This is a genomic window from Vibrio sp. 970 (assembly GCF_033339075.1).
The window spans coordinates 1-54,131 of sequence record NZ_JAWOTW010000023.1 but is presented as its reverse complement, the minus strand read 5'-3'; the positions used below and the strand labels follow the sequence as shown (position 1 = coordinate 54,131).

General features: G+C 45.3%; 53 protein-coding genes and 1 riboswitch. Of the genes, 36 read left to right on the top strand and 17 right to left on the bottom strand.

The genetic code is table 11. The features are described from left to right. Window positions 1–751: 751 nt before the first annotated feature. Genes R7Q11_RS22720 through hemC form a run of 4 tightly spaced genes read right to left on the bottom strand, consistent with a single transcriptional unit; the run spans window position 752 to window position 4,831 of the window. Window positions 752–1,933: a heme biosynthesis protein HemY gene (locus R7Q11_RS22720; protein ID WP_205461609.1), complete on the bottom strand. Its 1,182-nt coding sequence runs from the start codon at window positions 1,931–1,933 to the stop codon at window positions 752–754. Beyond that, entirely contained in the window at window positions 1,933–3,144 is a 1,212-nt protein-coding gene (locus tag R7Q11_RS22715) for a uroporphyrinogen-III C-methyltransferase (protein ID WP_005378751.1), read from the bottom strand. Before R7Q11_RS22715 ends, R7Q11_RS22720 begins: the two co-directional genes overlap by 1 nt. Window positions 3,145–3,161: 17 nt before the next feature. Then, complete coding sequence (locus tag R7Q11_RS22710; RefSeq protein ID WP_005383386.1) at window positions 3,162–3,890, bottom strand: uroporphyrinogen-III synthase; 729 nt, start codon at window positions 3,888–3,890, stop codon at window positions 3,162–3,164. A 2-nt stretch (window positions 3,891–3,892) separates the two neighbouring features. Next, window positions 3,893–4,831: a hydroxymethylbilane synthase gene (hemC, locus tag R7Q11_RS22705; RefSeq protein WP_213917318.1), complete on the bottom strand. Its 939-nt coding sequence runs from the start codon at window positions 4,829–4,831 to the stop codon at window positions 3,893–3,895. Window positions 4,832–5,177: 346 nt separating this feature from the next. On the opposite strand from hemC, the gene R7Q11_RS22700 reads away from it, so the two are divergent. Continuing rightward, window positions 5,178–7,706 carry a class I adenylate cyclase gene (locus tag R7Q11_RS22700; protein ID WP_005378748.1) on the top strand — a complete coding sequence of 843 codons (2,529 nt, stop codon included), beginning with the start codon at window positions 5,178–5,180 and terminating at the stop codon, window positions 7,704–7,706. A 69-nt stretch (window positions 7,707–7,775) separates the two neighbouring features. On the opposite strand, the gene cyaY is transcribed toward R7Q11_RS22700, so the two are convergent. Further along, window positions 7,776–8,090 carry an iron donor protein CyaY gene (cyaY, locus tag R7Q11_RS22695; RefSeq protein WP_047104004.1) on the bottom strand — a complete coding sequence of 105 codons (315 nt, stop codon included), beginning with the start codon at window positions 8,088–8,090 and terminating at the stop codon, window positions 7,776–7,778. A 74-nt stretch (window positions 8,091–8,164) separates the two neighbouring features. Between cyaY and lptM the strand changes: the two genes are divergently transcribed. The 7 genes from lptM (at window position 8,165) to R7Q11_RS22660 (ending at window position 15,410) form a co-directional block, all read left to right on the top strand. Next, entirely contained in the window at window positions 8,165–8,281 is a 117-nt protein-coding gene (gene lptM / locus R7Q11_RS29860) for an LPS translocon maturation chaperone LptM (protein ID WP_005378746.1), read from the top strand. Window positions 8,282–8,342: 61 nt separating this feature from the next. Beyond that, on the top strand, window positions 8,343–9,596 hold the full coding sequence (gene lysA, locus R7Q11_RS22685) for a diaminopimelate decarboxylase (protein ID WP_005378745.1): 1,254 nt from the start codon (window positions 8,343–8,345) through the stop codon (window positions 9,594–9,596). 10 nt (window positions 9,597–9,606) lie between these two features. Next, entirely contained in the window at window positions 9,607–10,437 is an 831-nt protein-coding gene (gene dapF / locus R7Q11_RS22680) for a diaminopimelate epimerase (RefSeq protein ID WP_005378744.1), read from the top strand. After that, a complete protein-coding gene (locus R7Q11_RS22675) occupies window positions 10,431–11,162 on the top strand; it encodes a DUF484 family protein (protein WP_182016945.1) in 732 nt (243 codons plus the stop codon). The genes dapF and R7Q11_RS22675 overlap by 7 nt, the downstream gene beginning before the upstream one ends. Then, window positions 11,128–12,060, top strand: a complete 933-nt coding sequence (gene xerC / locus R7Q11_RS22670) for a tyrosine recombinase XerC (RefSeq protein WP_005378742.1) — start codon at window positions 11,128–11,130, stop codon at window positions 12,058–12,060. The genes R7Q11_RS22675 and xerC overlap by 35 nt, the downstream gene beginning before the upstream one ends. An 8-nt stretch (window positions 12,061–12,068) precedes the next feature. After that, window positions 12,069–12,785 (top strand): 5-amino-6-(5-phospho-D-ribitylamino)uracil phosphatase YigB, encoded by a 717-nt coding sequence (gene yigB / locus R7Q11_RS22665; RefSeq protein WP_170890930.1) that lies wholly within the window; start codon window positions 12,069–12,071, stop codon window positions 12,783–12,785. A 138-nt stretch (window positions 12,786–12,923) separates the two neighbouring features. Then, complete coding sequence (locus tag R7Q11_RS22660; RefSeq protein ID WP_053307415.1) at window positions 12,924–15,410, top strand: EAL domain-containing protein; 2,487 nt, start codon at window positions 12,924–12,926, stop codon at window positions 15,408–15,410. 83 nt (window positions 15,411–15,493) lie between these two features. Here the strand turns inward: R7Q11_RS22660 and R7Q11_RS22655 are convergent, their stop codons facing one another. Both R7Q11_RS22655 and R7Q11_RS22650 read right to left on the bottom strand, forming a co-directional pair. Beyond that, window positions 15,494–16,090 (bottom strand): tRNA-uridine aminocarboxypropyltransferase, encoded by a 597-nt coding sequence (locus R7Q11_RS22655; protein WP_025768162.1) that lies wholly within the window; start codon window positions 16,088–16,090, stop codon window positions 15,494–15,496. Next, entirely contained in the window at window positions 16,090–17,640 is a 1,551-nt protein-coding gene (locus R7Q11_RS22650; RefSeq protein WP_025768163.1) for a COG3650 family protein, read from the bottom strand. Before R7Q11_RS22650 ends, R7Q11_RS22655 begins: the two co-directional genes overlap by 1 nt. A gap of 47 nt (window positions 17,641–17,687) precedes the next feature. Between R7Q11_RS22650 and R7Q11_RS22645 the strand changes: the two genes are divergently transcribed. Further along, a complete protein-coding gene (locus tag R7Q11_RS22645; RefSeq protein WP_005378735.1) occupies window positions 17,688–18,158 on the top strand; it encodes an EVE domain-containing protein in 471 nt (156 codons plus the stop codon). A gap of 50 nt (window positions 18,159–18,208) precedes the next feature. Here R7Q11_RS22645 and R7Q11_RS22640 read toward each other — a convergent pair whose 3' ends face one another. Both R7Q11_RS22640 and R7Q11_RS22635 read right to left on the bottom strand, forming a co-directional pair. Next, complete coding sequence (locus R7Q11_RS22640; protein WP_053307416.1) at window positions 18,209–19,033, bottom strand: Cof-type HAD-IIB family hydrolase; 825 nt, start codon at window positions 19,031–19,033, stop codon at window positions 18,209–18,211. A 244-nt stretch (window positions 19,034–19,277) separates the two neighbouring features. Further along, a complete protein-coding gene (locus R7Q11_RS22635) occupies window positions 19,278–20,288 on the bottom strand; it encodes an alpha/beta fold hydrolase (protein ID WP_005378733.1) in 1,011 nt (336 codons plus the stop codon). 65 nt (window positions 20,289–20,353) lie between these two features. Between R7Q11_RS22635 and rhtB the strand changes: the two genes are divergently transcribed. The 7 genes from rhtB to R7Q11_RS22600 all read left to right on the top strand — a co-directional run bounded on the left by rhtB (window position 20,354) and on the right by R7Q11_RS22600 (window position 27,028). Next, window positions 20,354–20,971, top strand: a complete 618-nt coding sequence (gene rhtB, locus R7Q11_RS22630) for a homoserine/homoserine lactone efflux protein (RefSeq protein ID WP_005378732.1) — start codon at window positions 20,354–20,356, stop codon at window positions 20,969–20,971. Window positions 20,972–20,995: 24 nt separating this feature from the next. Further along, entirely contained in the window at window positions 20,996–22,219 is a 1,224-nt protein-coding gene (locus R7Q11_RS22625; protein ID WP_017636082.1) for an EAL and HDOD domain-containing protein, read from the top strand. A 154-nt stretch (window positions 22,220–22,373) separates the two neighbouring features. Continuing rightward, on the top strand, window positions 22,374–22,709 hold the full coding sequence (locus R7Q11_RS22620) for a metalloregulator ArsR/SmtB family transcription factor (RefSeq protein ID WP_005378730.1): 336 nt from the start codon (window positions 22,374–22,376) through the stop codon (window positions 22,707–22,709). A 42-nt stretch (window positions 22,710–22,751) separates the two neighbouring features. Then, window positions 22,752–23,753 carry an ArsJ-associated glyceraldehyde-3-phosphate dehydrogenase gene (locus tag R7Q11_RS22615; RefSeq protein WP_005383630.1) on the top strand — a complete coding sequence of 334 codons (1,002 nt, stop codon included), beginning with the start codon at window positions 22,752–22,754 and terminating at the stop codon, window positions 23,751–23,753. Window positions 23,754–23,764: 11 nt separating this feature from the next. Then, window positions 23,765–24,259 carry a cyclin-dependent kinase inhibitor 3 family protein gene (locus R7Q11_RS22610; protein ID WP_005383629.1) on the top strand — a complete coding sequence of 165 codons (495 nt, stop codon included), beginning with the start codon at window positions 23,765–23,767 and terminating at the stop codon, window positions 24,257–24,259. A 254-nt stretch (window positions 24,260–24,513) separates the two neighbouring features. Then, window positions 24,514–25,731, top strand: coding sequence for an organoarsenical effux MFS transporter ArsJ (gene arsJ, locus R7Q11_RS22605; protein ID WP_005378722.1), 1,218 nt, complete (start codon window positions 24,514–24,516; stop codon window positions 25,729–25,731). A 283-nt stretch (window positions 25,732–26,014) separates the two neighbouring features. Beyond that, the gene (locus tag R7Q11_RS22600; RefSeq protein ID WP_158173519.1) at window positions 26,015–27,028 is read left to right on the top strand and encodes an acyltransferase; all 1,014 of its coding nucleotides are present in this window, start codon (window positions 26,015–26,017) and stop codon (window positions 27,026–27,028) included. Here R7Q11_RS22600 and R7Q11_RS22595 read toward each other — a convergent pair. After that, entirely contained in the window at window positions 27,025–27,354 is a 330-nt protein-coding gene (locus tag R7Q11_RS22595; RefSeq protein WP_005378719.1) for a DUF2500 domain-containing protein, read from the bottom strand. The genes R7Q11_RS22600 and R7Q11_RS22595 overlap by 4 nt on opposite strands. Before the next feature lie 328 nt (window positions 27,355–27,682). Between R7Q11_RS22595 and R7Q11_RS22590 the strand changes: the two genes are divergently transcribed. The 4 genes from R7Q11_RS22590 to R7Q11_RS22575 all read left to right on the top strand — a co-directional run bounded on the left by R7Q11_RS22590 (window position 27,683) and on the right by R7Q11_RS22575 (window position 30,735). Beyond that, the gene (locus R7Q11_RS22590) at window positions 27,683–28,051 is read left to right on the top strand and encodes a hypothetical protein (RefSeq protein WP_005378717.1); all 369 of its coding nucleotides are present in this window, start codon (window positions 27,683–27,685) and stop codon (window positions 28,049–28,051) included. Between the two features lie 1,081 nt (window positions 28,052–29,132). After that, the gene (locus R7Q11_RS22585) at window positions 29,133–29,753 is read left to right on the top strand and encodes a lysoplasmalogenase (protein WP_005389670.1); all 621 of its coding nucleotides are present in this window, start codon (window positions 29,133–29,135) and stop codon (window positions 29,751–29,753) included. Between the two features lie 69 nt (window positions 29,754–29,822). Further along, the gene (locus tag R7Q11_RS22580) at window positions 29,823–30,044 is read left to right on the top strand and encodes a YecH family metal-binding protein (protein WP_005378711.1); all 222 of its coding nucleotides are present in this window, start codon (window positions 29,823–29,825) and stop codon (window positions 30,042–30,044) included. 106 nt (window positions 30,045–30,150) lie between these two features. Next, window positions 30,151–30,735: a YhgN family NAAT transporter gene (locus R7Q11_RS22575; protein ID WP_005389671.1), complete on the top strand. Its 585-nt coding sequence runs from the start codon at window positions 30,151–30,153 to the stop codon at window positions 30,733–30,735. A 57-nt stretch (window positions 30,736–30,792) separates the two neighbouring features. Here the strand turns inward: R7Q11_RS22575 and R7Q11_RS22570 are convergent, their stop codons facing one another. Both R7Q11_RS22570 and rsmD read right to left on the bottom strand, forming a co-directional pair. Continuing rightward, the gene (locus R7Q11_RS22570; RefSeq protein ID WP_005378704.1) at window positions 30,793–31,059 is read right to left on the bottom strand and encodes a DUF1145 domain-containing protein; all 267 of its coding nucleotides are present in this window, start codon (window positions 31,057–31,059) and stop codon (window positions 30,793–30,795) included. 25 nt (window positions 31,060–31,084) lie between these two features. Continuing rightward, complete coding sequence (gene rsmD / locus R7Q11_RS22565; protein ID WP_005378702.1) at window positions 31,085–31,684, bottom strand: 16S rRNA (guanine(966)-N(2))-methyltransferase RsmD; 600 nt, start codon at window positions 31,682–31,684, stop codon at window positions 31,085–31,087. Window positions 31,685–31,914: 230 nt separating this feature from the next. On the opposite strand from rsmD, the gene ftsY reads away from it, so the two are divergent. The 6 genes from ftsY (at window position 31,915) to glpG (ending at window position 37,510) form a co-directional block, all read left to right on the top strand. Continuing rightward, window positions 31,915–33,165: a signal recognition particle-docking protein FtsY gene (gene ftsY, locus R7Q11_RS22560; RefSeq protein WP_225466741.1), complete on the top strand. Its 1,251-nt coding sequence runs from the start codon at window positions 31,915–31,917 to the stop codon at window positions 33,163–33,165. Between the two features lie 22 nt (window positions 33,166–33,187). Further along, complete coding sequence (gene ftsE / locus R7Q11_RS22555; RefSeq protein ID WP_005393800.1) at window positions 33,188–33,862, top strand: cell division ATP-binding protein FtsE; 675 nt, start codon at window positions 33,188–33,190, stop codon at window positions 33,860–33,862. Beyond that, window positions 33,852–34,820, top strand: coding sequence for a permease-like cell division protein FtsX (gene ftsX / locus R7Q11_RS22550; protein ID WP_005378695.1), 969 nt, complete (start codon window positions 33,852–33,854; stop codon window positions 34,818–34,820). The genes ftsE and ftsX overlap by 11 nt, the downstream gene beginning before the upstream one ends. A gap of 176 nt (window positions 34,821–34,996) precedes the next feature. Further along, window positions 34,997–35,854, top strand: a complete 858-nt coding sequence (gene rpoH, locus R7Q11_RS22545) for an RNA polymerase sigma factor RpoH (protein WP_005378693.1) — start codon at window positions 34,997–34,999, stop codon at window positions 35,852–35,854. Between the two features lie 493 nt (window positions 35,855–36,347). Continuing rightward, window positions 36,348–36,668, top strand: coding sequence for a thiosulfate sulfurtransferase GlpE (glpE, locus tag R7Q11_RS22540; RefSeq protein ID WP_213907451.1), 321 nt, complete (start codon window positions 36,348–36,350; stop codon window positions 36,666–36,668). After that, window positions 36,668–37,510, top strand: coding sequence for a rhomboid family intramembrane serine protease GlpG (gene glpG / locus R7Q11_RS22535; RefSeq protein WP_225466740.1), 843 nt, complete (start codon window positions 36,668–36,670; stop codon window positions 37,508–37,510). Before glpE ends, glpG begins: the two co-directional genes overlap by 1 nt. A gap of 63 nt (window positions 37,511–37,573) precedes the next feature. Here the strand turns inward: glpG and R7Q11_RS22530 are convergent, their stop codons facing one another. After that, window positions 37,574–37,984 (bottom strand): flagellar basal body-associated protein FliL, encoded by a 411-nt coding sequence (locus tag R7Q11_RS22530; protein WP_005378687.1) that lies wholly within the window; start codon window positions 37,982–37,984, stop codon window positions 37,574–37,576. Between the two features lie 161 nt (window positions 37,985–38,145). Between R7Q11_RS22530 and R7Q11_RS22525 the strand changes: the two genes are divergently transcribed. Both R7Q11_RS22525 and ubiA read left to right on the top strand, forming a co-directional pair. After that, the gene (locus R7Q11_RS22525) at window positions 38,146–38,685 is read left to right on the top strand and encodes a chorismate lyase (RefSeq protein WP_005378686.1); all 540 of its coding nucleotides are present in this window, start codon (window positions 38,146–38,148) and stop codon (window positions 38,683–38,685) included. Next, window positions 38,686–39,540, top strand: coding sequence for a 4-hydroxybenzoate octaprenyltransferase (gene ubiA, locus R7Q11_RS22520; RefSeq protein WP_005378684.1), 855 nt, complete (start codon window positions 38,686–38,688; stop codon window positions 39,538–39,540). 64 nt (window positions 39,541–39,604) lie between these two features. Here the strand turns inward: ubiA and plsB are convergent, their stop codons facing one another. Next, window positions 39,605–42,031: a glycerol-3-phosphate 1-O-acyltransferase PlsB gene (gene plsB, locus R7Q11_RS22515; RefSeq protein WP_225466739.1), complete on the bottom strand. Its 2,427-nt coding sequence runs from the start codon at window positions 42,029–42,031 to the stop codon at window positions 39,605–39,607. A gap of 368 nt (window positions 42,032–42,399) precedes the next feature. On the opposite strand from plsB, the gene lexA reads away from it, so the two are divergent. From lexA to dinF, 3 genes are all read left to right on the top strand, one after another. Then, the gene (gene lexA, locus R7Q11_RS22510; protein WP_005378682.1) at window positions 42,400–43,020 is read left to right on the top strand and encodes a transcriptional repressor LexA; all 621 of its coding nucleotides are present in this window, start codon (window positions 42,400–42,402) and stop codon (window positions 43,018–43,020) included. Window positions 43,021–43,204: 184 nt separating this feature from the next. Beyond that, window positions 43,205–43,999: a class I SAM-dependent methyltransferase gene (locus R7Q11_RS22505; protein WP_005378679.1), complete on the top strand. Its 795-nt coding sequence runs from the start codon at window positions 43,205–43,207 to the stop codon at window positions 43,997–43,999. A 55-nt stretch (window positions 44,000–44,054) separates the two neighbouring features. Next, window positions 44,055–45,404: an MATE family efflux transporter DinF gene (gene dinF / locus R7Q11_RS22500; RefSeq protein ID WP_054579651.1), complete on the top strand. Its 1,350-nt coding sequence runs from the start codon at window positions 44,055–44,057 to the stop codon at window positions 45,402–45,404. Window positions 45,405–45,461: 57 nt separating this feature from the next. Here dinF and sthA read toward each other — a convergent pair whose 3' ends face one another. Continuing rightward, window positions 45,462–46,892 (bottom strand): Si-specific NAD(P)(+) transhydrogenase, encoded by a 1,431-nt coding sequence (sthA, locus tag R7Q11_RS22495; RefSeq protein WP_005389689.1) that lies wholly within the window; start codon window positions 46,890–46,892, stop codon window positions 45,462–45,464. A 263-nt stretch (window positions 46,893–47,155) separates the two neighbouring features. Between sthA and fabR the strand changes: the two genes are divergently transcribed. Continuing rightward, the gene (fabR, locus tag R7Q11_RS22490) at window positions 47,156–47,797 is read left to right on the top strand and encodes an HTH-type transcriptional repressor FabR (RefSeq protein WP_005378632.1); all 642 of its coding nucleotides are present in this window, start codon (window positions 47,156–47,158) and stop codon (window positions 47,795–47,797) included. After that, entirely contained in the window at window positions 47,797–48,162 is a 366-nt protein-coding gene (locus tag R7Q11_RS22485) for a YijD family membrane protein (RefSeq protein WP_005378634.1), read from the top strand. The genes fabR and R7Q11_RS22485 overlap by 1 nt, the downstream gene beginning before the upstream one ends. A gap of 65 nt (window positions 48,163–48,227) precedes the next feature. Here R7Q11_RS22485 and trmA read toward each other — a convergent pair whose 3' ends face one another. After that, window positions 48,228–49,337, bottom strand: a complete 1,110-nt coding sequence (gene trmA / locus R7Q11_RS22480; protein WP_033907263.1) for a tRNA (uridine(54)-C5)-methyltransferase TrmA — start codon at window positions 49,335–49,337, stop codon at window positions 48,228–48,230. A gap of 184 nt (window positions 49,338–49,521) precedes the next feature. Further along, window positions 49,522–49,722: riboswitch (cobalamin riboswitch) on the top strand. Window positions 49,723–49,777: 55 nt separating this feature from the next. Here trmA and btuB point away from each other — a divergent pair. The 3 genes from btuB to murI are packed head-to-tail and all read left to right on the top strand — an operon-like array spanning window position 49,778 to window position 53,200. Beyond that, entirely contained in the window at window positions 49,778–51,613 is a 1,836-nt protein-coding gene (btuB, locus tag R7Q11_RS22475) for a TonB-dependent vitamin B12 receptor (protein WP_225466738.1), read from the top strand. 59 nt (window positions 51,614–51,672) lie between these two features. Then, on the top strand, window positions 51,673–52,365 hold the full coding sequence (locus tag R7Q11_RS22470) for an ATPase (protein ID WP_005378675.1): 693 nt from the start codon (window positions 51,673–51,675) through the stop codon (window positions 52,363–52,365). 31 nt (window positions 52,366–52,396) lie between these two features. Further along, the gene (gene murI, locus R7Q11_RS22465; protein ID WP_225466737.1) at window positions 52,397–53,200 is read left to right on the top strand and encodes a glutamate racemase; all 804 of its coding nucleotides are present in this window, start codon (window positions 52,397–52,399) and stop codon (window positions 53,198–53,200) included. Here the strand turns inward: murI and R7Q11_RS22460 are convergent. After that, on the bottom strand, window positions 53,163–53,618 hold the full coding sequence (locus tag R7Q11_RS22460; RefSeq protein WP_017636066.1) for an RNA-binding protein: 456 nt from the start codon (window positions 53,616–53,618) through the stop codon (window positions 53,163–53,165). The two genes, murI and R7Q11_RS22460, sit on opposite strands and share 38 nt — an antisense overlap. Window positions 53,619–54,131: the final 513 nt, after the last annotated feature.

Here is a 54,131-nt window from a genome sequence, read left to right as displayed (position 1 = left end):
GGTTGAAAGCACCGGTCTTGAAAACCGGCATACGTTAATAGCGTATCTAGGGTTCAAATCCCTATCTCTCCGCCACTATTAAGAAGCCTCGCTAGAAATAGCGAGGCTTTTTTCATTTCCGCACATCTTTATTACTCTATCTGTGCTTGTCAAAAATCAATTCCATATGCGATCTACTTTTCGACAAAGTAATATTGGTATCGGTATTGGTTGTGATGTTTTGATTTTTGCTAAGAAGTGCAGTTGCCTCTAAAGCTGTTCATCCTCATCACTGCATGCTGTCCAGATAAGGTTGTTGGAGATGCTTTGTTAAGTTGTTGAACCATCTATTGCCTTATCGTTCTCTTAAAGCACTACCATTGCTTCTCTAGCCCCTTTTACCGGATAGACCGAACAAATAAGCATACTAAAATAGCCACTGTTTCACTGATGTATCTTTTTGTTTTGCTCAGTCTAGCGACGCGTGTGCTCTATTGCCTAAATCTAGCTACGTCTTAAAACCATACATCAACAGGCTAAAGTTACGTATTCCTGCATCTTTTAAAATTGTTTTGGATTCTGCTGGAATGACAGGATCAGAGTAGTCAAAAAAAGAAGAGGAAAGTGAAACGATAGTGAGTTGCTAGGAAGTTGAGAACTACTTGGGAGCCAATGAATTGGATAAACATATTGATGACTAAGGACTAAAGGGTTAGTAGCAGGCAATAAAAAAGCCGACAGTAAGCTGCCGGCTTGGTTAGGTCACCTTTAGTTAGTCATTCTGTACGAGCGTGAGAGCTTTACGAGAGACTTCGTGAGCAGCTTTGGTTAGATTTTGCTTCTCTAGTGTGTCTGCTAGGAATGCATAGTCAGAGACGTCAGAGCGAAGCTTTAAGGCGATCTCAAAGTGGTCTTGGGCTTCTGGCCACTTCTCTTGACGGAAATAGAAGTGCGCTAATGCGCTATGGGCAGCGGCGTTATCCGGTTCTTTCTTCACTACTCCCTCTAAGAAGACCACGACAGGGTGGGTATCTGGCAGGTTTAGATCTGGCAGAAGTTGATAAAGCTCTGGGGCAGGTTGTTTTTTTAATGCTTCTTTTAGCACGGTAAAGGCTTCTGCATCAGCTTTTCGTGTGATGAGTTCTCGAGCAAAACAGGCAACGAGGTGTGTGTCTTGTTTCACTTTACGTGAGAGACTATTCCAATGGGAGATTAGCCCTTCGCTACCTTGTTGTTGCGCTACTTCATGGAGTAAGCCGCACTGCGCCTTTTGAATCAGCTCTGCATGTTCTTCTTCCGTGATGAGTTTTGCTTTGGTTAGTTGTGGCAAGAGGTCAATAAGAGGTTGCCACAACTTTAGCTGCATGTACGTTGTTTTCAGCAAGTTCAATACAATAGAGTTACTCGCATACTGACTTTTTAACGATTGCAAGGTATCGAAAGCGGACTCGAACTCGTTGTCGCGGATAAATTGTTTCGCTCGAGTCAGTTCTACTGCGAGATGGGCGTTCTCTTGTTGGCTCGCTAGCTCTAGATAGTGATCTCGTTTTGCTTTATCACCTTGGCCTTGTGCTGCTTCAGACGCAACCAAGTAGCAGAGCAGCGGCATATCGTGATGATTTGCCCAGCGAGTTACTTTCTTCTCAGCACCTTTCCAGTCACCTTCTAGAAGTTTAATAATGCCTTCATTGGTGTATCGGCGGGAATGGCGCATTTTGCGAACACTGAAGTAGTTCCATGTTGTAGAACTAGCATAAACTAACTTCTTAATCAGGTACTCAAGCAGAAAAAGACCTGCGAGTGCTGCGATAACGAAAACCACTAATGTCGTTACGCTCATCTCGATCGTTTTCTCGGCAATGGAGATGAGTACATAGCCTTGCTGACCAGAAAACTGGGTGCCAACAAATAGTCCTGCGCCTAGTACAACAAATAGGAAAATAAGACGAAACATTACTTATCCTCCATGCCTGTCATCGTTGTGACTTCACGACGTAGGCGTTCACGAATGACATCTGATAGTTGAGACTGACTTTGCAGTTTCGTTGGGTATTCCACTTGAATATTTTGCTGACTTAGTAGGTTAACCGTTTTGTTGAACTCTTTAACGGAATTATCGTCTTGGTTGAAGAAAGCTAATGCCCATTTGTCTGCTGTTTTTAGAGACGTGGTGTAAATTTCACCTTGCTCTTGGTACACCGCTTTTATTGCCGTTTCCAATTTGGCTTTGATGTTTTCTTTCAGGTAAAAGTGTTGCTCAGGAGAAAGCAGTGGAATGACGTTACCATCGCGCGTGCGGAAGGTAATGAAGTTTTCTGAAAAGTCCTTCAAAGAGGTCATTAAGTTATCTTGCCAGTTTGCGATATCTTCAGACACTTCAGTGTTTTCTACGGCTTCAGCTTCAGGTAGCAGTGCATTGGCGAGAGGGAGCTTGTCTACTTGCTGTTGTAGGGCAGTTAAGCGTAGTACCAATCCATCACGGTCAATTAGCGGGATAGTGCGAAGTTTGGTGATATCGTTCGCCATTGCTTTACGTAGTTTGACGAGGCTAGGGTCATTCAGTGCTGCAATGCGTTGGTCTGCACTTTCCATCAGTTGAGTCGCGCTTTCTACATCGTGCTCTAAGAACAATTTACGACCAGCTAATTTGACAAGGTAATCGGCTTCCGCTAATAGCCAGTCGTTTGGTCGACGACCTTTCACATCGGCAACGGCGAGCTGTAAGCTTTCAATGCTCTTCTGTTGCTGTCCAAGTACCACTTCCGCTTTGTGTGTCACGGTTGTTGCTTTCTCGATGGTTTCTTCTTGTACCCGGCTGAGTTCTTGCTTCATGGAAGCTTGAGTGCTTTCTAGCTGACTTTTTAGTTGGGCGATCTGCGCTTGGTAATCGGCTTGCTGTTGATGCAGCTTGTACGCGAGGCCACCGCCAAAAATAATCGATAAGATGATAGCGACCGTGCCTAGTTTGACACCGCGTTTACCTTGTTTTTCTTCAAACTCGACTTTGGTTGGCTCTGCTGTTTTTGGGGGCTCGGCCGCTTGTGGTTGCTCTTTTTTAAGGTCCGCATCCTGCTGCGATGTGGTTTTTTCGACTAGCGGTGCCGATGAGGTTTCTTCGGAAAGGTTTTTATCGTTATTTTTTTGGTCGTTATTTTTACTTGTCATGCCTATATCCTGTGTAGCTAGGGCTGGAGAGCCGCCAGTAATTCTTGGTTGGATGCGCTTCCCGTGCATCTCACGCGAGTGAACCCCCTTTGAATTGCGATGTCAGCGATACGCTGACTGGGGATATACAACTCTTGTTGATTAAGCCAAGTCAATTGCTCCGACGTCAATTGGCTGCACAAATAATCCAGTTGTTCACCACTGGTGACAATAATCTGGTTAATTTGTAGGTTTTTCCATAGTGAGATACAGCTTACTGGATCGAATGGGATGAATTCTCTCTTGTAAGTCTCACTATAGTGAACTTTTGCGCCACGCCTCACCAATGCATCTTTGATCAGCTCTCTTCCGCCGTTACCACGAAGGATAAGAACTTGTTGTTGTGCCACATTGTTGAGCTCTGGCAGTCGCAATAAGTGTTCACTATCACTGACTTGGGGATAGTGTACTTTCTGTTGGGTACATTTGCTTAAATAGTGTGCTGTTTTTTGACCAACGGCAAGGTAAATAGCTTGTTTCGGCCATGACATCCCGTTGCTGGCTAAGATTTGCTGTGCGCATTGCACTGCATGTCGACTAACAGCGATAACAATTTGAGCTTGATGTAGATGTTTAGAGAGGTGCGTGTCCGTGAGATCGGCGACAATGTCGATCAGGGGATGGTGATATGCGGAAATGCCGTGCCTTTCGAGCAGAGAGCAAAGCGCGTTGCCTTGCTCTCCCGGCCGAGTGACCAACACTGCCATGGTTATTCGTGATCTGCGTACAGCTTAGTTAGGATTTCACGAGCGCCGTTATCTAGCAGCTCATTGGCTAGCTGTACTCCTAATGCTTCGCCATCTTTACGATGGCCACGAATTTCACCACGAACAATTTTGCTGCCATCTGGTTCGCCAACTAATGCGCGTAGCCAAATGTTGTCGCCGTCTAGCAGGGCATAGCTGCCGATAGGTACCTGACAGCCGCCTTCTAGCGTAAGGTTCATTGCGCGCTCACACAAAACGCGGTCTACGGTGTCTTGGTGGTTAAGTGGCTCAAGCAGCTTAAGCAGTCTTTCATCGTCAAGGCGGCACTCAATACCGACAGCACCTTGGCCTACCGCTGGTAGTGATTGCTCTGGTTCGATAAAGCTACGAATGCGCTCTTCAAGCTTCAATCGTTTAAGGCCAGCCGCAGCAAGAATGATTGCATCATACTCACCCGCATCTAACTTACCAAGGCGAGTGCCCACATTACCGCGAAGCTCTTTGATGATGATGTCCGGACGATATTCTTTCAGTTGGCATTGACGACGCAAACTGCAAGTACCAACCACGGCACCTTGAGGGAGCTCATCAATGTGGCTATAGGTATTAGAGACGAAGGCATCACGAGGATCTTCACGCTCACAAATGGTCACGAGGCCAAGGCCTTCTGGGAAATCGACGGGCACGTCTTTCATTGAGTGAACGGCGAGGTCTGCACGTCCTTCTAGCATCGCGACTTCAAGCTCTTTTACGAACAAGCCTTTGCCGCCAACTTTTGCTAGTGGTGTATCTAAAATCACGTCACCTTTGGTCACCATGGTTACTAACTCGACTTCCAAGCCTGGGTGAGCGGCTTGAAGGGCGTCTTTAACAAAGTAAGCTTGCCATAAAGCAAGAGGGCTTTTTCGAGTTGCAATGCGAATCGGTGTGGATTGTGTCATGATCTTCTCAATGCTGTTTGGATTTGGGTTTATCCTACCATTCTCATCAAGAAATGCTTACTGTTAGTTCGTTATCTCTGAAGGCTATGAATGGAATTACATGACGTTATGAAAATAGTGTGACTGGATTCTCAATTAGACTAAGGACTATTATTAGTAATAGGTAATAAGAGCGACACTACCGCGCGATTAATTTTGTGACTAAAGTATGGTTTTGTATCCAGAGTGATACGCGGGCGTGAAGCTTTACCCGCACCAATAAAAGTGTTAAATTGATCACGTTTTTAAGCCATTTTGGTTTAAAACGTCAGCAGATTTTCGTGATTGTTCAACCAAGGAATTCCCCTTGCAGGCTTACACCCAAAAAATCATCCAGCGACTAGATAATTTGAATCAGCAGCGAGTTGATCGCGCGCTGGCGCTTATGGATTCTCAAAGCCAGCAAGTCTTCCATTTGATTCCTGCCTTGTTGAACTACAACCATCCTGTAATTCCTGGCTATTATGATGCCGATGTCCCGTTTGGTGTACATGGGCTTGAACTAAATAGCATTCAGCAACAATTCATAGATGATATTCAACTTGCCATTGGTCAGCCGCTCAAGACGGTAGAAAAGCCCGCTATATTGGGTTTGTACACCATGGGCAGTACCTCCTCGATTGGTCAAAGTACTTCCAGTGATTTGGATATTTGGGTGTGTATCTCACCAGAGATGGATTGTGACGAACGCGAGTTATTGACCAATAAATGCTTACTCATCACGGATTGGGCACAAAGCAAAGGCGTGGAAGCGAACTTTTTCTTAATGGATAAAGAGCGCTTTAGAAGCAATCATTCTGAGGAGATGACAGGTGATAACTGTGGTTCATCTCAGCACTTACTTTTGCTAGATGAATTCTATCGTAGTGCGGTGCGTATTGCCGGACAGCGTTTGTTATGGCAAATCGTGCCGCCAGAAATGGAAGAGTGTTACGACGAGTACGTTTCTCAACTGTGCAGTGATGGTTACATCGACTGTAGTGAATGGATCGACTTTGGTAAATTGAACTGCATTCCTGCTGAAGAATACTTCGGCTCGAACTTGTGGCAGTTATACAAAAGCATCGACTCTCCCTACAAATCGGTATTAAAAGCCATCTTGCTAGAAGCTTACTCGTGGGAATACCCGCATACTCAATTGTTAAGTATCGACACTAAGCGTCGTTTCTTTGCCCATGAGCCTGACCTCTATGGCATGGATGCGTACTACTTAATGTTGGAAAAAGTAACCCGTTACTTAGAGCGAATTCAAGACGATACACGTTTGGATTTGGTGCGTCGCTGTTTCTATCTCAAAACCCATGAAAAACTATCTCGTGAGCCGAATATTGGCTCAGTAGCTTGGCGTCGTGAAGCACTGAGCGATATGATTGCAAAATGGAATTGGGATGCCAGTGTCGTTGCAGAGCTCGATGACCGCCGTAATTGGAAGGTTGAACAAGTAAAGGTGGTACATCATGCATTGCTGGATGCGTTGATGCAAAGCTACCGTAACTTGATTCAATTTGCGCGTCGTAACGACATCACTTCTGCTATCAGTCCGCAAGACATCAGTATTTTGGCCCGTAAACTCTACGCTGCTTTTGAAGTATTGCCGGGCAAAGTAACGTTACTAAACCCACAGATTTCACCTGATCTGCACGAGCCTGACTTGAGCTTTATCGAAGTGAAAAAAGGGGGGGTAAACAAGTCTGGTTGGTACCTCTATAAACAACCGCTTATTGCGCACCGCATTTTGGGGCAACCATATCTAGAGCATCATGAATACTTGAGTAAGTTGGTTGCTTGGGCATTCTTCAATGGCTTGATCACTGAATCGACTCGTTTACATGCCGTGGTACGTGAAGCGCAGCTAGATATTGATAAGTTTTACCAAATGGTGAGTGACTTACGAAATACTTTTGCGTTGCGTAAGCGTCGTCCATCTATGCAGGCGCTAGCGAGTCCTTGTGAAATAAGCCAGCTTGCGATGTTCATCAACTTCGAAAATGATCCGACGTCTGAACTTTCTGGTCGTTCGTTGAAAGTGGATGTTAAGAACACCGATATTTTTAGCTTTGGTCCAGAACATAAAAATTTAGTCGGCAGTGTTGACCTTGTTTACCGTAACTCTTGGCATGAAGTGCGTACGCTGCATTTCAAAGGGGAAACGGCGATGCTGGATGCACTGAAAACCATTTTGGGCAAAATGCACCAAGATGCGTTGCCACCAGAATCAGTGGATGTGTTCTGCTATGCGAAGAACATGCGTGGTGTGATGCGTAATATGGTTTACCAGCTTTTAGCTGAATGTATCGACTTACGCTTGAAACCAGTAGAGCAAGAGAAACGTCGCCGCTTTAAAGCGATGCGTCTTGGTAACCAGACTTATGGGTTGTTCTTTGAACGTCGTGGTGTGTCGGTGCAGAAGCTAGAAAATTCCATCGATTTCTACCGCAGCATTTCTACTAACAAACTCAAAGGCTCGCCGCTGTTAATGCTCGATCGTGAGCAAGAATATCAAATGCCGGAAGCGGTGGATGGGTTTGCCAGTGAAGGTCTGGTGCAGTTCTTCTTTGAAGATAACGAAGATGGCTTCAATATTTATGTGTTGGATGAGTCAAATCAAGTAGAAGTGTATCACCAATTTAGTGGCTCCAAAGATGAAATGATTTCGTCTGTAAACAGTTTCTACACGTCGGTAAAAGACGATAGTCGCGTCGCGTCGAAGTTTATTAATTTTAACCTGCCTCAGTACTATCAAATTATTCACCCTGAAGAGGGGAATGCGTATATCATTCCTTACCGTAATGACGGTTGTTCACCGAGTCGCCCGACCAAAACTGTGAACGCGTAATTAAACCCTTATCAATAAACAAAAAGAGCACTTCGGTGCTCTTTTTGTTTTGGTGACGATTGACCAGTATTATACCCAATCAATGGCTTCGCCCGCGTGCTTTTCACACTCTTGCTTCACCATTTCAAATAGCTCCATACCCGTTTTTGAGCAGGTCCATTTACCTTCAATAAGCTTGAAGTGGAAACCACCAGATTTGGACGCTAGCCAGATCTCCTGCATCGGCTCTTGGCGATTAATGATGATTTGGCTGCGGTCTTCAAATTCCAATGTCATTACGTTGCCAGTGACTTCGTAATCAATGTCTGCGCCTGAATCATCGATGGATTCTTCGATGATTTGCATCTGCGCATCCACCAGTTGATGAAATTCAGTATCGTTCATCCGTCTATCCTATTGCTTTTCCTGAGTGTGGTGCGATTATAGGGGGCATTGATTCAATAATCACGATATGCGAAATGAAAAAATTAGTTACTGTGTTGTTTGTGATGGTTGCCGCGACCTTAGCGGGGTGTGGTCAGTCTGGCTCACTATACATTCCAGATGACACGCAACAGAATGAGCAATCACAATAAATAACCGCACCTTAGGGTGAAATTAGGGTTCAGCAGTCGAATAAAATAAGGGAAGCGAATTTTGGATTACTTCAACTATCAGGATGATGGCCAGCTTTGGGCCGAAGACGTCCCACTTCAAGCTCTTGCAGAGCAATATGGCACTCCTCTTTACGTATATTCTCGAGCCACGCTAGAGCGCCATTGGAAGGCGTTTGATAGTGCTGTGGGTCAGCATCCTCACCTGGTTTGCTACGCGGTGAAAGCCAACTCAAACTTAGGCGTATTGAACACGCTAGCGCGTTTGGGATCGGGTTTTGACATCGTGTCGGGTGGTGAACTTGAGCGTGTGATTGCCGCAGGCGGTGATCCGAAAAAAGTCGTTTTCTCTGGTGTTGGTAAAACACCGGCAGAGATGAAGCGCGCTCTTGAGCTAGGTATCAAATGTTTCAACGTTGAATCTGAGCCAGAGCTAGAACGTTTGAACAAGGTTGCGGGTGAGCTTGGTGTGATTGCGCCAATTTCTCTGCGTATCAATCCAGATGTCGACGCGAAAACACACCCTTACATTTCGACTGGTCTTCGCGACAATAAATTCGGCATTGCGTTTGATCGTGCGCCAGATGTTTATAAATTCGCGCAAAGCCTGCCGAACTTGAATGTACAAGGCATCGACTGCCACATTGGTTCTCAGCTGACCAATATAGACCCATTTATCGACGCGACAGACCGTTTATTAGCCCTGATTGATGATTTAAAAGCGCAAGGCATTAACATTCGTCACCTTGATGTCGGCGGCGGTTTGGGTGTGGTCTATCGTGATGAATTACCACCTCAGCCTTCTGATTACGCCAAAGCGTTACTTGGTCGTCTTGAAAATCACCAAGACTTGGAGCTGATCTTTGAGCCAGGCCGTGCAATTGCTGCGAACGCAGGTATCTTGCTAACGCGTGTTGAGTTTTTAAAACATACTGAGCATAAAAACTTTGCGATTATCGACGCTGCAATGAACGACTTGATGCGTCCTGCGCTATACCAAGCATGGCAAGATATTGTGCCAGTTTCACCGCGAAAGGGTGAAGCTCAGACTTACGACTTGGTTGGTCCTATTTGTGAAACCGGCGACTTCTTGGGTAAAGATCGCGCACTCGTTTTGCAAGAAGGTGATCTACTCGCGGTTCGTTCAGCAGGTGCCTATGGTTTTGTGATGTCTTCGAACTACAATACTCGTACCCGAGCGGCAGAAGTGATGGTGGACGGTAAACAAAGCCACTTAGTTCGCCAGCGTGAGGAGCTGACCAGTTTGTGGCAGCTGGAACAGATTCTACCGGAGTAACACACAACAAATGCATTTCCACTTTTCCAAAATGCACGGTTTGGGCAACGACTTCATGGTCGTCGACTGTATTACCCAGAACGTGTTTTTCTCGCAAGACCTGATCCGCCGCTTGGCGGATCGTCATACTGGCGTTGGTTTTGACCAATTGCTTGTGGTAGAGGCCCCGTACGACCCCGAAACCGACTTCCATTATCGGATTTTTAATGCCGATGGTAGTGAAGTTGAACAGTGTGGTAACGGTGCACGCTGTTTTGCCCGCTTTGTTCGCTTGAAGGGGCTGACCAATAAATACAGCATCAGCGTGAGCACCAAGAAAGGAAAGATGATTCTCAACATCGAAGATGATGGGGAAGTGACGGTCAACATGGGCGTGCCAGAGTTTGAACCGAACAAAATTCCTTTCAAAGCGAAGCAAAAAGAGAAAACTTACATCATGCGAGCAGGCGACAATACCTTGTTTTGTGGTGCTGTGAGCATGGGTAACCCGCACGTAGTGACCGTGGTCGACGATGTGGATACGGCAGAAGTGGAAACTCTCGGTCCGCTGCTTGAGTCGCATGAGCGTTTCCCAGAGCGCGTCAACGCTGGCTTTATGCAGGTGATGAGTCGTGACCATATTCGTCTTCGAGTTTACGAGCGAGGCGCAGGAGAGACACAAGCTTGTGGTAGTGGTGCATGCGCGGCAGTCGCGGTTGGGATTCTGCAGGGCTTGTTGGATGAAAACGTTAAGGTTTCTCTACCTGGTGGTGAATTGCGAATTGCATGGCAAGGCCCTGGCAAGCCGTTGTTTATGACCGGACCTACAACGCATGTATTTGATGGTCAATTGTCTTGCTAGTTGAAGAAAAAGGAAACGCTTTGTCTCAAGTAGAAGCAGATGCCTTAACGGCTGAAGTAGTGGCCGAGTACCTCAAAGATCATCCAGATTTTTTTGTGCAACGTCCGGAGCTTGTGGATCGTTTATCTTTCCCACACTCAGACTTAGGCGCGGTATCTTTGGTACACATCCAAATGAATCGCCAACGTCAGCGCATTGAAGAGTTAGAGGAAGAGATCACTACACTAATGTCGCTTGCGGCGAACAATGATCGCACCTTTTACGAATTTATGGATTTGCAGGGGCAGATTCTAAAGTGTGGTGACTTTAAACAAGTCATTCATTCTATCGAAGAGAAAGCCAAAGCATTGGGCTTACGTGCGTTTGTTCGATTGTTTAGTCAATGCGACGCATCGATTCAATTGAGTAAGGAAAGTTATCAACGCTTTGCGACCACTCACTTAAATGGCAAAGATGCGTACTTAGGACGTCTTCGCAAAGTGGATCGTGAAGCTTTGTTTGGCAACATGGAAGTGCCGGAAATGGGGTCCTATGTGGTACTGCCGCTCGTGAAACAGCAAACACTGGGCGTGCTTGCTTTTTCTAGTGAAGATGGCGGCCATTTTCAGCCAGATATGGATACCTTGTTTTTGCGTCACCTATCATTAGTAGTGGCACATCTCGCTCAAACACTGGTATGGCAAAGTTACGATGACGACAACTCCCAACACTCCTCTACCAAATAGTCTGCAAAAGCCTCTTGAGCGCTTCTATGAATTCTTACGAAGCGAAAAGGGGCTTAGCCTACATACTCAGCGCAATTACAAACAGCAGCTAGAAACTATGGCGCAGCACTTAGCTGAAATGGGGCTCAAAGATTGGTCTCAAGTGGATGCTGGTTGGGTGCGCCAATTAGCAGGTAAGGGCATGCGAGAAGGCATGAAAGCCAGCAGTTTGGCAACGCGACTCTCATCGCTGCGTAGTTTTTTCGATTTCCTTATTCTGCGTGGCGAGATGTCGGCTAACCCAGCCAAAGGGGTTTCAGCACCTCGCAAAAAACGCCCGTTGCCCAAAAACCTCGATGTTGACGAAGTGAGCCAATTACTTGAAGTCAACGAGGACGACCCGTTGGCTGTGCGCGATCGCGCCATGATGGAGCTGATGTATGGCGCCGGCTTACGTTTGGCTGAACTGGTGGGTGTGGATGTACGTGACGTACAACTGCGTAGTGGTGAGCTTCGTGTTATTGGTAAAGGCGATAAAGAACGTAAAGTGCCGTTCTCTGGGATGGCAACCGAGTGGGTTGGGAAGTGGCTACGCGTTCGTGGTGATTTAGCCGCTCCAGGTGAGCCCGCCTTGTTTGTATCTAAGCTCGGAACGCGTATTTCGCATCGTAGCGTGCAAAAGCGCATGGCTGAATGGGGGCAGAAACAGTCTGTCGCAAGCCATATTAGTCCGCATAAATTGCGTCACTCATTTGCGACACATATGCTCGAATCAAGCAATAACTTACGTGCGGTGCAGGAGCTTTTAGGGCACGAGAACATTTCGACGACCCAAATCTACACGCACTTGGATTTCCAACATTTGGCGCAAGCCTACGACCAAGCCCACCCACGCGCACGCAAAAAGAACGGGGAGTGAGCCGAAGTATGAAATTTTATCGCCGTATCGAGCCTATTAAGGCAATGACCTTTGACCTAGATGATACCCTCTATGACAACTATCCTGTGATCGTTCGCATGGAGCGTGAGTTGCTATCTTGGCTCAAGCACCATCATCCAGCGGTTGCTCATATGAACAAAGCGGATTGGTTTGCTCTCAAACAGCGAGTTGTGCAGCAACAACCCGAGCTGAAGAGCGATGTCACTTTATGGCGTTTAGTGCAACTTCAGCAAGCTTTCTCCCAAGTAGGCTACGACGAAGACGCAGCACATGCCGCCGCGAAAGCCGCAGTAGACGTTGCGTTAGACTGGCGTAACTGTTTTGAAGTGCCGCAGCAAAGTCTCGATGTACTGGAGGAACTCGCGCAGCATATCCCGTTGGTGGCAATCACCAACGGTAATGTGGATTTAGACCGCATCGGTCTTACGCCTTATTTCCAACAGGTACTTAAAGCAGGACCAGATGGATTGGCGAAACCCGCAACCGATATGTTTACTAAAGCGAAGCGATTCTTGGATATCCCTGCGGAGAATATTCTGCATGTCGGTGATCATCTAACCACGGATGTGCATGGTGCAAAGTTGGCTGGTTTTGCAGCCTGTTGGTTTAATGATATGAATAAAAATGTCATTAACCATTCAAAAACACGTACTTTACCTGATATTGAAATCAATAGTTTGCAGCCGTTACTCACACTTTTTTAATTGCTTTCGCATTAATCCATTCTAATCTCATTTTGTGTCTAGAAAAGCAGCGCAAAGCCACGTAAATTATTCTCTATTAAATAAAAATAGTAACGCCACACGTCGTGGTGAAGATAGTGTTACGGCAGTGGTAGGTCCATGCGAGCTTTTTCAAAACTGGTTCACGATGTCAGTCAACTGAATGACTTTTTAGTCACTTTTCCGACTTCCTCAGATAAACAATATTTAGTACAAATATTGTCGACGCAATCGCGCGAAATTACGACCACACTTGCAGACGCCGTTTTGTCGTCGCTGCCGAATGCTCATGTTATGGGGCATAGTACGCGTAATGTGATTCTGGAAGGGGAGATATTTACCTCTGGTTGCCTAGTGAGTGTGATTGAATTTGAGCAAACCACGCTGACTTCTGCGGTACAAACATACTCTTACTCCCCTGACATTGATGGCGGGGAGCTCAAGCGCTCTCTTCTAATGCAGCATAATTCACAGGTGATCCTCAGCTTTGCTGTGCAAATTGAACGACGTGACTATCCCTTGTTTCAAACCTTCGCCAGTGAAGAAGTAGTGATTTCTGGAGGGTTGGCGCAGAGTATTGACGATGGCTGCTGGGTGCTATATCAAAACCGAGTTTACGATAACGCTGTGGTTGCCGTAGCTTTGCACAGTGATACTTTGAAGCTATGGACTGATGCGTATTCGGAATGGAACCCGATTGGCATGCCACACAAAGTCACTCATGCAAAAGGAACGCGCTTGTATTGTTTAGGTGAGAAGAAAGCGCTGGAAGTATACAAGCGTTACTTGGCGGATGGCCATGACGTGACGCTGAGTCAACTGCTCAGCTTTCCTTTGTATCGAGAAAGCTTAGGGCGAAAGGAAGTTTGTACGGTAACGGAGCTACACGCTGATGGCAGTATGAGCTTCGACAGGCCCTGGTGTCTTGGTGACGAAGTGCAATTTTGCTATAACCATCCCTCGTTAACGCTCGAGCAAGTGCGGCATGGTGTGGTTGAGTTAGCCATGCACCAACCTGAAGTCGTGATGATTTTTAACTGCGCGTCACGGTTAGACTTTATTGACAGCAGCGACGAAGTCCAAGCCTTTAAAGATATTGCGACGACGTTTGGTAGTTACTGTATGGGGGAACTGCATGGTGGTATTGGTCAGCCCGAAATTCTTCATCACAGCCTGACGTATTTAGCGATGCGAGAGGGAGACGAAGTGCAAACATTGAACTTGCCTAAGTCGCCCGTTAGCTCCTCTATTTCACCGTTGTTTAGCTTGATTCGAAATGCGATCGGCGATCTCAACCATATGAACGCGCATATGGGATATCAACTCGATCGCCAAACGCGCAAGTTACAAGAAAGCTATCGACGCGACAGTCGCACGGGGTTACAAAACCGGGTCGCATTGCAAGAGCGGCTGAGTAACATCGATTTGGATGAGCATTTGTTGACTCTAAAGCTACTTAACTTTAGTCATATCAACGAAAAATACGGCTACCGAGTGGGAGATCAATTACTCAAAGATCTCTCAATGCACTTTACGAATCGATTACGAAAGCGTTTCGGCATGCCAACGGCTTTGCAGCTTTATAGTATTGGGGTTGGTGAATGGGCGTTCATATTTAAAGCTGATCAAAGCAGCGAGACCATCAAACAGCACTTTACGCGTTTTGCTGACGCGGTAGAACAAACTAATTTTGAGCCAATTGGCCTACGTGAAATAGATTATCTTTCTATCTCGCTATGCGGCGGCTTAGTGAGTCGTCGAGACTTTCCATCCGCTTCAGTAGATGAGCTCTTACTCAAAGGCATCGAAGCGAGGCGCTCTGGTGTACGCAGTAATACCCATATCTGTAATGCGAAAGATATTGAAGTCAGTGAGGATGTGCGCAAAGAGCAACTTGGATGGCTAAGTTGCGTCAGTAGAGCCATTCTCAAACAGAATATCATCACCTATAGCCAACCGATTGTGCATGCGGGTAGCCACAAATTGGCAAGCCAAGAATGTTTGGTTCGTATTCTGGAAGCCGATGGAACGGTGATTGCGCCAGGGCGTTTTCTGCCAATTATCTCTGATACGCATCTTTACACTCGACTAAGTCGGCACATGATTCATTCTACGTTGCATTACATGCGAGATAAGCAAGGTGACTTTTCTATAAACTTATCGCCGCAAGATTTGCTCAGTGATAAAACTTTAATACTTTTAGAGCATGAAATTAGCCAGCTAAATGACCCAAGGCGAATTGGTTTAGAAGTGCTGGAATCTGAGCAGATCAAAGACTATGGCCGAATGATAGAAGTGTGCAGTCATTTTAGAAGCTTAGGGGCGCGTATCATTGTTGATGACTTTGGGTCCGGCTATTCGAATATCGATGAAATCCTAAAGTTGGAGCCAGAAGTCATAAAGCTCGATGGCAGCTTGATTCGTGATATTGATAAAGACTTAAAACAGCGCAAGATCGCTTCCCAGTTGGTGCGTTTGTGCCAGGTGTTTAACGCGGAGACGGTGGCGGAGTTCGTCCACAATCAGGAGGTGTGTACCATTGCACAAGACATGGGGGTGGATTATTTGCAGGGTTACTATCTTGGCGAGCCGACTCGACTGTTTTAATGATGTTTCACGTGAAACTTCTTGTCGTAAAAAACGCAGCGTAGGCTGCGTTTTTTGTTTGGTTCTTCTACTGAGCTTAATGTTTAACGCTTAAGAGCGTGTCCACTCTTTTCAGCTTGGAACAGAGCGAGGTAATGGGCAAAAAAGCGCTGCATTTGTTGTTGGTTGTTTTGTTCTCCAAGTTGCCCGAGCAAATGTGCAGCGACTTCAAACGTGCACAAGTTACCTTGTTGTTGGTTGCGTCGCAGCTGATATTGTGAGTCCGCCGACGCAGACAATCCCATAGTAGGGATACCTTCTAACCAACGGCTCTTATTGATCATCTTGCGCGCCTCTTGCCAGGTGGCATCCAAAATAATAAACAGCGGAGTTTTGGTTTGTTGCTGGCTTTGGAGTACCACATCTTCGAGTGTGATACTTTCTTCACAGGGGAAGAGCAACACCGGATACCGCGACGGATCAGCTAATAGAGTGAGCAATTCTGCTGGTGGCTGTTTGCGATCCCAGATTACTCGCTCAATGTTGAGTTGGCACTGCTCTAGTAGCTGGCCGGTATTAGTATCACGCTTCAGTTCATTCGGATGCATTAACAGCAGGATGTTGTGCTCACTGGTAAGTTTCGGCATTAGCGAGCACATACAATTGAATTGAAAACCGCAGGTTGGACACGGTTGTGACATTACAGACGAACTCCTTCGCGCACCGGGCTTATCCCATCAGAGAACAGACGCACACCACTGACTTGGTTCGGCGTTGCCGTTGGCGCCATGCTTGGGTTGAGTGGGTAGCTAACCCCAGTGTATTGCATCACGTGTTGAGCCGCTTTAGCTCCGCCACCGCTGACATTAAAAATCAGATCTCGCCAACCATGAGAGGTTTGTTGGCCGAGCATAATCGGGCTTTGCACTAGTGTAATGCGGCTATTAAATCGCCATTCCTTTTCGTGATGTTCAAATATCAGCAATGTACAGCCTCCGGAACCACACCAATCCAACTGTACCAATAGCTCTTCGTTACCATCGCTGTTGAGGTCGTAAGTTAGCCAACGGTATTGGTTATTGTTGGGGGTGGTTTGATGGATAAAGAAGTAGTTGCGCACCGCGGCATCTACTTTTGAATCAAACTCTGCACTAGAAGGGACGTCAGCACTACCGATGGGGTTGTTGGTGCGTTTTTCGGCTGGTTGCATGATGCCTTCATCACGAACGGTGGCAGGATAAAGGACTAAACCACCATCGGCGATTGGGTATACCAAGTTACCGACTTTTTCTTTGGTCGCTTTGAGCTGATTGCCTTCTCGAGTAAACAGTCGCTCTGACATTAGCCTTTGCTGTTGATGATGCGTCATGACAACTTGAACCTGATACGGACTTAACTGTTGCCAGTAACCACGCTCGATTAATGGTGCTTGTCCATTGGCGTAACGGTATTTTGTTGTGGCGCTATGGTCTGGGTTTAAGGTCATTTGTACTTCAAAGCCTTGTGATTGGGTTGAGGTCGCGACATAGGTATTAGCCCAGCCAAGCGTTGCATCGACGTTTGCAGCCATACCACAACCTTGATACGTCTCGCCATCATGTTTTAGTGTTGCTTTCCAGCCATACAAAGAATCGCTCATTGTGTCTGAGCAGAGGTTTTCTGTTAAGCGAAGCTCACCATCTTGTAGTTGATAAGTGCGCTGGCGAGGTTGAAGCTGACTGCTTTTAATCGCTAATTTTGTGGTTTGTTTGCCGATTTGCTGGAATGTTAGTCCATTAGCCTCAAAGCTTGCCGACCAAGAAGGCTCATTACCAAACACGCGAGTTGGTTTGTTTGGTTGCTGACAACGGTTTGGATTTTCCGTTGTGAGGAAGTTCACTTGTTCCACGACAAAGTTAGCATCGAAATCAGCAGAAAACCCATCGATGCCCGGTGGGTTGAGGTGGCCGATAACCTCGCCATACATGGTCTGGTAAGGCTCGTTATTTAACTGAATTGCTCGTTGCATTTGCTGTGGTGACAGTTGCAACCAATATTGCTTGTCGCTGCCACAAGGCATGATGTATTGGCTCTCGTGACCGACGATCACTTTTCCGCGCAGCATAAAAGTTTGAGGTTGAATGGTTTCAGGCTTATCTAAGGTTGCTGGTGGAGAGGTTAGGTCAGCGGCACCAGATTGTGGCGACTGTGAACTACATGCTTGCAGAACCAGCAGGGTGGCAAGCGCCACTGGGTTTTTCAAAGCCTTCATGTTATATCTTCCTCATTATTGTTACTCAATCGGCATCGGATGGCATTATGGCATATTGGTTATTTAAAACTGAACCAGATACCTTTTCTATTGACACGCTTCGAACCCAAAAGGTTTCATGTTGGGAGGGAGTTCGTAATTATCAGGCGCGCAATATGATGCGTGACCAAGTGAAGGTGGGCGATTTAGTCCTGATTTACCACTCTTCTTGTAAACATGTTGGCGTGGCAGGTATTGCTAAAGTTGTGAGAGAAGCCTATCCCGATCATTTCCAATTCGATCCCGAAAGCGATTATTACGATCCAAAGTCAGACCCAGACAACCCGCGTTGGATTATGGTGGATGTAGAGTTTGTACGTAAAACGGCGCGAGTGATTCCGTTGTCGGTGATGAAAGCGATGCCAGAACTTGAGAACATGCCGTTGGTGAAACGTGGAAATCGCTTGTCGATTATGCCCGTGACAGAAGAAGAATGGGACGCGATTCTTGGCAAAGAGAAGCTGCCAAGTCAGCGATAAAAGAAAAGGGCTGCGAATGTGCAGCCCTTCATAATTTGGAGTATTGAAGCTTACAGCAAGTGTTCTTGTAGGTAGTGTGCAACCGCATCTTCTGCATTGCTGCCAATTACTTCATTATTTGGTAGAGCTTTCATCACTTTTTCGTGTGATGTACCCATAACTAGCCCTTTACCTGCCATCGACAGCATTTCTACGTCATTCATGCCATCACCAAATGCTACGCAGTTTTCTAACGTGAGGCCGAGTTTTTTCGCTACCGCTTCAAGAGCATGACCTTTAGACACGCCAGCGCTCATTACTTCCAAACACCAAGGCGTTGAAAATGCGATGTTCAGCTTATCACCAAACTGCTCACGTAGTTTGTTTTCAAATACGACCAAACGTTCGTGGTCTTCTCCAGGATGCGTGAAGAAAACTTTCGCAATACCGTCAGTTGGGGCGCGGTCTTCATCAAATAAGACGTAAGTGAATTCATCGTGGAAGTCACGTAACGTTTCATCATCCTTGTTCATCAACCAGCTATCATTTTGATACATGTGAATAAGTATTTCTTGATCATGTTTGATCGTGTCGATCACGCCTTGTACCAGTTCCGCAGGGACATTCTCGCTGTACATTAGCTGATCTTCCTGGTCATGCACTCGGGCACCATTCGACGTGATCATATAAGCTGGAATGCCAACTTGGCGACGGATGCTCGCAACGTCTACGTGGTGACGGCCGGTTGCAAAGACAAAGGTATAACCCTTTTCATGCAGCGCTTTTAGCGTCTCTTTTGAGTAAGCACTGAGCTGATGGTTAGGTGCGAGTAACGTGCCATCCAGATCAGAGGCAACGATTTTGGTGATCTCTTTGCAAGGTAGCGATGTGCTCATGAAGTCCTCGTAAACGGTTTGGATAGTGTGGAACAGGTGAATTGCAAACGGAGTACAGCAGACTGACTAGATCGTACTGCTCCGAATGCGGGGGAACTTGGGCTCGTAGCACTATGTGGTTAAACACAGTGTCAAAGTAGCCAAGTTCAAGCAGTGTACGCCAAAATGAGGATGAAAAAGAGGGTAAATCGATGTGTAGACATTTCCTCTTTAATCTTAGTCGTGAAATGGTCGCCTAGAGTTCTTATTGTGCTTGTTCGTTTGATGGCGATTTAGGGTCATTCATAAAGCGGAAAATCGCATCGAGCGCTTGATTACGATACTTGTCGGTCTCGAACAAGATTTCATGCTGTGCGCCTTCGATAGAAAGCAGCTCCGCGTGCGGGTTGGTTTTCCGCAATTTATCAATAAAACGCTTTTGCGCGAGATTGCTAACAATCCGATCGTTTCCGGCTTGGATTAGGATGACTGGTATTTTGACTTGGCGAGTTAATAAAAAGCACTGCTTAGCGGCCATGAGCCCTTGCCAAACCCAGCGAGTGCTTGGCCCACCGACTTGCAGTTCCGGTTTTTCCGTATATAGGTTTCGGAACCATTGGTAGCGGCCGTAACTTTGGCTAAGTGGGTTATCTTCAAAGGGCTTAGGGAAGTAGGCCTGATGTCCTGGTGCATAGCGTGGCAAAGTCGATACCGCTGACATAATTTGTGTGACCGGAATCGCTATTGGTGATAGGTACCATGGCAGGTTAATGCCAAACATGGGCGCACTTAGAATCAAACCAGTAAAAGGGTGTTCTGGGTGAGTTTGCAGGTAACGTGTGGCGATCGCGCCGCCCATAGAGTGCGCGATGATGAAGCATTGTTGATATTCGCTAAGGTCGTGTTTTTTTACGACGATGTCCATATCATCAATATAATCAGTAAAGTCATAGACGTGACCCATATCTGAGTCAGATAATAAACGATCTGATAAACCTTGACCGCGGTGGTCAAAGGAATAGACATCGAAACCTTGGCGGTAGAGATCGTAAAACAGCTCTTGGTATTTCCAGGAAGACTCAATGCGTCCATTTACGATGAGCACGGCTTTTTTATGCTCTGGGTTGGTTAGCTTGCACCAGTAAATGTTCTTTTTCTCAGTCCCTTTAACAAAGCCCTCTTGGCGAGTTTGCCAAAGTGCTGCGATCGGACCACCAATTGCTTGCTCAAATAATGTCTCTTGAGTATAAGTCAAAGGTGAATGGTTAGTCGCCATTAGTTGATTACCTGAAGATACGTTGTTTACGCGATGTATCATCGAAGAATTAGTGAGGAAATGCAATGGATACCCATGTCTGGTTAGCTTATGTAGTAACAGCAATCGTTTTTAGTTTGGCTCCGGGCTCTGGCACGGTGAACTCAATCAGTAATGGTTTGAGTTACGGTACCCGTAAATCACTGGGTGCCATTATTGGCTTACAAATTGGTTTAGTTATCCACATCGCGCTGGTGGGGGCGGGTATTGGTGCGCTTGTCGCGCAGTCAGCAACCGCCTTTTCTGTCATTAAATGGGTTGGTGCCGCTTATCTGGTTTGGCTGGGGATTCAGAAATGGCGCGATACATCAAGCTTAGTCGCAGCTGAAAACCATAACGAGATGTCAGGCACGGCGCTGTTGTACAAGGCAGTGTTGATTAACCTCACCAACCCTAAATCGATTGTTTTTCTGGTGGCGTTGTTTCCGCAGTTTATTGACCCGGCAAAAGACCAAATCACGCAACTGTTGGTGCTTGGCGTCACTACGGTCGTGATTGATGCGTGTGTAATGTTGGGTTACACGAGCTTGGCAGCACAAATGGGACGCTTTATTCGCTCCGATAAAATCATGGGAAAAATAAACAAAGTATTCGGTTCAATGTTCATGGGTTGTGGTGCATTATTAGCAGCTGCAAAGTCATAAGCCATTTATAGGTCCTTCTTTAGCATGAATACAACGTATGTCGCTCGCCAGCCGATCTTTAACCGAAAAAGACAGACGCTGGGTTATGAATTGTTGTTTCGAGACGGGGAGAGTAACGCATACCCTTCACATATTGATTCAAATCGAGCGACATACCGACTGATCGTCGAAAACTTCCTATCACTGGGTACTAACCCAGTGATTGCCTCTTCAAGATGCTTTATTAACTTTCCTCATCAAAGTTTGGTGCGACGTTTGCCGCGCAGTTTGCCGAAAAACAAAATTGTCATCGAAGTGTTGGAAACGTGCCAACCTACGGATGAGCTTCTTGATGCGATTCGTGAGTTTTATCGAGAAGGTTACTTGATCGCTTTGGATGACTTCACCCTAACACCAGAATGGCGCCGTTTTTTGCCATATGTGCATATTGTGAAGCTCGACATTATGGCGATGGGGCTCGAAAAGGCCTGTGAACTTGTCACAACACACCTTGCCAAACGCGTCAAATACCACTTTTTAGCAGAACGTGTTGAAACCGCAGAAGAGTTTGAGCAAGCGAAAGCGGCTGGCTTTAAATTTTTCCAAGGTTATTTTTTTAGCAAGCCACTCGTCTCGCAGACTAAATACGTCAGTCCTGAGCAAGTGTTGGCATTGCAACTGTTTCGTGAAGTTTGTGCTCCTGAGCCTGACTTTACTCGTATCGAGTCCATCATTACGCAAGATGTCGCGTTGTCATATAAATTATTGCGTTTTGTAAATACGCAAGCGCCGAATTTGGCTGTCGAAATCAGCTCTTTTCGTCAGGCATTGATTTATCTTGGCCAGGATAACCTTAAGCAGTTTGTCTCTTTGGTTGTGGCATCGTATATCTCCAGTAACAAGCCTCGAGAGCTGTATCACCTTTCATTGCAACGAGCTCAATTTTGCCAATTGATGTCGCGCTATCAGCCATTCTCTCATCTCAACGAACAAGGTTTCATGGTTGGTTTGCTGTCGATTCTAGATGCGTTGCTGGATCTTTCGGTGGAATCTTTAGTTAGGCAGTTACCGCTTAGTCATTCAGTACAACAAGCGCTATTACATCGCAAAGGGGTTTATGGCGCACTTATTTCCCTTGAAGAGTGCTACGAGCGTGCCGATTGGTCAGGGGTTGAAAAAATCACGATGCAATTGGGGTTGCCTTTAGAGGAAGTGAAGCTCTCCTTAGGTGAAGCGGTTCGCTGGAGTCAAAGCATCGCGACTGCATAATTTCTTGTCTTATCTTTTATCTCTTTGAATCTCTCTCTTTACAATCAAGCTGTTCGTTAGATGTGAAACTTTTATGACGATGGACGGTTTCCTCTTGACGATATATCTTAATTAAATAAATATATACGCATATCCATATATAGGTATGTTCATTATGCTTCCACATCAGTTTTTTAAGCTGTTATCCGATGAAACACGCGTACGTTGTTTAATGCTCGTGGCCCGTGAAGGTGAAACTTGCGTTGGCGATTTGGCGTTTGCTCTACAAGAGAGCCAGCCGAAAGTTTCTCGTCATCTTGCTCAGTTACGATCCAGTGGCATCTTGGTGGATAAACGCCAAGGGCAATGGGTGTATTACGAGTTATCACAGCAATTACCAGGTTGGATGCGAAAGTTAATTGAAGACTTAGTGGCATCAAACTGTTTGAAGCAGGAATACCAAGACGACATCACACGCTTACACGATAAAAGTCGTGAGGCTTGCTGTTAACAGCGAATAGAGATTCAAGGTAGAAGATTAGAGGGTAAAACTATGACAATTAAAGTAGGAATTAATGGCTTTGGCCGAATTGGTCGCTTAGCGCTGCGAGCGGCATTTGATTGGCCAGAATTGGAGTTTGTGTTAATCAACGATGTCGCAGGTGACGCCGCTACGCTTGGTCACTTATTAGAATTCGATTCAGTGCAAGGTCGTTGGCATCATGGAGTTCAGGTCGAAGGCAGTGAGCTCGTCATCAACGGCAAGCGTGTCGCCACGACTCAACAACGCGATATCGATGCGGTGAACTGGTCTGATTGTGATGTTGTGATTGAAGCGACAGGCGTACATCGCAAAACATCATTCCTAAACAAATACCTAGAGCAAGGCGTGAAACGTGTCGTGGTAAGCGCACCTGTGAAAGAAGAAGGTATCGCGAACATTGTGGTGGGCGTGAACGACCATATTTTCGACCCTGAAAAACATCGTATCGTGACAGCAGCTTCGTGTACGACTAACTGTATCGCACCTGTGGTTAAAGTCATTCATGAGAAATTGGGTATCGAACAATCTTCTTTTACGACCATTCACGACCTGACGAATACGCAAACTATTTTGGATGCGCCACACAAAGATCTACGCCGTGCAAGAGCATGCGGCATGAGCCTTATCCCGACTACGACGGGTAGCGCGAAGGCGATTGTCGAAATTTTCCCAGAATTAAAAGACAAAATTAATGGTCATGCGGTTCGCGTACCTCTAGCAAACGCATCGTTAACAGACATCATTTTTGATGTGAAGCGTGATACCACAGCAGAAGAAGTGAATGCACTGTTAAAAGAAGCATCTGAAGGTGATTTGAAAGGCATCCTTGGCTTCGAAGAGCGTCCTTTAGTTTCTATCGATTATAAAGGCGACCAACGTTCAACCATCGTTGATGCGCAATCAACCATGGTTGTGGGTTCTCGTATGGTTAAGATTTACGCTTGGTACGATAACGAAATGGGTTATGCAACGCGCACAGCAGAGCTGGTTCGTAACGTTGGTTTGGCTTAAAAGGGGTCACAATGTCTCATCCTACATGGCAATTAGATTTGGACTCCGGTGCTTTAATCTTAACACCGTGCCCAGGAACGAAAGGTGTCGATTTGCATGCGTCGTTAGAACAGTTGAAAGAGCAGGGTGTTCAAGCGGTCGTTACTGCATTAGATGATAGTGAATTAGCTGCGAAGAATGTCTCTGCATTGGGTGAAGCCACTCAGCAACTGGGTATGAAATGGTTCCAGATCGAGATTGAAGACGACTGCGCACCAAATGAAGAATTTGCGACGAAGTGGCAACAAGCCAGTCCGGAACTGCACGCGATTCTTGCTCAAGGTGGCAAAGTTGCGATGCATTGCATGGGTGGTTCGGGGCGCACAGGTTTGTTCGCTGCTCACCTACTCCTAGAAAAGGAATGGCAGTTAGAAGATATCGTGCGAGAAGTGCAGGCATTGCGCCCTGGTGCATTTACAAAACCTGTGCAAGTTGAGTACATCGAACGCGTGGCTCAAGACGCTTGATCAGCTTAAATAGCTTTTGGTTCATTATGATCCAAAAGCTAAATTCGAGCTTCTTCAGGATACGACTGTTTACAAGAAAAGCCATTAATATTAACTAATGCATTGTTTTTAAGGTGTATTTTGCTTTTTATTGATGTTGGGGCATTTTTTGAAAATCACAGCAACATTGTATTGGTCAATGTTGCTGTACAGGTTAGGAAGTATTTAGAACATGATGATCTAAATGCTTCTATCGCTGTACATATGAGGTCAATATGATTTCTCAATTAAGCAAAAGTATTCGTCAGTACATGTTAGTGACGTTTAACTATTGGAACTTTACGGTGACCGATGGCGCACTGCGTATGCTGGTGGTGCTCTATTTTCATGACTTAGGTTATTCCACGTTAGCTATTGCCTCACTGTTTCTTTTCTATGAATTTTTTGGTGTGGTGACAAACCTGGTTGGTGGTTGGTTGGGCGCAAGGTTAGGCCTAAATAAAACCATGAACATTGGTTTAGCGATGCAAGTGTTTGCGTTGCTGATGCTCGCAGTACCAAATGCATGGCTGACCATCCCTTGGGTGATGGCAGCGCAAGCTCTGTCGGGGATTGCCAAAGATCTGAACAAAATGAGTGCTAAGAGCGCGATTAAAACGCTAGTACCAGACGAACAGCAAGGTGCGCTCTACAAATGGGTAGCGATTTTGACTGGCTCGAAGAATGCACTCAAAGGAGCGGGCTTTTTTGTTGGCGGCTTGCTGCTGTCTTGGGTGGGTTTTCAAAACTCGATGTTTATTATGGCGGGTGTACTTACATTAGTGTTTGTTTGCAGCATGATCTGGCTAGAAGCGGACATGGGTAAAGCAAAGAGTAAACCTAAGTTTCGCCAAATATTCTCCAAGTCTGAATCGATAAACATTTTATCCGCAGCACGCATGTTCTTGTTTGGTGCTCGTGATGTGTGGTTTGTCGTTGCTCTGCCTATTTATCTTGGTAGCGTGTTTGGCTGGGATCACTTGTGGGTTGGTAGCTTTCTTGCAGCGTGGGTCATTGCTTATGGGTTTGTGCAAGGCTTTGCGCCGCGTATTACTGGCAAAGCGCAAGGTCGTGTGCCTGATGGTAGTGCAGCATTGGTGTGGGCAGGAATCCTAGCGTTAATTACGGCTGGTATTGCTTATGGTGTGCAAATCGGTTGGCAGCCTGAATTGGTGATTGTGGTAGGTTTGATGATTTTTGGCGCTGTGTTTGCCATTAACTCTTCGCTGCACTCGTACTTGATAGTGAGCTACGCTAAAGGCGATGGCGTCTCGTTGGATGTCGGTTTTTACTACATGGCCAATGCGATGGGACGTTTGATTGGCACGGTATTATCGGGTTGGATCTACCAAGAGGCTGGTCTTGCAGCGTGCTTATGGGTTTCTTTTGCTTTCTTGGCACTGACGACGCTGATTTCAATTAAGTTGCCAAAAGCTAATGTTGCTACTGCGTAACTACCCCCAGTATCGCTATCTGTAGATGGTATAAATGGCTCCAAATCGGAGCCATTTTTGTTTCTTATGCGCCGTTTGCTGTAATCAGATTGTTTCGGTTTGGCATCGAGAGTGAATACTGATGCTTGGTTTTTGGTTCTCGTTAAGTGATTAGAGTGGTGATGAAATCCCCGTTGTAGGTCATTGTTGAGTTAAAAATAAGCAAAAACAGATTGTTAACTATTTCACTGGTTGAGATTTACCCTATGCTATAAACGATAAGCGACTCAAAGTAGGGAAAGGTATGAGAGAAAGGGTTCTGTTTTTTGATTTATTGCGCTGCTTCGCAGCGGTAGCAGTGATCGCCATTCACGTCTTGGCACCGTATCGAAATGAGTTAGGAGTGATTCCATTTGACCAATGGCTGACAGCGGTAGGCGTGAATAGCGTAACCCGCTGGGCAGTGCCAGTTTTTATTTTGATCACCGGAGCGCTAATGCTCAGTGACACTCGACCATTTGACGGTAAGTATTATATCAAAAGGCGTTTGGGCAAAGTTTTAGTTCCATTTCTTATTTGGTCGATGTTTTATGCATACCTTTCAGGCTGGACTTCTCAAGGCTTTGATTTTGAAACCGTAAAAGAGGTATTAAGCAATAGCCCATTCCACGCAACGTATTACCATCTCGGCTTTTTCTATTACTTTATACCACTGTATTTTGTGATTCCGCTGTTTCAATGGATGGTACGCAACGTGGATGACAACGTCTTGTATACCTATCTCGCATTTTGGCTTTTCACCAACACTCTGTTCTTGTTCAAGATTGATGGCCCTTGGAGTAATCAGATGTGGCTTTATATGGGTTACCTTCCACTGGGGTATGTTTTATTTCAAAAGGTACCTTTGAATCGCTCTATGGTGACCTTATTTGTTGGGCTAGGACTCGTGGCGTTGGCAGTGACCTTTACGATGGTTGTGACAAATAGCTTAGAGGCGGAGAAGTATACGGTTGGGCGCTGGCTCTCTTATAAAACACTGAATGTGATTCTAGCGGCTTCGATGATTTTTATGATCGGGCGTTACTTTGGTGAAGGCTTATCACCAAAAGTACAAAAAGCGGTCAGTGTGATCAGTCAGCACAGCTTGGGGATTTACTTACTTCACCCTATTTTCTTATGGCCGATGAAAGAGTTCGGTTGGTACACAGGACATCCTGCTTGGGTGATTCCAGTCTGGATCGTTCTAAGTGGATCTGGAGCCTTGGCGATGAGCTATCTCTTTTCTCGTTCTGCCAAGACTCGTTGGTTACTGCCTTAACGTTTGATAGCGAAGTGAAGGAACTTGTTGCCGCGATAGGTCAGTGTTCCCTTATCTCCAGGGTTGAGTGCATGGTAGTAATGCACTCCAATTTGGAATTCACGCTTTGGACCGATAGAACCACGTTGAACGTAAATCCAATACTCTTGATCGTCTTGACCTGGTGGTGCGTTTGGTATGTCTATCGCTTGTTTATCTAAAACCGTTACCTGCGCGCTTTGCTCTGGAGCGTCTTCGCCCACATAGTGCTTACTATAAAAACGGAAAAACACCCACGCGCCCAAGGCAATAAGGGCGAATAGGGCGAAAATAAGTGAGATTGGCATATTAACCTCCAATGTTTTATCGGGTCCCATTCTACAGAACTCGCTGACGAAACGATGAGTTGAGGTAACTTATTCATAATCTAATGAAAGGGACATGAATTTTATTCGGCGCACTTCACGGTTTATCTCAATGGGGACGCGATGAAATTGTTGCTTCATCTGTAAGCTACGTCACTAAAGCTGAACTAAGCAGCTTTCACTTGTCTGGCTATATGAGCTCAAGGGCACAAATTGAAAGTAAAATTGCACTTAACGGCTCGAAAAAGCTCTAAATTTATAGAAGAATAAAAATAATGAACATAGGAAGGGTCTGGTAAGGAGGGTTACGATGTCAGATATTGAAAAAGTAGTCATGCGTACCCGAACGATCGAAAAACTTTTGCGTACTCAGTACCATGCAGAAGGGAAAGGGTTGCACCAACTTATTAATAGTTGTGAAGAACGTTTACCGCATGACGTGATAGCAAAGCTTCGATTCATCGCAACCGTGCGTAACAAAGTGGTGCACGAAGACGATTACAAGCTGGATGATCGTAAAGGCTTTATGGCGGCATGTGATGCTTGTGAAAAAGAGCTGACACCAAGAAGCTCTCGCTTTATTTGGCGTACAGCAATTTTGCTAATGACGTTGATTACGCTGGCCGCTCTTGGTTTCTACTATATGCACTGGGATATTTTGTCTAAGCACATTCAGTAGAGCTATACAGATAAATAAAAAAGGACGCATTTGCGTCCTTTTTTATTTTAAATCATTGGGTTAGTACATCATTGGCAGTGTCATTAAACCCACAACCACTGCAATCATAACCAGCCCTTGTTTTTGAGAAGATGAAATCATAACACTACCCCTTAATCTTTGATGAACTCGATGAATTTAATATAGCACTGTTTTTGGGGTTTGATCAACATATGCTCGTTAATCTTTTCAAAAACCACACTTAACTTGTCTGGTTTTACGTGATTCTGACTAATGAAACTATGTTTTTTGTGCTGTATTTAAAGTGTTCACATTGTTTTATTTCTATCCTTTTTTGTTTTAAGTGTATGATTTTATAATGTTAAATGGTTTGTGGTGTTGGCTTTGTAATTGTTTTTTGTTTCGAATGGTATGTTGGGTGTTTATTTTGTCTGTATTTCTCAAAAATTGAGAAAATTAAAAAATGTGCTATGAGGTTGCATCGTCAAATCGAAAGCATGGAGTGAGATTTTCTTACCTTATGAGAAAATATGGGCTTCAAAAGTGTTTAGTGATTTTATGGCTTATGAAGTCCGCACTTTTATCTGTTATTGAAATTATGGTTTTATTTATCATTGACTTACTTTTCTTGTCTGATGTTTTTTTTACTGAATTAAGGTCGGTTTTCTTAGTTTTTACCCCTAGTCATCAGTGGTTTCTCCTCTCTTAGAGCGCTACTAAGACTATTTTCTATTTTGTGTCTGTTATTTATTCTTGTTGCCTGCATTACATACATCCTGGTGGTTTAATCGTCAGTTTGTGAAATGGCGGCTTACCTGGAGCACTTATCTGTTTTTCAGTTAAATAGTTTTAGAAAGCGTTGGTTATTGTGTCGTGTGATTTGATGGGTTCGGCTGATGAGCAAAGCTTGGCCCCAATGTTTAGTGGCATCATTCAGGCTCATCGGCTTTATTATTACGTAGGCTGAGGGTTACAAAATGTTTCGAATCGCTAGCGAGATCCAACTTTCGTAGATTGTGTCTTTACATCAAAACTGGTCTACCTAGACTAGCGGCGAGTTTAAGTAAAAGGTGTATACTGCATGTGGAGTTGGCTGGCGATAGGGCTATCAGGTGTGTATTCCGTGTTGGGAGCAAAGCAAGCTAACCCGACACAATCCCTCGTGTTTAAAATCTTTACTCTGCTACTTCTTCTTGTGTTGGTGTTAACTCAAGGTGCATCCGCAACATATACCTACTGGATTGCGGGTGGGCTTATTGTGTCTATGGTGGCAGATACGCTGCACTCGTTTAAAACTCGTAAGCTAATCTATTTTACGGCTTATCTGGTTGCCCAGGTATGCTACAGCAAGTCATTTTGGGTGCAGCTTAATGGTGAGATTGTCTGGTGGCTGTTGGCCCTGCTGCTTGCAGCGAGTATCGTGGCGTTCTTTTTGTTGCTACCTCAACTCGACTCTCTGGTATTCCCTGTTGTGATCATGGGGATGATGCTGGTTCAACTTGCTTGGGCAGCCGGTGAAGTTTGGTTACAAGTGCCGAGTTACGCCAATGCTATCGGCTTTAGCGGAACCTTAGTTCTCATCTATTCGGCGCTGGCATACGCGATACACGGTTATCGAAAACCGATGAAACACGCCTATTTGTGGGTGAGTGGCAGTTACTTTTTTGCTCATGCCCTCATTGTTGCCTCAATCATTTACTAATTTAAGTCAAAGCAGCTCTTGAGGATTTCAGTAAACTGAACGCATTGTTCTTAATAACTGGAGTCAATAATGAGTGAAATCCATGCTCACGAGCTGCTAAACCTACTTAGAGAAACACCAATGGATCGCGAAGCCCTCACACAGCACTTTGGTGCTAGCGTTCGCTTTCACACCTGTAAACTGAATGATCTAGACTTAGATGCATTACTAGCATTTTTGCTCAAGCGCGACAAAATTCGTGAGCTTGAAGGTAAGTTTGTGGTCAATATGGCGCGAGTTTGCAATCACTAAACGGCGGCTAAGATCGAGGGTGACTATGGTGTTTTCGCCCTCAGTCATATACTCATGTTGTCAGTTTGCTATACACTGGCCGCCATTTTTTAGGTGAGGCCAGAATATGGACATTCTTTCTGCAGCGACCATGCTGTTTCTAATCATGGACCCTCTCGGTAACTTGCCGATTGTGTTGTCTATTCTCAAACATATCGATCCCAAGCGTCGTCGTAAGGTATTGATTCGTGAACTACTGTTTGCCTTACTGATTTTGATGTTGTTTCTGTTTGCAGGACAAAGCATCTTAAGTTTTTTGCATGTCCAGCCAGAAACGCTCAGCATTTCAGGTGGCATTATTCTCTTCATTATTGCGATTAAGATGATTTTCCCGAGTGCTGGCAGCATCACTGGACTGGCAGCAGGCGAGGAGCCCTTTATTGTTCCGATGGCCATTCCTATGATCGCGGGCCCTTCAGTGATTGCAGCCTTGCTTTTACTGTCTTCGCAACATCCAGAGAAAATGTTGGAAATGTCAGCATCAGTCGTAATTGCGTGGGGCGCAACATTTTTTATACTGATGTTTTATGGCTTCTTTAATCGCTTGTTGGGTGAACGTGGCTTGAAGGCGGTAGAACGCTTAATGGGCTTGTTACTGGTGATGATCTCCACTCAAATGTTCTTGGATGGTGTAAAAAGTTACATTGGGTGACGAACGAAACGCAGAAAAAAAGCCGCTCACAAGAGCGGCTTTTTCGTATCTGAGCGATTACATCATGTGTTTACGACGAATATCGAGTAGGGCAAAAATACCAAAAATCAGGATTGAATATTTTTCCCAACTGCTCATTTTTATTTTGTCGCCAAATGCACCAATGAAGATGGCCATTTGTAAACCGTGCATGATGAACAAAAAAGCGGTCATGATGTATAGCGCAATCGCGGCATTGCCGGGAAAGGGCATAAAAATATTTAGGATTAATACTAACCAAACAAAGGCGATAGCCGCTTTGGCCAGCATAATTAGTGCTTTCATTTAAGTATCCTTTTAAATCGAGGCGTTATGCGGAGGTACGTTCGTACAGACGATAGCTCACTTGGCCTGCTGTTTTTTCTCGATGTAATTGCCAGTTTTCTGGTAAGTCGGCAATATTGAGTTCTTTTTCTGTTTCAATATAAATCATCGCATCTTCCGCGAGCCAGCCATTTTGTTCTAGCAGAGCCACGGTCTCATCCAATAGACCTTTGCGAAACGGTGGGTCAATAAACACCACATGATGAGCAGAACCCGGTTGCTTCAAAAAACTCAGTGCGTCGGTATTTACCACTTGGATGTTGTTCGCGTTAAGAGAGGCAACATTCTTTTGTAACTGTTGGAAAGCTTGTGGGTTTAGCTCAACCATGGTCACTTGCTCTGCTTGGCGCGAAGCTGACTCAAATCCCAAGCCGCCAGAGCCAGCAAACAAGTCGAGACATTTTGCCTGTGGTACATCTTGAGCTAACCAGTTAAACAGCGTTTCTTTGACGCGATCTGTCGTGGGGCGTAAGCCTTCAGCATCGTGTACAGGAAGTTTTCTGCCTCTCCATAAGCCACTAATAATGCGAACAAAGCCCGTTGTTGGCTTTTTTTGTGATGAGTTTTGCTGGCGACGTCTTACCATAGATTTTTTGACCGCTAATAAAGTGATACTATATCTAATCGCCCAAGCAATGAGCTTGGAGCTTGGATACAGCCCAGAATATTCAAGATGACAGAGTGTAACACTAATAAGATTAGAATTACCTAATCGGAAAGTTTTCAGAACTTTGTCATTAGCCTTTTTTAGACAGATAATAATCTTGTCAAAAAAGAGTCATTAATAGATAAAAGAACAATCTAGGATAGCCCCAGATGACGGAAAAAAAGAAGCGCGGATTACTTTCGTGGCTAGGTTTTGGTGACGAAGAACAAAGCCCAAAACCAAAAACTGAAGAAACAGTAAAAGAAGAAGCAGTGGAAGCGCCTTCTGAAGAGCAGCAAACCGAAGCGGTTGCTGAGCAAGCGGAAGCTACGCTAGAACTTGAAGAAGAAGCGAAACAATCAGAGACTGCCCCAGCAGAAGCAGAAGCAGAAGCAGAAGCAGAAGCAGAAGCAGAAGCAGAAGCAGAAGCAGAAGCAGAAGCAGAGGAGCCAGAAGTCGTATCGGCCGCGCCTCGTGTTCAAGAACAAGAAAAGCCAACAGAAAGCTTTTTTGCTCGTCTTAAACGCAGCCTAAGCCGAACAAAAGCAAATATTGGTGCTGGCTTCTTCGGTCTGTTCAGCGGTAAGAAAATCGATGAAGACTTATTTGAAGAGCTAGAAGAGCAACTGCTTATTGCTGATGTGGGCATGAATACCACAACAAAAATTATCAACAACCTGACAGAAAAAGCCACACGTGGCGATCTGAAAGACGGCGAAGCCCTTTATGGTTTGTTGAAAGAAGAAATGGCTGAGATTCTTTCTAAAGTCGAACAGCCACTAGAAATCGATAGCAACAAAACGCCTTACGTCATCTTGATGGTGGGTGTAAATGGCGTGGGTAAAACCACGACCATCGGTAAGCTAGCGAAGCAGTTCCAAACTCAAGGCAAAAAAGTGATGCTTGCAGCGGGCGATACTTTCCGTGCCGCAGCGGTTGAGCAGTTACAAGTGTGGGGGGAACGTAATAATGTTCCTGTGATTGCTCAACATACTGGCGCAGACAGTGCCTCTGTTATCTATGATGCGATTGAAGCGGCAAAAGCACGTGGTGTGGATGTGGTGATTGCTGATACAGCAGGTCGTCTACAGAACAAAGCGAACCTAATGGAAGAGCTGCGTAAGATTGTACGTGTGATGAAGAAAATTGATGACTCTGCACCACATGAGATCATGCTAACGCTTGATGCAGGTACAGGACAAAATGCCATTAGCCAAGCGAAACTTTTCAGTGATGTTGCCCCTCTAACCGGGATTACTTTGACTAAGCTGGATGGTACAGCCAAGGGCGGCGTAATTTTCGCTATCGCTGATCAGTTCGGTATTCCAATTCGTTATATTGGTGTGGGTGAAGGTATCGAAGACTTGCGTCCATTTGAAACTCAAGAGTTTATTGACGCACTGTTTAGTCGTGAAGAATAAAAAGAGTTAGAGGAAATCAACGGTGATCAAATTTCAGCAAGTAAGCAAAGCTTACCGAGGTGGTCGACAAGCACTGCAAAAAGTCGATTTTCACCTGAGGCGCGGTGAAATGGCGTTTTTAGGCGGACATTCCGGGGCTGGTAAAAGTACCTTGCTGAAATTGATCTGCGCGATAGAGCGACCAACCGATGGCAAAATCCATTTTAATGGTCACGACATCACGCGTATTCCAAGCAAAGACATCCCTTTTTTGCGCCGCAATATTGGGATTGTTTTTCAAGATCATCGCCTATTGATGGATCGCAGTGTGTACGACAATGTCGCTCTGCCAATGCGTATCGAATCGATTTCTGAAAACGAAATCAAACGACGTGTTTCTGCGGCGTTAGATAAAACGGGCTTACTCGATAAAGCTCGTTGTCTACCTAGTCAACTTTCTGGTGGTGAGCAACAGCGCGTCGGTATTGCCCGTGCTGTGGTTAATCGACCAACGTTGCTGGTGGCTGATGAGCCTACGGGTAACCTTGACCCAGAATTATCCAACCGTGTGTTGCGTCTATTCGAAGAATTTAACCGTGCGGGCGTGACAATCTTACTTGCCACGCACGATGTGGGGTTAGTAAACACTCGCCCACAGTATCGTCATTTTGAATTGAACCAAGGCTTCCTAAGTGAGGTAGAAGACTATGGCAGGTAACAAGCACTCCCAAAAGAAGGGGAAAGGCCGTAGTGCCAAGCGTGCGAATACCGATGGTTTTTTCTCTGTCCACGCAAAACAAGCTAAATCCTCTTTTAGCGCCTTATGGCAACGACCACTAGGCAACATTCTGACCCTAGCGGTCATCTCCATGGCACTTGCCATGCCAGCTTGTTTGTATCTATTGGGGAAAAACGTTGCGGGGGCAGCGGAAGATGTCGCTTCTCCTTCACAAGTTAGTGCTTACTTAGTTGAAGGCATGCCGGATGCGCGAGTGATGGTTCTCAAAGATCAAATTGAAACTTGGCCTTTGGTAAAAGAGGTAGAGTATATTTCACCGCAACAAGGTCTATCTGATTTAAGCCAATATGCAGGGTTCGACCAAGCTATCAGCCTCTTAAGTGGCTATGCGCTACCTGGTGTGTTGGTGATTACGCCAGATTCGGAGCTAAAAAGTGATATTCAGTCATTAGCCAAAGACGTTCGAGAGCAACAAGATGTGACCGACGTGAGACTTGACGAAGACTGGCTAGCGCGTCTTGATGCCATCAAAACTCTCGCGAGTATTATTGTCATTACCCTGACAGTGCTGATGCTCGGTGCGGTATTTTTAATCGTTGGCAATACATTGCGATTTAATGTGCTGGCGAATAAAGAAGAGATTCAAACCATGAAACTGATCGGTGCGACGGACAGTTTCATTCTGCGCCCTTACTTGTACACAGGTATGTGGTTTGGCGTGTTAGGTGCCACTATTGCGTGGTTGGTAACGGCTTTAGTGACCATTGTCATGAATAGTGCGGTGGAAGACCTTGCTGCGTTGTACGATAGCCAGTTCCGCCTGATTGGTCTAAGTTGGGATGAATCTTTGTTACTAATCATCATTGGGAGTCTTTTGGGATGTATTGCGGCGCGCTTTTCTGCGCAACGACATTTAAAAGAAATTGAACCAGTTTAAGTGATGGCGGTCTTATTACTTGGATTTCATTAGCACTAGCTAATTTTGAACCCTTGCTTAGACCAAATGTTTATGGATAATTGCTTCCCCTTCTTGAAACTTGTTCATTTTGAGTTCAAGATATCGAAGCTAAATTGCAATGTAATGCTCCAGATCAGAGATTGATGAGGAATTGAATGACAAAAGAAGCGTATCCGATGGCTCTAGTCACGCAAGATAGCCTTGATAGCTATATTCGCTCAGTAAACAGCTACCCAATGCTGACTGCAGACGAAGAGCGTGAGCTGGCAGAACGATTACACTATAAAGGTGAGATTGAGGCTGCAAAAGGTCTAATTCTTTCGCACCTACGATTCGTTGTTCACGTTGCTCGTGGTTACTCTGGCTACGGTTTGCCAATGGCGGATCTTGTGCAAGAGGGTAACATCGGTCTAATGAAAGCCGTTAAGCGTTTTAACCCAGAAGTAGGGGTTCGCTTGGTTTCTTTTGCTGTCCACTGGATCAAAGCAGAGATCCACGAATACGTGCTACGTAACTGGCGTATCGTGAAAATTGCGACCACTAAAGCGCAACGTAAATTGTTCTTCAACCTGCGTAAGTCGAAAAAGCGCTTGGGTTGGTTTAACAACGGTGAAGTGGAAACCGTTGCGCGCGAGTTAGGTGTTGAGCCTTCTGAAGTTCGCGAGATGGAATCACGCTTAGCGGCGGTGGATTCAACCTTTGATATGCCAACTGATGAAGACGACAGTTCAAACGCTTACACAGCGCCGATGCTATACCTAGAAGACAAATCGTCTGATGTGGCCGACAACATTGAAGCCGCCAACTGGGAAATGCACACCAACAATCGCTTGGGTCATGCATTAGCGAGTTTGGATGAGCGTAGTCAGCGCATCGTGCGTTCTCGTTGGTTAGATGATGAGAAAGCAACATTGCAAGACTTAGCTGATGAGTTCGGTGTTTCTGCCGAGCGTATTCGCCAGCTAGAAAAAAATGCAATGAAGAAACTAAAATTGGCCGTGGGTGAATTTTAATTTCCACTGCTAATTGAAAGTAAGATTTTCATAGAAAGCCGAGATCATGTGATCTCGGCTTTTTTATTGTCGATCGAAAATCGATAGCGTTTGCGATCTGGATTTTATGTGCTACCTGTGTATAACTCTGTGAAGTAATTATTTATCAACTGTTCGAAACCCGGACAAAATAAGGGATTCAAGCACTTTTCCATCTGGGGATAGTTATAGATATACACACAGTTAGATCAGGATCATCACTACATATTGTGGATCAAAAGATCCAAATACACTTTATCAACGCAATTCACAGCTTTATCCACAAATGGTTGGAATGTGTACACTTTTGAAAACCCTGATTATCCATGTGTCTAAGTTTGCCGTTGGATAGGTTACAATAGCGGCAGTATACCCAAGCAGCTTCAAATATGGATTTTATGCTGTACCACGGGCGCTGATTAGTACGTTAGGTTCGAGGTTGCTTGGGTATATTAATAAGACAATGAGAAAGTAAATGGATCAGTTTAAGCATATCGATGTACAAGGTGCGCAAGCGCTGCTCGAGCAGGGTGATGCGAAGCTTGTAGATATCCGTGACCCTCAATCGTTTGCCGTTGCGCATGCGGAGTCCGCGTATCATTTAACTAACGATACGATCGTTGCGTTTATGGATGAAGTGGAGTTCGAACAACCTATTCTAGTGATGTGTTACCACGGTATTAGTAGCCAAGGTGCGGCGCAATATTTGGTTAACCAAGGCTTTGAACAGGTGTACAGTGTAGATGGTGGCTTTGAAGCCTGGCATCGAGCAGAACTACCGATAGTGAGAAATTAATGAAGAGATTGGTAACGTTAAATAATCCACGTATGGCGCAAGCCTTTATTGATTATATGGCCTCTCGCCAAATTGACATCGAAATGATGCCAGAAGGGGATGGGCAATTTGCGCTGTGGTTGACTGATAGCCAGCATGAAATAGAAGCGGAAGCCGAACTTAAGCTGTTCCTTGCTAACCCGTCTGATTCAAAATACAGCGCCGCCTCGTGGGACGTTGCCGATACTCGTAAGAGTACATTTCATTATTCCAGCCCGAGTATCATAAGCATGGTCAAAGCGAAAGCTGGCCCCATGACTTTGCTGATCATGACAGTCTGTATCATCATCTACTTGTTACAAATGTTTGGCTTTGGCAATGGCGTGTTTAAGTTGTTGCACTTCCCTGCTTTTGAGGGGCAACAATGGCAAGTGTGGCGATGGCTAAGTCATGCGTTACTGCACTTTTCAGTAACTCACATCGTGTTTAACTTACTATGGTGGTGGCAGTTGGGGGGCGACATCGAACGTCGTCTCGGTTCCGGTAAGCTATTGCAACTCTTTGTGGTGTCGGCAGCGCTTTCAGGGGCAGGCCAGTTCTATGTTGAAGGGGCTAACTTCGGCGGCTTGTCTGGCGTGGTCTATGCACTGCTTGGTTATTTGTGGATACTGGGTTACCGCTTGCCACATTTAGGCCTTACGTTACCCAAGCCAATTATCATCTTTATGTTGGTATGGTTAGTTCTTGGTTTTGTGCAGCCATTTATGGCGATTGCAAACACCGCTCACTTAGTTGGGCTACTGTCGGGGATGGCGATTGCGCTGTTTGATTCAGGCAAGATGAAATACCAACAGCAAGCCTAAAGCAGATGAAATGAAAAGACCGCTCAAGAGCGGTCTTTTTTTATGTTCAAAACGGATTTGGGTTTATTGATAAAGGTATTTTGTAAACAACAAATCGGCAATGATGGTTTTACCTGTTTCAGGCAAAAGCGTTTCGTTGAGGGTCGTCACTAAGGTTTTGCGCAGATCTTCTCGGCCAGACAGGGACTTAATCGTATCTTCTGTTTGCTTACCCAATAATTCAATCACTGCATCGCGAATCAAAGGTTGGTGATGCTCAACAACTGATAAATCTTGTTGACTCATTACCATGATGTCGATGCGCACTTGCACATAACCTAACTTTTTGCCTTTGGTGTAAAAGTTAGTAGTGAGGTCAGGCTCTAGGGTAAAGTATGCCAACTTAGGTCCAGCTTCTTCCGTTTCAGCCCAACTTGGTGCGGCGAATAGTATGGTTAACGCAAAAATAATTTGGGCTATATAACGTTTGTACATATTTCTAACTTTTCTTTCTCTGGATCGCGATATTCGAATCGCTTCAGTCTTGATACAATGGGCCGTCTATAACAAATAACGGAACTTACGGTTACATACATTACTATGGACGGTAAGTTGTTGCTTTATTGTACGCATAAAGCCTCCAATTGAATACTAGTATGAATCAGCCAACATCACTCTATCTTGCTTCTTTATTGGAAGTAGAGTGGCAAAACCCCGAAGAATTCGAATTTCCAAATGAATTTGCCAAGCATTGGCTTGAAGAGCAAGGGTCTTTGTCACGTCGTTTAAAACAGCACTGCCAAGCGTTAACGGTAGAATTGCTACAAAATCAGATCGTCACTGCAGCGACATTAAAACAGGACGAAAGCCAGTTATTGTCCGAACAAGATTGCTTACTGAGAGAGGTAATTTTGTGCGGTGACAATAATAACTGGGTTATTGGGCGGACATTGATTCCTCGTTCAACCTTAGTTGATCAGCAGTATGATTTGGCTCAACAAGGGGATATCCCATTAGGACTAACTGTGTTTAGCGCAGATAACGTTGAGCGGGACTCTTTGCAAATGGGATGGGTAGCCGTACCAGAAGGACGTTTGTTAGCGCGACGCTCAAGGTTGTGGATGAATCACAAACCGATGCTAGTCGCCGAGTTATTCTTATCTAATTCACCAGTTTACGCTAAGGAGACAGTGTAAATGTCCGCAGAAAAAGCCAAAGCATATTGGCAACTGATGCGCATGGATCGCCCGATCGGTTCACTGTTACTGATGTGGCCAACTATTTGGGCGCTAATTATCTCAGCCCAAGGGATGCCGAGTTGGGATGTATTTATCGTGTTTGTATTGGGTGTATTCCTAATGCGTAGTGCGGGGTGCGTGATTAATGATTTTGCAGATCGCAAAGTCGACGGCCATGTAAAGCGTACTAAGCAACGTCCACTGCCATCAGGGAAAGTGACAGCAAAAGAAGCGATTGGATTATTTTTGGTTTTGGGTATCAGCTCGTTTTTGTTAGTGCTGACCATGAACCCGCTGACGATTCAGCTATCCTTCGCTGGTATTGTGTTGGCGTTCATCTATCCATTTATGAAGCGTTACACTCATATTCCACAGCTATTTTTAGGCTTGGCTTTTAGCTGGGCGATTCCAATGGCTTGGGCTGCACAAACTGGGGAATTACCATTGATTGTTTGGTTTTTGTTCCTCATTAACGCTTTGTGGACCATTGCGTACGACACTCAATATGCGATGGTAGACCGAGATGATGATCTAAAGATTGGCATTAAATCGACGGCAATTCTGTTTGGTCGTCATGACAAGCTTATTATTGGTGTGTTGCAACTGATTACACTCGCGATGCTGGTTTGGTTAGGGCAGTTCTACCAATTGGGACAAAGTTACTACTGGACCCTTTTGATTGCAGCGTCGTTGTTTGTTTATCAGCAGCACTTAATTCGTCACCGTGAGCGTGAGTTGTGCTTTAAGGCTTTCCTTAACAACAATTATGTTGGCATGGTGATAGCGATAGGGTTACTGGTCGCATTTTGGTAAGCGAAGAAATAGAAAAAGGCATCCGATTGGATGCCTTTTTTCTTATTGGACGAAGGTAAAACGGTTACGACCGAAGTTGGTGAATACTCTCTTCTATCGTCAGTTTCACTTCTGGATAAAGCAGAGTGAACAGTAGCCGTGCAAATTGCTGCGTTTTCTTCGTGTCACAGTTACCATCGTTATCGAGGTATTTTTGCTGTTTGAGCGTATTGAACATCGCGGTAAACACACCTTTATCGAAGAATTCTGGCGCATTAATACCGTGCAAACGCCCTAGGCGTTGAGCAATATCTTGGCTCTTCTGCTCTAGGTCCGATTTACCCAGCTCAGGGTAAGCAACAAGCAAGTTCATCGCGATAGAGTAGCGTTGCAGCGTTTCAGTTATCGTACGACCTAGCAGAACCAAAGGCTGGTTGTTCGATTGATTGATCTCTAGCTTATCACCATCAAGACTAATCATTTTCTGATCGGCAAATTCATGCAGTGTTTTAACGACCAATTCATCTAACTCGTCTTCTTGGTAACTTAAGAACAGCTCTTTCTTCAAGAATGGGTAGATTTGCGCGACATTCGCTTGAATCTTGGCTACCGAAAGGTTGCGCTGACGAATGAGCATTTGGGCAATTAATGACGGCAGAGCGAACAAGTGAATGATGTTGTTGCGATAGTAAGTCATCAGGATCGATTGGCTACGGTCCAGCGAAATGATGTCACCCATGCTATCGGTTTCAATCACGAACTTATCAAGCGAAATTGCATGATCGACCAACTCCTCAGAACTTTCGGTAGGGATAGTGGAGGTGCTTGAGTACGGATTATTTTTGAGTAGCTTTAAGTAACACTCGATCTGATTGATCAGCGAGTCACGAGAAAGTGCACGTTGACGAGAAGCAAGCAGTGCGGTTGCACACAAGGTCAACGCGTTTGCCGCCGCCGCATCATTGATGTGCGTCATCATCTTATTAGCGAGGTCGTTCACCACAGGATTCATCCATTGTGGTTTGTTACCACCCATGCTGTCGATGTCTTTCGTCCACTCAGGAGCATGCTCGTTCAAGTATTGGTTGAGCTGAATTGGCTCACCGAAGTTCACATAGCCCAAACCAAAGTTACGCAGTTTACGCAGAGTACGCAGTACAAGCCCTGCGTTTTCTTTCTCTTTGCGTTTGCCACGCAGCTCTTTCGCGTAAGTGCCTACTTCCATTACGTGCTCGTAACCGATGTAGACCGGCACTAGTGTTACTGGGCGGTTTAGACCACGTAGCATTGCTTGGATGGTCATAGCCAGCATACCCGTTTTCGCTTGCAGTAAGCGACCTGTACGTGAACGACCACCCTCACTGAAGTACTCGACTGAATAGCCTTTGGCAAACAGCTCAGCTAGATACTCACGGAAAATGGTTGAGTACAGTTTGTTGCCTTTAAAACTACGACGAATAAAGAACGCCCCACCACGACGGAAAAGCGGACCGGCCGGGAAGAAGTTCAAGTTAATGCCTGCCGCAATGTGCGGAGGCACCATGCCTTCATGGTATAAAACATAAGACAACAGCAGGTAGTCCATGTGACTACGGTGACACGGAACGTACACAATTTCGTGGCCGTCTTGCGCTAAACGACGCACAGTCGAGGCGTTATTGATGTGCAAACCTTGGTATAGTTTTGTCCATAACCAACTCAGGATGCGGTCGCCGTTTTTCACCAGACTGTAGGAGAAGTCGGCGGCGATTTCATCCATGATGTCGTGGGCTTCTTTACGTGCCTTATCAATCGAGATGTTTTTGATCTTGGCTTCGTCAGCAATCGCCAGTTCAATAGCTGGAGATTTTAGTAAACGAGCAAACAACACTTGGCGTTGTGGCAGGTTTGGGCCTGAAGCAGCCAGTTTCTGGCGTGAGAAGTGGATACGCGCCACGCGAGCCAGTTTGTGCGCAATTGCGCTGTCGGTACCGTGGGAGTCTGCCATATAACGCAGAGATACCACGGGACTAAAGCGAACTAAGCAGTCGCGTCCCGCCGCCATTACCGCTTTGGCTTTTTGCGGACCATTCATCGGTTGAAGGTAAGGCTTTTGGTTCTCTTCTTTACCTGGCTTACGACCCCAAAGCACGGTTGCAGGGATCATTTGAACATCCAACTCACTATCCAGCTTGTGCAGTTCCAGTAAGTCAGTGAACAGAGAGACAGAATCGGTTGGGACATCATTATCGTTGTTCATCACAGTTGGACGCGCAGCGATAAAGACGAAACGGTTCAGCGTTTTGCCATTGATTTCCAGCGGGCTGAGCGGGTCGGGTAGACCAAGGCTCATGGCTTGTTTTTGCAGTGTCAGCAAATCCACGTTCGAGCGGAACGGCAGGGCATATACAATCGGTTTAGTTAGGTCGATGTTCAGATCTTCAATCGGGTTCGACGGGATTGCGGTGCCCTTTACCAGTACCGATAAAGGTAGTTTTAGTAATGAACGTGAAAATGATTGTCCAGAAGACATAAAGTTCACAGCCTCAATAGGTATTCAAACAGGCCTAACCTTATTTCAGTTTCCGCTTTGCATGTCTTCTCTATAAAAAGAGATGAGTACGGCAATAGAAATAAGCCTAGGCGATAAAATTTAAGCGCTGCAAGGATACCAGAAACTGGTCAAACCTTTTAATTTTATTGGCTGTAAATTAGTCGAACCCCTAAGTTATTGCTTTGACTTGATTAACTGAAAAGTCGGTGTTTTAAACGAATAAAGAATGAACTTAATCGGTAAGCTGAAAGCTCCCCACAAATAAATTAAAAAACAACCAATTGGGTTTTCATTTGAGCATTTACTGGATATACTCACAGTTAACTGTATAAAAAGACAGGTGAGACATGAAGCCGTTAACGCCACGCCAACAACAAGTCTTCGATTTGATCAAAAGTAAAATCGATGACACCGGAATGCCACCAACTCGTGCAGAGATTGCGCGTGAGCTTGGCTTCCGCTCTGCGAATGCCGCAGAGGAACACCTAAAAGCGCTTGCTCGTAAGCAAGCAATTGAAATTATTCCAGGCGCTTCTCGTGGGATTCGTATCCTGCTTGAAGACGCAGCCAATGATGAGCAGGGTTTGCCTTTGATTGGTCAAGTCGCAGCGGGTGAGCCAATTCTGGCTCAAGAGCACGTAGAGGCGCACTACCAAGTCGATCCTGCGATGTTCAAACCGCAAGCGGATTTCTTACTTCGTGTAAATGGCGAGAGTATGAAAGACATCGGGATTATGGATGGCGATTTGCTCGCGGTGCATAAAACCCAAGACGTGAGAGACGGTCAAGTTGTCGTTGCGCGTGTTGATGATGATGTGACTGTGAAGCGTTTGGAGCGCAAAGGTTCAACCATATTACTGCATGCTGAGAATGAAGAGTTTGCCCCAATCCAAGTGGACTTAACGTCTCAGCACCTTACGATTGAAGGCTTAGCCGTTGGTATTATTCGCAATACCGATTGGATGTAAGTGTGTTTAAGCAGCCCAGTTGATCTGGGCTGTTTTGTCTTTTCTCTTTTTCTACTTCCTCCAAAAGCTTGCTCATCATCTTGACCTTGTTTGTTTTGACCAATTTATAAGCTTGATAATGTAATTGATATTCATTATCATCTTTATTAATGTCTATGTTTTCTCTCTGGCGCAGGAAATGCCCATGTCTCAGTCTAAACATCAAGTTCCTAACCATTTATTAAAGCCACTGTTATTGCGTAGCCGTGAAAGCATGGTCGACAATGGCTTGGTGTACGATCCGATAGCTGCTAAAGCGTGTTTGAGCTGTAAGATGGCGCCGGATTGTTTGAGTGGTGATATTGCGCAGAAGCAACTGCTGCACGTGACGCTGACTCAGCTTTGTGACCAGCAGGTTAGTCACTTCTTACAGCAGTATCCCGATGCTTGGATAATCAATGTTGGAGCGGGGTTGGATACCCGCTTTTATCGTTTGGATAATGGACGCTGCCATTGGATAGAGCTGGATGTGACGGAAAATTTGGTATGGCGTCAGCGTTTGTTCCACAAAAATGAACGTTATGAACATCGCTGTGGCAGTGTGGATGAAATGTCGTGGCTAGAGACGTTAGCCATTCCAGAGCAAGCACCGGTACTCATTTTATGTGAAATGGCACTGCTCGATTGCACAGAGCGTCAAGTCGCGAAATTTATTCAAACCTTAGGTCGACATTTTGTTTCTGCTGAACTGTGTATGGTGCTGGCAGGAGATTTAACGGAAACCAAGTGGGGACAAAAGCTTGGCTCTGATCGTTATGCTCATGGCTTTGAAGCGCCTGCAGCACAGATATTGCAATGGTTACCATGGGCACAGTGGGTGAAAGCTTTCTCGCCATTCGATAGATTCTGTTCTCGTTGGAAAGCTTGGCAGCGTTGGCTTAATAAGATTCCAATGTTGAAGCATCGCCTCACGCCAGTACTCGTTCATATCAAGTGGTAATTGGCTAGTCGTTAAGCGCTCAGGTACACTCGTCGATCTTACTGATGAGGTGCCTGTGACAAATTCAATCTTCTCTCCTTTATCTAACCCAAAAGTTCATCGCCAAGTCTTAGCTTTAGCGATACCTATGGTGCTGTCGAATATTACTGTTCCATTGCTCGGTTTGGTCGATGCTGCGGTGATTGGTCATCTAGACCACGCTTGGTATTTGGGCGGTGTTGCGTTGGGCAGTACCATGATCAGCGTGACATTTTGGCTGCTTGGTTTTTTGCGTATGTCGACTACTGGGTTGGCGGCGCAGTCCTATGGCGGTGAAGACCGAAAGCAACTTGCCTTAGTGTTCATGCAAGGCTCACTTATGGCGCTGCTGTTTGCGTTAGTCTTCCTTATTGCCCATAACCCGATTGCTGATTTGATCTTTGGCTGGAGTGACGCCAGTGCTGAAGTGAAGCACTACGGCATGCAATATTTCTCTATCCGAGTGTGGAGTGCCCCCGCTGCGCTAATGAACTTTGTGTTGTTGGGATGGTTGCTCGGAACGCAAAATTCCAAAGCACCAATGTGGATGGTGATCATCACTAACGTGACGAATATTGTCCTCGATTTGTTGTTTGTGATTGGTTTGGGGTGGAAAGTAGAAGGCGCTGCACTGGCATCGGTGATTGCTGACTACTCAGGCATGGGTTTTGGTCTCATGTGTGTCTGGAAAACCTGGCGAGAGAGGCAATTACCATCACCTCAAAAGTTGCTAACCAGCACTCAACACGGTTTAGGGCGATTCGTGAAATTGAATCGTGATATTTTCTTACGCTCTTTGTGTCTGCAAGCGGCTTTTAGCTTTATGACGTTCCAAGGTGCGAGCTTTGGTGATGAGGTTGTCGCTGCAAATGCGGTTCTGATGAGCTTCCTGATGATTATCTCGTATGGCATGGATGGCTTTGCTTATGCAATGGAGGCCATGGTCGGGAAGGCGATTGGTGCCAAAGATAGGCAACAATTGAGTGCATCGCTTGTCGGCACTTTCTTTTGGAGTTTGGTTATTTGCTTAGGACTGACCGCGCTCTTTGGTTTGGCGGGATCGCAGTTGATCGCCATGATCACTTCAATTGAGGTGGTACAACAGCAAGCAGCGGTGTATCTACCTTGGCTGGTGGTGATGCCACTTGCGTCGATGTGGTGCTTTCTATTGGATGGCATTTTTGTCGGTGCAACCAAAGGCAAAGACATGCGCAATAGTATGTTTGTCGCGACCAGCAGTTTCTTCGTTGTCTTTTACTTATTCGCCGAGTGGGAAAATCACGCGCTGTGGTTTGCAATGACGAGCTTTATGTTGATGCGGGGTATTGGTTTAGGGGTTATCTTTCTCTATCAATGGCACAAGGATACCTTCCTCGCACAATGTTGATATAAAAACAGCAGGTCCAAGCCTGCTGTTTTTCTGTCTGCTATCAAGAAGCATAGATTAGAACAAGCGGTTCAAACCATTCAACGCAGCGACACGATACGCTTCGGCCATTGTTGGATAGTTGAAGGTGGTATTGACGAAATACTCGATGGTATTCGCTGAGCCTTTTTGCTCCATAATGGCTTGACCGATGTGGATAATTTCCGCGGCACGTTCGCCAAAACAGTGAATCCCTAAAATTTCTTTGGTTTCACGATGGAACAATATCTTCAAGCTACCGATGTCTTTTCCTGCGATCTGTGCACGAGCTAGATGCTTGAACGAAGAGCGTCCTACTTCATACGGTACTTTCGCAGCTGTTAGCTCTTGCTCGGTTTTACCCACAGAGCTAATCTCTGGGATGGTGTAGATACCCGTTGGAATATCATCAATCAGGTAGTTTTCTGCCTGACCTTTCGTAATGGCTTGTGCGACAAATCGCCCTTGGTCATAAGCGGCGCTTGCAAGGCTAGGGTAACCGATGACATCGCCTACAGCGTAAATGTGTTCGATATCGGTTTGGTAGTTACGGTTTACTTTTAGTTGTCCGCGAGAGTCCGCTTCCAGACCCACTGCACCCAAATTCAACTTATCGGTGTTACCTGTTCGACCATTCGCATACAACAAGCAGTCTGCCTTCATCTTCTTGCCAGATTGTAGGTGAATAATCACGCCATCTTCTGTGCCTTCGATTTTTTCATAGGTCTCATCATTACGAATTACCACACCGCTGTTCCAGAAGTGGTAAGACAGCGCATCTGACACTTCGTTATCCAAAAACTCCAACAAGCGGTCGCGGGTATTGATAAGGTCGGTTTTCACTCCAAGGCCGCGGAAGATAGAGGCGTACTCACAACCGATAACGCCCGCACCGTAAATGATGATATGGCGAGGGTCGTGTTTCAGGCTCAAAATGGAATCACTGTCGTAGATGCGCTCATGCAAGAAATCTACGTCGTTAGGCTGATACGGGCGAGAACCCGTCGCGATGACAAACTTATCCGCAGAATAGATTTCTTCTGTACCGTCGCTTTGCATCACTGCAATTGAGTAGTTATCGATAAATCGCGCGGTTCCGAACAAAAGTGTGCATGAGTTACGGTCATAAAAGCCCTGACGAAGTCGAGTTTGCTTATCAATGACCGATTTAGCATGACCTAAAATGTCAGAAAATGTTGCATGAACGCTGGTGTTGTTTCGACAAAATAGCGGGTTGCTATTAAATTCGATGATGCGGCTAACGGCATGACGCAGTGCTTTTGATGGAATAGTACCCCAGTGAGTACAACCGCCGCCGACACTGCTTTCTTTCTCGACAATGGCAACATTCAGTCCCGCTTTGGTTAATCCCATTGCAGCCCCTTCTCCGCCAGGGCCACTACCGATTACGATCACGTCATAGTGATTAACATGCGCCATGATGCCTTCCTTGTTATATTTGCTTAACATTGCTTTAGCGCGATTTTAACTCATTTACTCTATTGGTACACGTCATGCCTGTTAGAGAGTGGAAGTGATCACGCAGAATCGACCAAAAGGATGATTTGGTATGTTGTATGTCTATAAATTGCATCGAGAACATTGCAATTAGATGCATGCCAATAGTAACGTTCTCGGCGCTCAGAGCGAGCGAAGCAACATATCTTTCTCCGTAGGAGCAAATTGCGTTATATTGAGGCTCTTGTACCCTACAGAAAAAGAGCAAGTTAAGAATGAAATCGATGGGAATCCGCGCACAGCAAAAAGAGAAGACACGTCGATCATTGATCGATGCGGCATTTAGTCAATTAAGTGCGGATCGCAGCTTTTCCAGCCTTAGCTTGCGAGAAGTCGCCCGAGAGGCAGGGATTGCACCGACTTCTTTTTACCGTCACTTCAAAGATATGGATGAGCTAGGCTTAACCATGGTTGATGAAGGCGGTTTGCTACTACGCCAACTGATGCGTCAGGCGCGTCAACGTATTGTGAAAGAAGGTAGCGTAATTCGTACCTCGGTCGAAACCTTTATGGAATTCATTGAAAGTAGTCCGAACGTTTTTCGTTTGTTGTTGCGTGAGCGCTCCGGCACTTCTGCTGAATTTCGTACCGCTGTTGCTCGAGAAATCCAGCATTTTGCGGCAGAATTAACCGAGTATTTAATGAGCACCGGCGTGACCAGAGAAGAGGCGTATACTCAAGCAGAAGCGTCTGTGACTTTGGTTTTCAGTTCCGGGGCTGAAGCTTTAGATTTAGATCGACGTGAGCGCGATGAACTCGCCGAGCGATTGATCATGCAATTGCGAATGATAGCCAAAGGGGCCTATTGGTATCGCAAAGAACGTGAACGTAACCGATTAAAAGGCGGGATAGAATAATGTCGAATGGAAATAAATCTGAAAAGAAAACGCTGATTTTGGCACTGGTTGCAGGTATGTGTGGTGATGCTTTGTTGTCATGGTTGACCATGAGTGAAGTGTCTTTTTCAATCTTCCCATTGATTGCACTCGTACTGGCTGTACAAGCTCTTTACCAAGAGTACCTAAATAATCCGGTATCAGAAGATATCCCATTAGTTGGCTTGGCGTGTTTCTTCGTAGGTGCGTTTGGTCACTCTGCGTTTATTAAAGCGCAATACCCAGAAGCAGGCTCAAACTTCTTCGCGATCATGGTTTCAATGATCTTACTCGCATGGATTGGTAAGAAGCTAGGTTTTGTCAGCAAGAAGACTTCTGCGGAATAAGCAAACGAATCAAATTAAAAAAAGCGAGCCATTGAGCTCGCTTTTTTTTGTCTGAAGCTGGTGGACTAAGCTTTACGTTCCAATAGCACGCCAGCTTCCATGTGGTGGGTATAAGGGAATTGGTCAAACAGAGCAAAACGCGTCACGTTGTGTGTTTCGCATAGAATGTCCAAGTTCTCTTTTAGAGTCTCAGGGTTACAAGAGATGTACATGATGCGCTCGTAACCTTGCACCATTTTACAAGTATCGACATCCATCCCAGCACGTGGTGGATCGACAAAAATCGTGTTGCAGTTGTAGCTCTTCAGATCCACACCTGCATCTTGTAGACGACGGAATTCACGCTTACCTTCGATCGCTTGAGTAAATTCCTCTGCCGATAGACGTAAGATTTGTACGTTATCAATCTTATTGGCGGCGATGTTGTACTGTGCAGATACCACAGATGGCTTCGCTAGCTCAGTTGCCAGTACGCGGTCGAAATTCTGTGCCAACGCCAGCGAGAAGTTACCGTTACCACAGTAAAGCTCTAGTAGGTCGCCAGTGCTTTCTTGGGTACAGTCGACCGCCCATTCCAGCATCTTCTCTGCGACTTTGCCGTTCGGCTGAGTGAAGCTGTTCTCTACTTGTTGGTAGATGTAGCTTTGACCATTTACATCGAGCTTCTCGATAACGTAGTCTCGGTCTAGGACAATCTTCATCTTACGAGCGCGACCAATGATGTTTAGGTTAAAGCCTTCATCATTTAAACGCTGTTTAAGGGCTTTCGCGTTTTCAATCCACTCTTCATCAAGTTGGCGATGGTAAAGGAGTGAGACCAGAATCTCACCACTTAGCGTCGATAGGAAATCCACTTGGAACAGTTTACGACGTAGTGAGTCGTTGTCTTTCATCGCTTCAACCAATAGCGGCATCAGGTCGTTGATCAGACGGCTTGCTGCAGGGAATTGGTCAACACGGTACTTCTCACGAGTTTCTTGGTTGAACATGATGTAGTAAAGATCTTCGCCTTCATGCCAAACACGGAACTCAGCACGCATGCGGTAGTGCTGCTCTGGTGATTCAAACACTTCCAGTTCTGGCATGTTGTATGGCGCGAACATATCCGTGAGACGTTCGACTTTTTCAGCCAGTTGTTCTTGGTAGCGTTGTGGGTTTACATCAAGAGTAGCCATGATCTTACCTTTTATGGTGCATTCAATTTAAGAGCGCAGATTTTATTCAATCTCAATAGGATGTCCAGTTTTGTACTGGAATTGATTTAAAGATAGTGCGTACAGGCAGAGTAGAAAGCAAAATCAATCAAAACGTTACAACTTCTAAGGGCAATATTGGCTGGACAAATAATCAATAGCTGAATAATATTTGCCTCAAGTTGGTGCTATCTAGCAATCTAGATGGCTGAAATGGGAATCTGGTGTGAATCCAGAACTGACGCGCAGCGGTAAAAGAGAACGAACGCTCATCAGACACTGCATTAGTTTATGTGGGAAGTCGAGCAAGTAGGCGGTACACCCGTGCTCTTGAGTCCGAATACCTGCCAACAACTGAGCCACAGCACTGGACTGTCATGATGACAGGGCTCGGAAGGAATTACGCGATTTAGGACAATACAATGAGAAAATCCGCACTGGCGATCACTTTGGCATCGCTGCTTTCACCTGTCTCTTATCTACAGGCCCAAGAAACCTCCACTGACGAAACCATCGTTGTTACGGCAAACCGTTTTGAGCAAGCCGAAAGCCGTACGTTGGCAGATGTCGAAGTAGTTACTCGACAAGACATCGATCGCATTCAAGCGAAAACCCTACCAGATGTATTGCGTCGCCTTACCGGGATTCAAGTTTCACAAAATGGTGGTCGTGGTCAGTTAGCGTCTTTATTTGTTCGTGGAACCAGTTCCGACCAAGTTTTAGTACTGGTTGATGGCGTACGTTTTGCACGAGCAGCGAAGGGCGCTGTGGACTTTAACCAAATCCCACTTACTTACGTTCAACGTATTGAGTACGTGCGTGGTGCGCGTGCGTCACTTTATGGCTCGGAAGCGATTGGTGGCGTGATCAATATCATCACCATTGCGCGTGCTGACGAAGAAGGAACGAAGTTAAGTGCGGGTTTAGGCAGCTTAGATTACCAGGAATTGAGTGTGGCATCTGGTATTAAAGTCACAGAGAGCGGCCAGCTAAATATCGCGCTTGGTAGTGAAAGTGATGATGGTTATAACGTTCGTCCTGTACCGGGAGTTAATGACGGTGATCGCCATGGCTTTGATACAAAGAATGGTCTGCTAGGTTACGTGCATAACTTCAATGACCAGTGGTCTGCATTTGGTAACCTGCGTGCTTACGAAAATGTTTATCAATATGACAGCAGCTACGGCAGTCGCGGTTACTACGAAGCAGAAAAAGACGATCTTTCTGTCACTCTGGGCGGTAAGTATCAGTCTGATAATGTGATGTCAGAACTACAAGTAACAGCACAGAAACAGAAGTCTTGGAACTATGAGCAAGCAAAAGGCAAACACTCAGGTACTGAAGATGAACTTGAGCAGCAAAATGTCCAGTGGACCAACAGTTACTTGCTAAACAACAATACGACGTTTGCTGGTGGTATTGACTGGCGTAATGAGTCTTATAAAGACAAGAGTGCGAATAAAACGTTTGATCGTACCAATGGCGCTCTGTTCGGTATGGCAACCACCAGTATTGATAAAGTAATGCTTGAGGGCAGTGCTCGCCTTGATGATAACGAAGAATACGGTAGTGAGTTCACTTACAGCTTAGCGGCTGGTTACCAGTTTGTGCCAGAGTTTGGGGTTAAAGCTTCTTTTGGTACTGCGTTTAAGGCTCCAAACCTATATCAACAGTATGATCCAACATACGGTGAGAAAGATCTTAAGCCGGAAGAGTCAGATGCTTGGGAGCTAGCATTCAGCGGTGATGTCCAAGGCGTTTTTTGGTCCGTAACGGGTTATGACTATAAAATCACGAATCTTATCGATTACCATCCAACCACATACAAATATTTGAATGTCGATGGTGAAACACATATCCAAGGTGTGGAGCTTGTTGCTGAGTTTGACACAGGGATTGTGCAGCACCAGTTGAGTGCAGATTATAAAGATGCAGAAGACGATAAAGGGCATCAGTTGCAGCGCCGCGCTAAAGAAATGTATAAGTGGAATACTTTAGTGAGCTTCGATAAAGTGGATTGGTCGGTTAGCTATCAGTACGTCGGTAAGCGTCCAGATGTGGATTACAGCACTTGGCCTTCACAAGATATCACGCTTTCTTCTTACTCGTTGGTTGATACGGCGGTGACTTACTATCCGAATGAGTCGACCTCTATTAGCGCTCGTATCGATAATCTACTTGATGAAGAGTATGAGATGGCAAAAGGTTACCCTGCTGCGGAGCGAGCGTACTATCTCAACGTTGGCTACGAATTCTAATCGTGAATGAGCACAAACCGCCTTCGGGCGGTTTTTAATATTTTGTGGTGGAAAATCGAATGAAGAAACCCAAGCGAGTGGTGATCAGTTGGTCCAGTGGTAAAGATTCGACATTAACGCTTGAGCGCCTTAACGAGAATCCAAATTATCAAGTTGTCGGTTTGTACACGACTTACGTAGGGAAAGAAGTCCCTTTCCAAGCAACTCCGCTTGAAGTCGTACAAATGCAAGCAGACTTACTTGCGCTTCCGCTCATTACTATCGAGCTACCTGAAATCTTTCCAAGTAACGACATTTATCAATCGACCATCGTTAATGCATTACAAAGTAGTGGTCTGAACATAGAAGCTGTCGCATTTGGTGATATGTTTTGTAATGGCATTGCCGATTACCGACGCAGCTATATTGAACCTGTTGGCTGGGAATGCGTCTTTCCTCTATTAGGGGAGAGCAGCGAAAAACTAGCGATGGAAATCATAGAGCGTGGTATTCAAACTATGTTAATCACCATCGACGGAAGAGTTCTCCCTCCAGAATGGTGTGGTCGCTGGTATGACAAAGCCCTAATAGAGTCATTACCAAGTCAAATTGATCCCTGTGGGGAAAATGGTGAATTTCACACATTGGTCACGTCTTCGCCATCTTTTCAAGGACATATCGAGTTGACGAAGCGAGATGTAGAATCTGGAGATAGATTCAGCCATCAAAGATACCATGCTAAAGCATTGCCAAAACAAATCTACGCAGTATGATCGCAACGTTTCTGTTCTTTAGGTAAGGCTCGTGCGAGTAGCAAGTAAGAAAAAAGTCCTAGTTTTTGACTCCGGTGTTGGTGGCCTTTCTGTATTCCAACAGATACATCGCCTATTGCCCCAGCTAGACTACTTATACTTATTCGATAATCAGGCTTACCCTTATGGTGAACTCGATCAGGCTGTACTCATTTCACGAGTTAACCAACTGGTCTCTTCATTAGTCGAAGAACACCAAGTCGACATTGTCGTCATTGCTTGCAACACGGCGAGCACCATAGTGCTTCCTTCCTTACGCGAAAATTTATTGATTCCCGTTGTTGGTGTTGTCCCTGCGATTAAACCCGCATCGCTTTTAGCATCAAAAGGGGTAGGGCTGATCGCCACTCCGGCGACAGTAACACGCCAATATACTCACGAGTTAATACGGGACTTTGCGCAAGGCAAACCAGTTGAGCTGGTGGGATCAACTCGCTTGGTAGATATGGCCGAAGAGAAGTTGCGAGGCAACAGCGTTTCTCTCGACGAACTGACAAATATCCTGCTTCCCCTTCGCGATAAAGTCGATGTTGCGGTGCTCGGTTGTACTCACTTCCCTTTAATCAAAGAGGAGATTCATCAAGCTTTGGGTGGGGACGTTACTTTAATTGATTCAGGCGCAGCGATTGCACGTCGAGTAAAAGCATTGCTATTAAGTGATGAAATTGAGGATACAGAAGAGGGAAGTAAGTCGATTTATGCCAGTGCAACTCCTTGGCAGGAAGATGCACTGAACATTTGTTTAAAGAAGCTAGGTTTTAATCCTGTTCAGGTTTACCACCATCCGGATGTTTAGGATCGTTCGCAATTCTCACTTTTAGCGTTCTCTCCATATATTCCTTTTCATTAAGTTTAGCGATAGCTGGCTTGGCATCTGCCGCAGCCATCACTACAAAACCAAACCCTCTTCTTTTTCCAGTACGCTTATCTTTCATTAAGCGTACCGCATAGACCTGTCCATATTCAGCAAACAAATCGCGAACATGACTCTCATTGGCCTTATAAGGAAGGTTGCCGACATACAGCGTTTTAGTTGAAGGATCAGGATCCGAAGATTGAAGAACAGGTGTTTTGCTAGAAAATGAAAAAAGAAAAGCAGTAGCGATAACACCAATGAGGAAGCTCAAGGCTGGTGGGATGATGAATTGAGAGAAGATGATTCCCCCAACGATGGCCAGCCCAACACATAAAATCAGATTTTTTTTAGACGTCATTTTAATTACTACACATAGTGATAAAGAGATCGATTGCCCATTAACAGAATAGACACATGAATCTTACGTATATGGTTGGTGTTTTTCCAACCAATTGCTGTGATATGTCTCAAATGTGACGAAGAAATATGCAAATATCGCACTTTTGGCTAATTTGTGACCGGTTGGTTTTTTATTTGCAAAAAACACTTGTACTAATTTCTCAACTCCCTATACTGCGCATCCACCGACACGGAGTGAGACGAAAGTCACACAGCGAGTCGGGAAGAGAGAAAAAAGAATTTGAAAAAATGCTTGACTCTCTCACGGTGTGAAGTAAGATACGCACCCCTAACGACGAGCAACTAAGTTGCTGAAAATGTTAGAAAAGCTCTTTAAAAATAAGAACCTATCAATCTGTGTGGGCACTCGTTGATGATAATCCAATTCGATACTTCGGTATCAAATTAGGTTTCAATGAAACGAAGTGACCATTGAATCGAAAGATTCAGCACAGTCAATTCAAACATTACT

Excerpts from the sequence above, each read along its gene's own strand:
- R7Q11_RS22720 (WP_205461609.1), bottom strand. The coding sequence starts at position 1,933 with ATGTTTCGTCTTATTTTCCTATTTGTTGTACTAGGCGCAGGACTATTT.
- R7Q11_RS22715 (WP_005378751.1), bottom strand. The coding sequence starts at position 3,144 with ATGACAAGTAAAAATAACGACCAAAAAAATAACGATAAAAACCTTTCC.
- R7Q11_RS22710 (WP_005383386.1), bottom strand. The coding sequence starts at position 3,890 with ATGGCAGTGTTGGTCACTCGGCCGGGAGAGCAAGGCAACGCGCTTTGC.
- hemC (WP_213917318.1), bottom strand. The coding sequence starts at position 4,831 with ATGACACAATCCACACCGATTCGCATTGCAACTCGAAAAAGCCCTCTT.
- cyaY (WP_047104004.1), bottom strand. The coding sequence starts at position 8,090 with ATGAACGATACTGAATTTCATCAACTGGTGGATGCGCAGATGCAAATC.
- lptM (WP_005378746.1), top strand. The coding sequence starts at position 8,165 with ATGAAAAAATTAGTTACTGTGTTGTTTGTGATGGTTGCCGCGACCTTA.
- dapF (WP_005378744.1), top strand. The coding sequence starts at position 9,607 with ATGCATTTCCACTTTTCCAAAATGCACGGTTTGGGCAACGACTTCATG.
- xerC (WP_005378742.1), top strand. The coding sequence starts at position 11,128 with ATGACGACAACTCCCAACACTCCTCTACCAAATAGTCTGCAAAAGCCT.
- yigB (WP_170890930.1), top strand. The coding sequence starts at position 12,069 with ATGAAATTTTATCGCCGTATCGAGCCTATTAAGGCAATGACCTTTGAC.
- R7Q11_RS22660 (WP_053307415.1), top strand. The coding sequence starts at position 12,924 with ATGCGAGCTTTTTCAAAACTGGTTCACGATGTCAGTCAACTGAATGAC.
- R7Q11_RS22655 (WP_025768162.1), bottom strand. The coding sequence starts at position 16,090 with ATGTCACAACCGTGTCCAACCTGCGGTTTTCAATTCAATTGTATGTGC.
- R7Q11_RS22650 (WP_025768163.1), bottom strand. The coding sequence starts at position 17,640 with ATGAAGGCTTTGAAAAACCCAGTGGCGCTTGCCACCCTGCTGGTTCTG.
- R7Q11_RS22645 (WP_005378735.1), top strand. The coding sequence starts at position 17,688 with ATGGCATATTGGTTATTTAAAACTGAACCAGATACCTTTTCTATTGAC.
- R7Q11_RS22640 (WP_053307416.1), bottom strand. The coding sequence starts at position 19,033 with ATGAGCACATCGCTACCTTGCAAAGAGATCACCAAAATCGTTGCCTCT.
- R7Q11_RS22635 (WP_005378733.1), bottom strand. The coding sequence starts at position 20,288 with ATGGCGACTAACCATTCACCTTTGACTTATACTCAAGAGACATTATTT.
- rhtB (WP_005378732.1), top strand. The coding sequence starts at position 20,354 with ATGGATACCCATGTCTGGTTAGCTTATGTAGTAACAGCAATCGTTTTT.
- R7Q11_RS22625 (WP_017636082.1), top strand. The coding sequence starts at position 20,996 with ATGAATACAACGTATGTCGCTCGCCAGCCGATCTTTAACCGAAAAAGA.
- R7Q11_RS22620 (WP_005378730.1), top strand. The coding sequence starts at position 22,374 with ATGCTTCCACATCAGTTTTTTAAGCTGTTATCCGATGAAACACGCGTA.
- R7Q11_RS22615 (WP_005383630.1), top strand. The coding sequence starts at position 22,752 with ATGACAATTAAAGTAGGAATTAATGGCTTTGGCCGAATTGGTCGCTTA.
- R7Q11_RS22610 (WP_005383629.1), top strand. The coding sequence starts at position 23,765 with ATGTCTCATCCTACATGGCAATTAGATTTGGACTCCGGTGCTTTAATC.
- arsJ (WP_005378722.1), top strand. The coding sequence starts at position 24,514 with ATGATTTCTCAATTAAGCAAAAGTATTCGTCAGTACATGTTAGTGACG.
- R7Q11_RS22600 (WP_158173519.1), top strand. The coding sequence starts at position 26,015 with ATGAGAGAAAGGGTTCTGTTTTTTGATTTATTGCGCTGCTTCGCAGCG.
- R7Q11_RS22595 (WP_005378719.1), bottom strand. The coding sequence starts at position 27,354 with ATGCCAATCTCACTTATTTTCGCCCTATTCGCCCTTATTGCCTTGGGC.
- R7Q11_RS22590 (WP_005378717.1), top strand. The coding sequence starts at position 27,683 with ATGTCAGATATTGAAAAAGTAGTCATGCGTACCCGAACGATCGAAAAA.
- R7Q11_RS22585 (WP_005389670.1), top strand. The coding sequence starts at position 29,133 with ATGTGGAGTTGGCTGGCGATAGGGCTATCAGGTGTGTATTCCGTGTTG.
- R7Q11_RS22580 (WP_005378711.1), top strand. The coding sequence starts at position 29,823 with ATGAGTGAAATCCATGCTCACGAGCTGCTAAACCTACTTAGAGAAACA.
- R7Q11_RS22575 (WP_005389671.1), top strand. The coding sequence starts at position 30,151 with ATGGACATTCTTTCTGCAGCGACCATGCTGTTTCTAATCATGGACCCT.
- R7Q11_RS22570 (WP_005378704.1), bottom strand. The coding sequence starts at position 31,059 with ATGAAAGCACTAATTATGCTGGCCAAAGCGGCTATCGCCTTTGTTTGG.
- rsmD (WP_005378702.1), bottom strand. The coding sequence starts at position 31,684 with ATGGTAAGACGTCGCCAGCAAAACTCATCACAAAAAAAGCCAACAACG.
- ftsY (WP_225466741.1), top strand. The coding sequence starts at position 31,915 with ATGACGGAAAAAAAGAAGCGCGGATTACTTTCGTGGCTAGGTTTTGGT.
- ftsX (WP_005378695.1), top strand. The coding sequence starts at position 33,852 with ATGGCAGGTAACAAGCACTCCCAAAAGAAGGGGAAAGGCCGTAGTGCC.
- rpoH (WP_005378693.1), top strand. The coding sequence starts at position 34,997 with ATGACAAAAGAAGCGTATCCGATGGCTCTAGTCACGCAAGATAGCCTT.
- glpE (WP_213907451.1), top strand. The coding sequence starts at position 36,348 with ATGGATCAGTTTAAGCATATCGATGTACAAGGTGCGCAAGCGCTGCTC.
- glpG (WP_225466740.1), top strand. The coding sequence starts at position 36,668 with ATGAAGAGATTGGTAACGTTAAATAATCCACGTATGGCGCAAGCCTTT.
- R7Q11_RS22530 (WP_005378687.1), bottom strand. The coding sequence starts at position 37,984 with ATGTACAAACGTTATATAGCCCAAATTATTTTTGCGTTAACCATACTA.
- R7Q11_RS22525 (WP_005378686.1), top strand. The coding sequence starts at position 38,146 with ATGAATCAGCCAACATCACTCTATCTTGCTTCTTTATTGGAAGTAGAG.
- ubiA (WP_005378684.1), top strand. The coding sequence starts at position 38,686 with ATGTCCGCAGAAAAAGCCAAAGCATATTGGCAACTGATGCGCATGGAT.
- plsB (WP_225466739.1), bottom strand. The coding sequence starts at position 42,031 with ATGTCTTCTGGACAATCATTTTCACGTTCATTACTAAAACTACCTTTA.
- lexA (WP_005378682.1), top strand. The coding sequence starts at position 42,400 with ATGAAGCCGTTAACGCCACGCCAACAACAAGTCTTCGATTTGATCAAA.
- R7Q11_RS22505 (WP_005378679.1), top strand. The coding sequence starts at position 43,205 with ATGTCTCAGTCTAAACATCAAGTTCCTAACCATTTATTAAAGCCACTG.
- sthA (WP_005389689.1), bottom strand. The coding sequence starts at position 46,892 with ATGTTAAGCAAATATAACAAGGAAGGCATCATGGCGCATGTTAATCAC.
- fabR (WP_005378632.1), top strand. The coding sequence starts at position 47,156 with ATGAAATCGATGGGAATCCGCGCACAGCAAAAAGAGAAGACACGTCGA.
- R7Q11_RS22485 (WP_005378634.1), top strand. The coding sequence starts at position 47,797 with ATGTCGAATGGAAATAAATCTGAAAAGAAAACGCTGATTTTGGCACTG.
- trmA (WP_033907263.1), bottom strand. The coding sequence starts at position 49,337 with ATGGCTACTCTTGATGTAAACCCACAACGCTACCAAGAACAACTGGCT.
- btuB (WP_225466738.1), top strand. The coding sequence starts at position 49,778 with ATGAGAAAATCCGCACTGGCGATCACTTTGGCATCGCTGCTTTCACCT.
- R7Q11_RS22470 (WP_005378675.1), top strand. The coding sequence starts at position 51,673 with ATGAAGAAACCCAAGCGAGTGGTGATCAGTTGGTCCAGTGGTAAAGAT.
- R7Q11_RS22460 (WP_017636066.1), bottom strand. The coding sequence starts at position 53,618 with ATGACGTCTAAAAAAAATCTGATTTTATGTGTTGGGCTGGCCATCGTT.